This is a genomic window from Syntrophales bacterium (genome assembly GCA_023228425.1).
Lineage (GTDB): Bacteria > Desulfobacterota > Syntrophia > Syntrophales > UBA2210 > MLS-D.
Genome location: JALOBE010000020.1, coordinates 1 through 52,959, shown reverse-complemented (window position 1 = coordinate 52,959; position 52,959 = coordinate 1). Strand labels below are relative to the sequence as shown.

General features: G+C 55.0%; 45 protein-coding genes and 1 other RNA gene. 22 read left to right on the top strand and 24 right to left on the bottom strand.

Annotated elements, in window-relative coordinates:
- The 5 genes from M0Q23_08425 to M0Q23_08405 form a co-directional block, all read right to left on the bottom strand.
- Window positions 1-1,264 (bottom strand): type I restriction endonuclease (locus tag M0Q23_08425; GenBank protein ID MCK9528646.1); only part of this gene is annotated, 1,264 nt, incomplete at its 3' end.
- Window positions 1,264-1,923: a putative DNA binding domain-containing protein gene (locus M0Q23_08420; protein ID MCK9528645.1), complete on the bottom strand. Its 660-nt coding sequence runs from the start codon at window positions 1,921-1,923 to the stop codon at window positions 1,264-1,266. The genes M0Q23_08425 and M0Q23_08420, both read right to left, overlap by 1 nt.
- Entirely contained in the window at window positions 1,892-3,523 is a 1,632-nt protein-coding gene (locus M0Q23_08415; protein MCK9528644.1) for a DUF262 domain-containing protein, read from the bottom strand. Before M0Q23_08415 ends, M0Q23_08420 begins: the two co-directional genes overlap by 32 nt.
- Complete coding sequence (locus tag M0Q23_08410; GenBank protein MCK9528643.1) at window positions 3,520-4,719, bottom strand: restriction endonuclease subunit S; 1,200 nt, start codon at window positions 4,717-4,719, stop codon at window positions 3,520-3,522. The genes M0Q23_08415 and M0Q23_08410 overlap by 4 nt, the downstream gene beginning before the upstream one ends.
- 5 nt (window positions 4,720-4,724) lie before the next feature.
- A complete protein-coding gene (locus M0Q23_08405; GenBank protein ID MCK9528642.1) occupies window positions 4,725-6,278 on the bottom strand; it encodes a type I restriction-modification system subunit M in 1,554 nt (517 codons plus the stop codon).
- Between the two features lie 464 nt (window positions 6,279-6,742).
- Between M0Q23_08405 and M0Q23_08400 the strand changes: the two genes are divergently transcribed.
- The 18 genes from M0Q23_08400 to M0Q23_08315 all read left to right on the top strand — a co-directional run bounded on the left by M0Q23_08400 (window position 6,743) and on the right by M0Q23_08315 (window position 25,675).
- Entirely contained in the window at window positions 6,743-7,849 is a 1,107-nt protein-coding gene (locus M0Q23_08400) for a hypothetical protein (protein ID MCK9528641.1), read from the top strand.
- 204 nt (window positions 7,850-8,053) lie between these two features.
- Window positions 8,054-8,317 (top strand): integration host factor subunit alpha, encoded by a 264-nt coding sequence (locus M0Q23_08395; protein ID MCK9528640.1) that lies wholly within the window; start codon window positions 8,054-8,056, stop codon window positions 8,315-8,317.
- A 79-nt stretch (window positions 8,318-8,396) separates the two neighbouring features.
- A complete protein-coding gene (locus tag M0Q23_08390; protein MCK9528639.1) occupies window positions 8,397-8,684 on the top strand; it encodes a hypothetical protein in 288 nt (95 codons plus the stop codon).
- A 78-nt stretch (window positions 8,685-8,762) separates the two neighbouring features.
- A complete protein-coding gene (locus M0Q23_08385; protein MCK9528638.1) occupies window positions 8,763-9,014 on the top strand; it encodes a YheU family protein in 252 nt (83 codons plus the stop codon).
- A gap of 19 nt (window positions 9,015-9,033) precedes the next feature.
- Window positions 9,034-9,612: a thermonuclease family protein gene (locus M0Q23_08380; GenBank protein MCK9528637.1), complete on the top strand. Its 579-nt coding sequence runs from the start codon at window positions 9,034-9,036 to the stop codon at window positions 9,610-9,612.
- A gap of 203 nt (window positions 9,613-9,815) precedes the next feature.
- A complete protein-coding gene (locus M0Q23_08375; GenBank protein ID MCK9528636.1) occupies window positions 9,816-10,358 on the top strand; it encodes a MucR family transcriptional regulator in 543 nt (180 codons plus the stop codon).
- A gap of 306 nt (window positions 10,359-10,664) precedes the next feature.
- The gene (locus M0Q23_08370; GenBank protein ID MCK9528635.1) at window positions 10,665-11,867 is read left to right on the top strand and encodes a hypothetical protein; all 1,203 of its coding nucleotides are present in this window, start codon (window positions 10,665-10,667) and stop codon (window positions 11,865-11,867) included.
- A gap of 280 nt (window positions 11,868-12,147) precedes the next feature.
- Window positions 12,148-14,241 carry a PilZ domain-containing protein gene (locus tag M0Q23_08365; GenBank protein MCK9528634.1) on the top strand — a complete coding sequence of 698 codons (2,094 nt, stop codon included), beginning with the start codon at window positions 12,148-12,150 and terminating at the stop codon, window positions 14,239-14,241.
- Window positions 14,241-16,574 (top strand): PAS domain S-box protein, encoded by a 2,334-nt coding sequence (locus M0Q23_08360; protein MCK9528633.1) that lies wholly within the window; start codon window positions 14,241-14,243, stop codon window positions 16,572-16,574. The genes M0Q23_08365 and M0Q23_08360 overlap by 1 nt, the downstream gene beginning before the upstream one ends.
- 727 nt (window positions 16,575-17,301) lie before the next feature.
- Window positions 17,302-18,360, top strand: a complete 1,059-nt coding sequence (locus M0Q23_08355; GenBank protein MCK9528632.1) for an OmpA family protein — start codon at window positions 17,302-17,304, stop codon at window positions 18,358-18,360.
- A 127-nt stretch (window positions 18,361-18,487) separates the two neighbouring features.
- A complete protein-coding gene (locus M0Q23_08350; protein MCK9528631.1) occupies window positions 18,488-18,925 on the top strand; it encodes a hypothetical protein in 438 nt (145 codons plus the stop codon).
- Between the two features lie 36 nt (window positions 18,926-18,961).
- Entirely contained in the window at window positions 18,962-19,774 is an 813-nt protein-coding gene (locus tag M0Q23_08345) for a DUF169 domain-containing protein (GenBank protein MCK9528630.1), read from the top strand.
- 31 nt (window positions 19,775-19,805) lie between these two features.
- A complete protein-coding gene (gene rnhA / locus M0Q23_08340) occupies window positions 19,806-20,570 on the top strand; it encodes a ribonuclease HI (protein ID MCK9528629.1) in 765 nt (254 codons plus the stop codon).
- The gene (locus M0Q23_08335) at window positions 20,557-21,000 is read left to right on the top strand and encodes an acyl-CoA thioesterase (GenBank protein MCK9528628.1); all 444 of its coding nucleotides are present in this window, start codon (window positions 20,557-20,559) and stop codon (window positions 20,998-21,000) included. The genes rnhA and M0Q23_08335 overlap by 14 nt, the downstream gene beginning before the upstream one ends.
- 302 nt (window positions 21,001-21,302) lie before the next feature.
- Window positions 21,303-21,887 (top strand): DUF2889 domain-containing protein, encoded by a 585-nt coding sequence (locus M0Q23_08330; GenBank protein ID MCK9528627.1) that lies wholly within the window; start codon window positions 21,303-21,305, stop codon window positions 21,885-21,887.
- 56 nt (window positions 21,888-21,943) lie between these two features.
- The gene (locus M0Q23_08325) at window positions 21,944-23,104 is read left to right on the top strand and encodes a Coenzyme F420 hydrogenase/dehydrogenase, beta subunit C-terminal domain (GenBank protein ID MCK9528626.1); all 1,161 of its coding nucleotides are present in this window, start codon (window positions 21,944-21,946) and stop codon (window positions 23,102-23,104) included.
- Window positions 23,088-25,028, top strand: a complete 1,941-nt coding sequence (locus tag M0Q23_08320; GenBank protein ID MCK9528625.1) for a thiamine pyrophosphate-dependent enzyme — start codon at window positions 23,088-23,090, stop codon at window positions 25,026-25,028. The genes M0Q23_08325 and M0Q23_08320 overlap by 17 nt, the downstream gene beginning before the upstream one ends.
- Window positions 25,025-25,675, top strand: coding sequence for a 2-oxoacid:acceptor oxidoreductase family protein (locus tag M0Q23_08315; protein MCK9528624.1), 651 nt, complete (start codon window positions 25,025-25,027; stop codon window positions 25,673-25,675). The genes M0Q23_08320 and M0Q23_08315 overlap by 4 nt, the downstream gene beginning before the upstream one ends.
- Window positions 25,676-25,774: 99 nt before the next feature.
- Here M0Q23_08315 and ftsZ read toward each other — a convergent pair whose 3' ends face one another.
- The 17 genes from ftsZ to ruvX all read right to left on the bottom strand — a co-directional run bounded on the left by ftsZ (window position 25,775) and on the right by ruvX (window position 44,366).
- Window positions 25,775-26,938 carry a cell division protein FtsZ gene (gene ftsZ, locus M0Q23_08310; GenBank protein MCK9528623.1) on the bottom strand — a complete coding sequence of 388 codons (1,164 nt, stop codon included), beginning with the start codon at window positions 26,936-26,938 and terminating at the stop codon, window positions 25,775-25,777.
- 13 nt (window positions 26,939-26,951) lie between these two features.
- Window positions 26,952-28,178 (bottom strand): cell division protein FtsA, encoded by a 1,227-nt coding sequence (gene ftsA / locus M0Q23_08305; GenBank protein ID MCK9528622.1) that lies wholly within the window; start codon window positions 28,176-28,178, stop codon window positions 26,952-26,954.
- A gap of 87 nt (window positions 28,179-28,265) precedes the next feature.
- Window positions 28,266-29,111: an FtsQ-type POTRA domain-containing protein gene (locus tag M0Q23_08300; protein ID MCK9528621.1), complete on the bottom strand. Its 846-nt coding sequence runs from the start codon at window positions 29,109-29,111 to the stop codon at window positions 28,266-28,268.
- Window positions 29,108-30,100, bottom strand: a complete 993-nt coding sequence (gene murB, locus M0Q23_08295) for a UDP-N-acetylmuramate dehydrogenase (GenBank protein MCK9528620.1) — start codon at window positions 30,098-30,100, stop codon at window positions 29,108-29,110. The genes M0Q23_08300 and murB overlap by 4 nt, the downstream gene beginning before the upstream one ends.
- Window positions 30,075-31,490 (bottom strand): UDP-N-acetylmuramate--L-alanine ligase, encoded by a 1,416-nt coding sequence (murC, locus tag M0Q23_08290; GenBank protein ID MCK9528619.1) that lies wholly within the window; start codon window positions 31,488-31,490, stop codon window positions 30,075-30,077. Before murC ends, murB begins: the two co-directional genes overlap by 26 nt.
- A 1-nt stretch (window position 31,491) precedes the next feature.
- Window positions 31,492-32,595 (bottom strand): undecaprenyldiphospho-muramoylpentapeptide beta-N-acetylglucosaminyltransferase, encoded by a 1,104-nt coding sequence (murG, locus tag M0Q23_08285; protein ID MCK9528618.1) that lies wholly within the window; start codon window positions 32,593-32,595, stop codon window positions 31,492-31,494.
- The gene (gene ftsW, locus M0Q23_08280; GenBank protein MCK9528617.1) at window positions 32,592-33,728 is read right to left on the bottom strand and encodes a putative lipid II flippase FtsW; all 1,137 of its coding nucleotides are present in this window, start codon (window positions 33,726-33,728) and stop codon (window positions 32,592-32,594) included. The genes murG and ftsW overlap by 4 nt, the downstream gene beginning before the upstream one ends.
- A complete protein-coding gene (murD, locus tag M0Q23_08275; GenBank protein MCK9528616.1) occupies window positions 33,725-35,113 on the bottom strand; it encodes a UDP-N-acetylmuramoyl-L-alanine--D-glutamate ligase in 1,389 nt (462 codons plus the stop codon). The genes ftsW and murD overlap by 4 nt, the downstream gene beginning before the upstream one ends.
- Before the next feature lie 4 nt (window positions 35,114-35,117).
- Window positions 35,118-36,197 carry a phospho-N-acetylmuramoyl-pentapeptide-transferase gene (gene mraY, locus M0Q23_08270; protein ID MCK9528615.1) on the bottom strand — a complete coding sequence of 360 codons (1,080 nt, stop codon included), beginning with the start codon at window positions 36,195-36,197 and terminating at the stop codon, window positions 35,118-35,120.
- Complete coding sequence (locus M0Q23_08265) at window positions 36,194-37,618, bottom strand: UDP-N-acetylmuramoyl-tripeptide--D-alanyl-D-alanine ligase (protein MCK9528614.1); 1,425 nt, start codon at window positions 37,616-37,618, stop codon at window positions 36,194-36,196. The genes mraY and M0Q23_08265 overlap by 4 nt, the downstream gene beginning before the upstream one ends.
- The gene (locus M0Q23_08260) at window positions 37,615-39,126 is read right to left on the bottom strand and encodes a UDP-N-acetylmuramoyl-L-alanyl-D-glutamate--2,6-diaminopimelate ligase (protein ID MCK9528613.1); all 1,512 of its coding nucleotides are present in this window, start codon (window positions 39,124-39,126) and stop codon (window positions 37,615-37,617) included. The genes M0Q23_08265 and M0Q23_08260 overlap by 4 nt, the downstream gene beginning before the upstream one ends.
- Window positions 39,127-39,141: 15 nt before the next feature.
- Window positions 39,142-41,142: a penicillin-binding transpeptidase domain-containing protein gene (locus tag M0Q23_08255; GenBank protein MCK9528612.1), complete on the bottom strand. Its 2,001-nt coding sequence runs from the start codon at window positions 41,140-41,142 to the stop codon at window positions 39,142-39,144.
- A complete protein-coding gene (gene ftsL / locus M0Q23_08250; protein ID MCK9528611.1) occupies window positions 41,135-41,431 on the bottom strand; it encodes a cell division protein FtsL in 297 nt (98 codons plus the stop codon). Before ftsL ends, M0Q23_08255 begins: the two co-directional genes overlap by 8 nt.
- 3 nt (window positions 41,432-41,434) lie before the next feature.
- Window positions 41,435-42,373 carry a 16S rRNA (cytosine(1402)-N(4))-methyltransferase RsmH gene (gene rsmH / locus M0Q23_08245; protein MCK9528610.1) on the bottom strand — a complete coding sequence of 313 codons (939 nt, stop codon included), beginning with the start codon at window positions 42,371-42,373 and terminating at the stop codon, window positions 41,435-41,437.
- A 2-nt stretch (window positions 42,374-42,375) separates the two neighbouring features.
- Window positions 42,376-42,846, bottom strand: coding sequence for a division/cell wall cluster transcriptional repressor MraZ (gene mraZ, locus M0Q23_08240; GenBank protein ID MCK9528609.1), 471 nt, complete (start codon window positions 42,844-42,846; stop codon window positions 42,376-42,378).
- 61 nt (window positions 42,847-42,907) lie between these two features.
- Window positions 42,908-43,918: an endolytic transglycosylase MltG gene (gene mltG, locus M0Q23_08235; protein ID MCK9528608.1), complete on the bottom strand. Its 1,011-nt coding sequence runs from the start codon at window positions 43,916-43,918 to the stop codon at window positions 42,908-42,910.
- The gene (ruvX, locus tag M0Q23_08230; GenBank protein ID MCK9528607.1) at window positions 43,905-44,366 is read right to left on the bottom strand and encodes a Holliday junction resolvase RuvX; all 462 of its coding nucleotides are present in this window, start codon (window positions 44,364-44,366) and stop codon (window positions 43,905-43,907) included. The genes mltG and ruvX overlap by 14 nt, the downstream gene beginning before the upstream one ends.
- A gap of 193 nt (window positions 44,367-44,559) precedes the next feature.
- On the opposite strand from ruvX, the gene selB reads away from it, so the two are divergent.
- From selB to M0Q23_08215, 3 genes are read left to right on the top strand one after another with little or no spacing between them, the layout of a single operon-like run.
- On the top strand, window positions 44,560-46,479 hold the full coding sequence (gene selB / locus M0Q23_08225) for a selenocysteine-specific translation elongation factor (GenBank protein ID MCK9528606.1): 1,920 nt from the start codon (window positions 44,560-44,562) through the stop codon (window positions 46,477-46,479).
- Entirely contained in the window at window positions 46,476-47,237 is a 762-nt protein-coding gene (fdhD, locus tag M0Q23_08220) for a formate dehydrogenase accessory sulfurtransferase FdhD (protein ID MCK9528605.1), read from the top strand. The genes selB and fdhD overlap by 4 nt, the downstream gene beginning before the upstream one ends.
- Entirely contained in the window at window positions 47,234-48,205 is a 972-nt protein-coding gene (locus tag M0Q23_08215) for an HD domain-containing protein (GenBank protein MCK9528604.1), read from the top strand. Before fdhD ends, M0Q23_08215 begins: the two co-directional genes overlap by 4 nt.
- Window positions 48,206-48,494: 289 nt before the next feature.
- On the opposite strand, the gene M0Q23_08210 is transcribed toward M0Q23_08215, so the two are convergent.
- Both M0Q23_08210 and M0Q23_08205 read right to left on the bottom strand, forming a co-directional pair.
- Window positions 48,495-49,304, bottom strand: a complete 810-nt coding sequence (locus tag M0Q23_08210) for a mechanosensitive ion channel (protein MCK9528603.1) — start codon at window positions 49,302-49,304, stop codon at window positions 48,495-48,497.
- A gap of 98 nt (window positions 49,305-49,402) precedes the next feature.
- The gene (locus M0Q23_08205; GenBank protein MCK9528602.1) at window positions 49,403-52,105 is read right to left on the bottom strand and encodes a cation-transporting P-type ATPase; all 2,703 of its coding nucleotides are present in this window, start codon (window positions 52,103-52,105) and stop codon (window positions 49,403-49,405) included.
- Between the two features lie 408 nt (window positions 52,106-52,513).
- Here M0Q23_08205 and ssrA point away from each other — a divergent pair.
- Window positions 52,514-52,869, top strand: a transfer-messenger RNA (tmRNA) gene (gene ssrA / locus M0Q23_08200).
- Window positions 52,870-52,959 lie beyond the last annotated feature (90 nt).

Sequence of the window (52,959 nt, the reverse complement as noted above, 5' to 3'; positions counted from 1 at the left end):
TTATTATGACTGTCAAAGAGCGTTTCATGAGCACCAGGCACTGGCTCAACACTATTTTCAACGCGGCGACTGAATCCAGAACTAAAACCTGTAAAAACGCCGCATGACTTTTTACGGGACCATCAAACTTGTGGATCAGGGTAAAAACAAACCGGTGGTCTTCTGTGAGAAGGCGACGCAGATCCCGTGAACTGTCGGCCTGACAGTGTCCCTCGGTAATGACTCCTGCACTGGCAAAGGTCTTGTAGATTTGTCCGTCCAGTTCTTGCCGGTCGGTGACGATGACAAAGGTCCAGTTCCCCGGGATCTTCCTCAACACCTTCTGTGAAAAGAAGATCATGGATATGGATTTCCCGCTTCCTTGGGTATGCCAGAACACGCCCAGGCGACCCTCGCGGTCCTTGATCTCCTGCAGGGCATCCATGGCATTGCCAACACCGAGGTACTGGTGGTTCTTGGCAACCGCCTTTATGATTCCACCTCGAGCTTCCATGAAGATTGTGAAATTCTCAACGATGTCCAGAAGCCGGGATGGTTCGCAGGTGCCCCGGAGTGCCGTTTCAAGGGATATTATCCCTTCCTCGCCCTCGCTGTTGATCTTCTTCCAGTCGTTGAAGTGGCCCCAGTCCGAGGTGATGCTTCCGATCTTTGTCTCACTGCCGTTGGAAAGAAGTATGAAGGCGTTGAACCAGAAAAGATGGGAAATGGTGTCCTTATAGTCGCTCAGGTTCCCCCGGTAAGCCGTCTCCACCTGCTTGTGCGAGGCCTTCAGCTCCATAAAAATCAGGGGAATGCCGTTAACAAAACCCACCAGATCAGCCCGTCTCGTGTACATCTCGCCCACAACCCAGAACTGGGAAACCAGCAGAAAGTCGTTGTTGGCATAATCATCCCAGTCAATCAACCGCACCGTCTCGACCCGTTCCCCGTTATCTTCGGGATCGGGGAGGCGCACCTTCAGGCCATCTCTTAAATGCTTGTAGATCTCACGGTTGGCGGCAGGCATGCTCAAGCGGGAGCGGTCCCGGTTCAGCTCCTCCAGGGCAAGGTCGAAGGCTTCACTGGGCAAGTCAGGATTCAGGCGACTAAAAGCAGGAAGCAGGTGCTTGCGAAGGACGACCTCGGACTGATTGTCCCTGCCGAGGGTTCCTTCAGATCCCATGGTTTCATGGAACCCGTTGATATGCTCCCAGCCGAGCTCCTTCAGCAACTCTATGGCAGGCTGTTCGATGAGGGAGTCTTCGGAGTAGCCGGTGGGGGTCATTACCTAAACCTCTGCTTGATATATTCCTGCGTCTGGCTAGCGGCAAGCTCCGTCGTCGCCGGTCCGGTCCGAATGTAAAAGCGTTCCCTGTCTTCATCCTTCACAAACACTGGCGTGGGAGATTTGCCACACTTCACCACCAGAACCCGGTTGTCCTCGTGGTCATCGAACCGGGCATGCAAGTTTGTCATAGCAGTAACACCCATGCGGGACTTGATGATATTGACCAGATGCTGGCTCATTTTATCTTCGTTTTCAAAGCTGTCCGCTCGAATACCTATCGGACTCCCATCATCAGCAACGCCCACAACGAGGGTTCCCCCATTGGTGTTTAAGAATCCGGCCAATGTCTTCAGAACCGCCAACTCAATGCGTGGATCTTTGTTCCCGGTGTGCAGGTTCGTACGGAGCGTGGACTTAAATTCCACTTCCTCGGATTCGCCATCCATCAGGATCCGGGACAGATCGAGTACGTCTTCTGCCAGGCCTTCTTCTGCATCACCGGTAACGAGAGTTGAATAGCCTTCCGAAATGACCTGTGCAATAAGCTCACGACGCTTTTCCAGGAAATCCTGATATTGCATATGCTCCCAGTTTTCCGGAAGGGCATGCATACGATACATTCGTTCAAGCATCGCCTGCTTGAATCGCTCTTTCATGGGGGGGCACGTAGTCAGCGGGCGACTGGTCCGATATGGTGATATTGTCCCCCCACTCGACCAGTGCGTAATTGGCGATCTGGTTGGTATCCCGGATGGAGGTTATCTTCTGCTTGCCTAAATAGCCCTTGGGGAATAGATGGTGACGCTCCACGGCAGACTTCTTGGCTCGCATTGCCGGGTCCAGAAGGTCCGCCACCTTGCTGTTTGAAAATAACGCCCGTGCATCGAGCAGGACCAAAGCCGCATGATAGGCAAAAAGTGACGGGCTCCGTGGCGACGAGGTTGCCAGATCATTGGGCAGGGACAGGGTCCAGAAATCACTCGTAAGGGTGATGTCACATACCTGGCCCAGTGTTTTGACGAACCCTTCGGCGGTAGTCACATCACGCAACCGGGCAAGATCGAACTCCATAGCTGATTCAGGAGAACTGGTAAAACGGCCCGTCACTGCTGACATGAAAAACCAGCGGGCGATCAGCCGGCGGAGGGTAAACTCGTCAACCTTGTACTCGGTGCGACCTATCAAGTAGAGCATATATGAGAACAGCAGGTTATTCTGTGAGCTGATCATCTTGCTGCTACGAAATCCGGCCTGTCGGATACATTGCATAAAATCATGCCAATACTGAAGGTTGAGAACACGACTCTGCGCTTCCTTGAGAAGGGCGAATTGCTTTTCCCGGAGTTCATCGCTGAACTTTTCTGTCTCCAGGTCCTTGCCCCGCAGGATCGAATAGACATATTTCAACCGGGCCCGCTTGAAGGCTACCCCCACGGATACACGGAGCAACTGGTCCGGAGAAGGTTCGATAAAGTGATTAAAAGGTGATGCCTCCCCTTTTTTGGACGGCTTGCGGGACTCCCTGCAGAAACCTTCCAATTCAGCCCGCCCTTCATCCCAAAACACAGACATGAGAGTCAGAATAAAGTCCGCCTGATTCAGCGGCGTTCCTTTGCTGTTGATTCGGACAAAGACGTCAGACACCGATTCTTCGTCTATATCCGGTGCCAGTTCGAGGGCAACAAAAGGAAAACTCAACAACCCCTTCAGTTTTTCAATACGGTCTTCAATGATTGATTCTTCTTCTTCACTGACTTCCCGGTTGCTTCGAAGATTTCTCAAGTATTCACGTATAATCCTGGTTATCCTCGCATCATCTTCCCACAAAACCGATATGTCCGGAATAAATGCCTTGTCACGAAGTATCGCCGCATCGGTTACCTCGAACACTTCTTCCAGTGGATTAAAAGAAATCTTTATGTGTTCAGTTTCAAAGTTCTCCCTGAGAACAGGAACATTCCTTATAACAGAGTAAAGCGAAGTCAGCCGTTGCTGCCCATCCACAATGACCAAACGGGGTGGCTTCTGCTTCCTGTCTGCTCCGATGGCTCGAGAAGAATCGGTAAGTTCGTTTTCCCAAAACAAGAAATAGCCCACAGGATAGCCCTTATACATCGAATCAAACAGATCTCGGACCTTGGCATTCCTCCAGACGAAGGGACGCTGAATGTCGGGCAGTCCAATTTCCCCTAATCCGATATACTTCATCAGTAAGCTCAAGTCATAATCGACCTTTTTAAAAACGGTTTCACTCATGCCGAGATCTCCTCGGGTATTGTTATATCCAGTTCCGACACATCCATCTCCCCGGAGATGAGCTTGGGGAGAAGAAGGTCGCGGGTACGGCGGAGGATCGAGTTTTTCTGCATTAAAGATCTGATCTGGTCTTGAAGTGGTGAGACAAACTGATCAAAATAGTCCGCGATCTTCTGTGTTGGCAAAGCAAGAGGTTCCTCTTTAAGAAACTTGAAGTGGCGAGCATATGCAAAATCAGAAAGATCAATGGACAATAGGGTATAATAAAATAAACTCATTGGCATTCGTTCGTCATTCGACTTCAAAAGTTGAGTTCCATCGGCCCCGCAAGCGAATGGAAATGCGATAAACTTCAAAACCCTTGTGTGATCGCCAAAGACAACCAGTGGCAATTCATGAGAGATTAGAGATGCCTTGTCGTTGGTGTACCCACCAATAAAATCCTTCCCCTGATCGACAACAGGGATCAAGCCTTCTATGGTGTAGTCTCGTTTCTGTATTTTGGTACCTCGTTTGATCTTCTTCAGGATGTAACCGATCTTTATTACTTCCCATCCGTCAGGAATGCGGCCGAGGGGGGAAACGACGAAGCGGGTTTTTTCGTGGCCGGGGAAGCGGAAATGGACGAACCATTCCCGGTAGAGGTTCTGGGCCATCTCCTCCAGTATCTTGATGCGTCGGAGGTTGTTCTCGATCAGATCGTCATAGGCAGAAAGAATGGCGGCGATTTTGCGCTGCGTGGGAAGAGGGGGGATAGGAACATGAAAGGAAGTTAGAATTTGCGCATTAGCATTCGGCTGGGCTGCACCACCCCAATTTGCCCGAATGAATTCTTTGTATGCATTTGATTCCACAACATAGCCAACGTATCTTGGATTTACTCCATCAATGAGTTGAAGCCGCACAAGGTATGATGCGAAAATCGATTCAGGTGCCGTCTTAATATACTTAGCATACCCCGTGGTGGCTCCGGTTCGTGCAATTACAATGTCGCCTTTTCTAAGAAGGTATTTGTCTTTCTTTTTTGGTTCAATCTTACAATACGGAACACTTGGCCAGTCAATGGCCTCCGAAACAATATCTGTTATTCGGAGAAACTTTGGTCCGATATGATTGTCATTGGCACTTGCTGTATGGCCATATTGTATATTCTGGCAAATATCGCGAAGCATGCTGGTCTTCCAAGTTACGCTCATGCCTATCACACCCCCTCCAGCAACTTCGCCACATTCTCCGCAATCCGCTCTTCCAACCCCCTTGCCTCCAGGTTCAACGCCTCCAGCTCCTCATTTAGCTCCTCCAGCCGTTCCTTGAAGTCAAAGTCATCAGCTTTCCCCGCGGCCACTCCCACATACCGGCCCGGATTCAGGCTCCAGCCCTGGGCCTCGATCTCCTCAATGGTTGCTACCTTGCAGAGGCCGGGAACATCCCCATATTCTCCCTGCGGGAAATGCTCCTCCACCATACCAGAGCTATCATGCCGGTCTTCAGGTTCCTCTCCCCGGTACAGCCTGACGATGTTCGCAAGAAACTCAATCTGCTGAGGGGTAAACTCCCGGTGGGCTCGGTCTATCTGGGTGTAGATGTGACGGGCGTCAAGGAACAGGACCGTATTCTCTCTGTCTGTACCCTTCTTGCCCCTGTCAAGAAACCAGAGAGTGCAGGGCAGGGTAACGGTGTAGAACATGTTCGGCCCCACTGCCACCATGATATCCACCGATTTGTCTTCTATAAGCTGCTTTCGTATGTCCAGCTCCGAGGATCGGGCATCTGACGCCGAGTTTGCCATGACGAACCCGGCCCTGCCTTTCGTATTCAAGGCACTGTAGAATATCTGCATCCAGATGTAATTGGCGTTGTCGGTCCTGGGCAGTCCGAAGGGGAAGCGTGGGTCGTCCTTCAGCCGGTCCTTATCGACCTTGTTCACGTTGAAGGGGGGATTAGCGAGGACAAAGTCGAACTTCCCGGGACTTCTGTGCAGGTCCTCGTAATAGGTGTTCCCCTGCCGGATGTCGCCGGCAAGTCCATGAACGGCAAGGTTCATTTTATTGAGGCGCACCGTCTCGGCCACACGTTCCTGGCCGTAGATACTGATTTCTGATGAGGGACTTTTCTTGTGGTTCTCCACAAACTGTGCGCTCTGGACGAACATACCGCCCGATCCGCAGGCAGGGTCAAATATCCGCCCGTGGTAGGGTTCCAGTATTTCTACAATGAGCTTGACGATGGACGTGGGAGTGAAAAACTCACCACCCTTCGACCCCTCGGCCATGGCGAACTTACCCAGGAAGTACTCATAGATCTTTCCGAAGGCGTCGCCCTCGATGTCCATGGGAATGGAGTTCATAGTCTTGAGTAGCTCCACCAGCGTGGCATTTTCAAGGCGGTTGTAGGTCTTGGGCAGCACGTCCTTCAAATCCGGGTTATCTGTTTCCACGGCCCGCATGGCGTCGTTAATCGCCTGCCCGATATTTACTCCCTCGGGCTTTTTGAGCAGGTTCTCGAAGCGGGCTTCCTCTGGCAGATAGAGAACATTTTGGGCTTGATAGTCGTTCTTCGACACCACCCGGCGCCCGGATCCCTTGCCTTCAAGTTCCTTCCGAGCGACGGTGAACTTCTGGTCGGCATATCTCAGGAATATAAGACCCAGAACTGGGATGGAATACTCCGATGACTTGAGCCGGGAATTCGCCCGCATCTGATCAGCGGCATCCCACAGGCGTTTCTCAATCTGATTGTTGTTACCTACTGCCATTGTGCCTCCAGGTGGTCGAAAATTATGAAATACCTGCGGTCACAAATACAAAACCCCGCTCTCTGTGACGAGATACGAGGCCTGTAAATGCTTCACGCATGCTACCCTCACGGGAATCGGTTGGTGTTTACCTGTCGATGGAATTCCTGCCTGTGTCAAATTCAGAGAGAAAGAAGAACCGCTGGTCAATGTTCTGGTTATTTGTAACGGTTTGTAATCGTTCCGTCAACCTGCAAACTGCATTGGTTGGTTTTCAGGGTTGACCATTGCAACCTAAACCGCTACTACTACAGGAGCCTTCAACTGACATCTATAAACCGACAAAGCAGGGACCATATCGACTCAAAGTACCAACCCGCATCAGAGAGGGAACCATGTGAGAAGCATTTACAGGCCTCGTATCTCGTCACAGAGAGCGGGGTTTTGCATATTGGGAGTAAGGCTGATCTGAAGGATAGGAAGGTATGAAAAGAATATATGTATTGGGTTCGGGGAGTTCAATCGGACACAGTCACGGGTCGTTTCCGTCGATTGCTGATTTTTTCCCCGTTGCTCGTAAACTAGGCCTCGATGATGGAGCAAGGTTTGAGAAAATCAGAAGCTACGCACAAGGAATATATGGCGAAGATATTTTTAAGAGCAAGCGAAAAATCGATATTGAAACTTTTTTGACACACCTGGAAATTGAAATAGAAAGAACAACGTCTCCTGATTATTTACTTGTTCGCCAGCAATTACATACATTAATTCAAGACATTTTGATTCTTCTTGAAGACGGGCTAGAAGATCAAGAAAGTGAGTACGATTATTTTGTACAACAACTTCACCCCTCCGATACGATAATTACATTTAACTGGGATGTTGTACTTGACAATTCACTAGGCAGAGCTCAACTCCTTGGTGGTAATAAAAAGGATTCATATGATCCAGCACACTACAAAAATTTTGTTAATAAATTGTCTGCATTGAGTGAGCGCACTTGGGCTGGAGCGTTTCCCGAACCACCTTATGAAGAGTGGACGACCGCCCACGGCTATTATCTGAAAGCACACGGCTCGGTCGATTGGCTCTATTGTGCTAATGAAACGTGCAGGTCTTTCCGAAAGGTTTATCCTGCTCTAAACCCCCGAAAAATGAAATATTGCTCAAGTTGCCACGAACCCCTTGTGTTTTTAATTGTCCCGCCAGTATTAAACAAGGGTTATCGACAGTATCCAATGATACGTCGTATCTGGAATTTTGCTGCTAAAGAAATGACCGCTGTGAATGAATTAGTTGTATGGGGCTATAGTCTTCCACCGACGGATTTTTACGTGACATGGTTGTTGCGGCAGCCACGCGAGGCACCCCTTGAAAAGTTGGTAATAATAAATCCATCTGTAATTACGAGAAAAAAAGAGGGAATAAGCCTTGGGCTTACATTCATACGACGCTTTTATGATCTATTCCGAGATAAGGTGGCAAAAGAGAACGTAGTGCTTTATGAAAACTATCCCGATTACCATAGCAACACCGACGTGTTTCAGAAGCATCCGCTCAAGGAAAAGGATGAGGCATATAAGTCTCTCTGATGCGGTTCTTCTATTATTATGGTCTTCCAATAGAAAATTGTTGGCATATTCTTTTCTCAGATCAAGCCGTTACATTTGGCCTTCGCTCGTCAAGATTGATCGCCATATCGAAGGAAACAGGTAAGGTCATATTTGATGGGTCAGCCAACGACGAGGGATAAACCACAACCCAGGAGCACACCCATGGCATTGACAAAACGGGACATGATCGACCACCTCTCAGTAGACCTCAATCTTCCAAGGTCCGAATGTGCCAGGATCGTGGAAGGCTTCTTTGACATCATCAAGTCCGGGCTCGAGGAAGGCAACCCGGTGAAGGTCTCAGGTTTCGGGAAATGGGCGGTCAATGAAAAGAAGGCCCGAACAGGCAGGAATCTCCAGACCGGGGAGAAGATCACCACAGAACCGAGAAAAGTCATCACCTTTAAAGCCTCTGAAAAGCTGAAGAACAGTATAAACGACGAATGACCTCCGACCGGACCGGGATATTCTGGGGATGAGGGAACGGTTGCCGTCAAAGAAAGAAGGATCGTTTTTCTGAGGAACCATGAAACGCACAATAATTCCAAGGGGAGAGAGAATTCCCGTATATTTGTCACCTCGTCAGCGTGATCTGCTTCGGGACCACACATTCTGTAATCCCGAGTATGTCGCCCTATCTGTTGTGGAGAAAAAGGGGGTACGGTTCGGTTGGTCTCTTGATGAGATCGAAGACATCCATGGGCATGTTGCCGCAGCGGCGAATCATTGTGAGAACCGAAAGCTTCAGAGAGAACTGGACAGCCTGTTTGAAAAACTGGGGACATATTTGATCTCCTGCGAAGAGGAGAGCTGAGTCAGATATTCCGGCATACGTAAAAGCCAATGTTTCCCAGCAAGACATACACCACTGAATCCGAAATCGAGTCCTCCCATGACCGTTTATATAATACCCGTGAGCAGGCTCAGCCCTGAAGCCCTGGAGGGCGTGATCGGGGAATTCATCTCCCGATACGGGACCGACTACGGCGAAATTGAGGTTTCCTGGGAAGCGAAATTCAACCAGGTGAAATCCCGGCTTGAGAGTGGACTTGCCGTTCTTCTCTATGACGTTGATACTGGAACTACCACCATCGTGCCGGCCAATGATCCGATCTTGAAAAAACTTGACCCCGTGACCGAATAACCGACTCCGACTATCCGACATGAGAAAAACCGATTTCGTCAAGTTGCATCGCTATTTAAGGCGCTTTTTCAAACCATCGACTGCCCGGTATATTCTCATAGTCGTTTTTATCGTTTCAGCACTTTCTATATTTCTTGTCTCGCCGGATAATGAAAATGATCTCTACTGGACCGGTACGGTAACACGGGTTGCCGATGGCGATTCCATCACGGTCGTGCGGCTCCATGGCGGCCCAGAGGATCGGGTCAGAATACGGCTCTATGGGATCGACGCGCCTGAAACAGATCAGCCCTATGGTAAAACTTCCGGCAGATTCGTCCATGACATGGTTTACGGGAAGGACGTGACGATCCGGGACTTCGGGCCGGACCGCTACAAACGGACTGTGGCCATGGTCATTACCTCTGATGGCGTCAACGTGAACGAGCGGGTGGTGCAGGAAGGGCTCGCATGGGTCTATGATTATTTCTGCAGGGAGCTGATCTGTGACGACTGGAAGGAGTTGGAGGAGCACGCCAGGGATAATGAAACAGGATTGTGGGCCGATGAGTTTCCCATCGCTCCCTGGGATTGGCGGCGGGGAAAACAGGCAAAATGAACCACAATCCGAAATCAATGGGCATTCCGGCGCATTCTGATCGATGCCGACTCACTCCATAAACGCAGGAGTCTGAATTTTTCACTTGTCAGCTCATTGCAATTCATAACATTTACCTTGCTTTAGCCTGGGGAAAAGACTACTATCTCGGCCTATCCCACCAATTTTATTATATTCAATCACGTAAAGGAGAAATAACGCCAATGGCCACAAATCTGCTGGAATTGACCACGGACATTGTTGTCGCCCACGCTTCCACGACGGAACTTTCGCCGGAGGAACTGCTGCAGGAAATCATGATGGTCTATGCGACCCTTCAGGCCCTGGAAAGAGACGATGTCGTGGAGGAACCCGAAGCGCCACCGAAAAAGCGGGGAAGAAAACCAAAGAAGGACAGTGAGCAGGCTATGGAGCCTGCCACGGAAGAGGCCGTTCAAACAATGCCTGTCGTTGAACCTGCAGCGCCTGTCATATCTGACGAACCGGTGCTTTCCTTTGAAGAGGCTTTCCAGGAGGACACCATCGGCTGCATGATCTGCGGGAGGACGGGATTGAAGACCCTCAAGAAGCACCTGGCCGTTGAGCATGACATGAAACCGGGCCAGTACAAGCGGAAATTCAAGATTCCCAAGGATGTCAACCTGGTTGCGCCCAGTTATGCCGCCGCTCGTCGCCAGATGGCCATCGACAGGGGGCTGCCGGAGAAACTGGCCGCTGCACGGGCTGCGAAAAAGAAGGCGGAGTAGGCGGCTTTTAAGGCCCTTAAACGGCTTTTGGTGGTCAAAAAAGTCAATAAAATCAGGTGGAGTACGCTTGGTTTCGCCCTCTCACGCCGGAAACCGGGGTTCGATTCCCCGCGGGGACGTCAGTAAACACGAACAGGGGGCTGGAACGTCTTTTCCTGCCCCCTGTTTTCTGTTTCATGTTCCGGGTCAAGTCCTTATTGATGATTTGCCCCCAAACATATGCGATATGTATTGACATTACACGTTTCTATCCCTATAGTTCGCACCATAGCAATCATTGTTCGAATATAGTGAGGATCTGATGGTGTGACGCAAGAATCCCTGCACATCACTGCGAGGCGGCTTCATCTTGCCCTGAAGAATACCGTACGTCACAGTGCCGCGACCAGAAACAAAGGTGAAAGCATCTGGGTTCGGGCGACACGGCTCGAACATACGGGATATGGAGAAGGGTGTCCCAGAATCTACGTGACCGGTGAGAACCTCGATTCCAGCCTCTTGTGGATCAACGATTCTTTTGCGGGAAGCCTGTCAGCATTCGCGACACTGGACGAGCTGAAGCACTGGATACTCAGCAATACAACCGTCATCGACCGTTATCCTTCGGCATGGTGTGCCGTCGAAATGGCTCTTCTCGACCTCCTTGCGCGGGAGTCGGCCTGTTCCGTTGAAAAATTGCTGGGGGTGCATGAACAGTCCCGTTGCGGCAGTTACACGGCAGTCCTCGGAAACGACCCACCCCGGGAATTTACCAAACTGGCTGAACAATACCTGATCCAGGGATTTACAGATTTTAAAATCAAGTTGAGCGGAAATGTAAAAGACGACCTGGAAAAACTGAATATAGTCGAGGCGCTGTCGGAGCAACACCACCTGCAGCCCCTTCGTATTCGCCTCGATGCCAATAATGTGTGGACCGACCGCCTTGACGGTGCCCTGGCCTCTACGCGGGAGCTGGGAATTCATCGTTTGTTCGCCGTGGAAGAACCCGTGGGAGTACGACATATAGAAGACATCAGCAGGTACAGCATGTCAACGGGTCTTCCCGTCATCCTGGATGAGAGTCTGTGTACCCTTCAGGATCTCGACCTCTTCAGAGGCGTGCCCGGTCAATTCATCGCGAACATCAAGGTGTCCCGGCTGGGTGGTCTTATTCGATCCCTGAGGATGATCGAAGAGATAAAAAAGCTGGGATGGCCCATTATTGTCGGTTGTCACGTGGGCGAAACGTCTCTGCTGACACGGGCCGCCCTCGTTGTCTCTGCTGCCGCGGGAGAAAACCTTACGGCACACGAAGGGGCATTCGGGGATTATCTCATGGAAGGAGACCCGGCACAACCTATGCTCAGGTTCGGACATGGCGGCCTGCTGGACTTATTGTCACCCTATCACATAAAGACCGCCCTGGGTGAGGAAGTTATACCAGTAGAAAACTGGAAACGCGGGTTCGGCATGCAATGCCGGATGCCCTTCTTTCGCAGTGAGGATGATTCCGGGACAGACACTTGAAGTGTCCGATGGAACAAAAATTCATTTGGCTTTACTTCATCGAAAGGACAACCTCAAAATTGATGGTCCCGTAAAAAGTGGAAAAACGTCTGATTGGGTACGGCGTTGTAAAAAGCTCCTTGAGGCACAGCGCTCACATCCTGAGGAATGAGGCGTGCTTTGCGGTACGCCACAGTGACGAAGGAGAGAGCGCAATCAAGCATCCGGCTATAGTGCCGGAGGCATGCCTCCGGTAAGTTTTTACGAAGCCGTCAAAGTTGACCTGTAAAGGGCGCATACAGTGGAAAGCGATAGAGAGGTCCCGATCCCCGATCCTGTAGAGAAACCATTCTACTTCCGACGCCAGGATCTTTTCAGCAATCCGGACCCGAAGAATACTATCAAGGGAAACAGGCTGATCAACCTGTGGAACAGTCACCACTTTATGAGGACCACCGTATACGTCCACGTTCGTCACCCCGATCACAAGGACGATCTTCTGCTTGAAGCCAACCCCGCCCCGTGCAGCGATGGCGTGATGGCCTGTCGGTGGACCGGAAAAAACACCGCCTTCAGAGAGAAGGCACGTATTTTGAGTGTTGTCTTCTCCGACGGGCACAGACTGATTCTCGTACCGGTACAACTCGAAGATGTTTTCGATGAGTACTTCACCCTCAAAATTCCCGAGAATGGATACATACTGGGTAAACGTCGTGCCAGGCGATATCTCTGCCTGCGGGCCGTTGCCGCCGAAGTGGTGCAGCAGGGTTTCAGGGCTCGCGGTCATCTGACGGACTTCAGCAATGCGGCGTTCTCAGTCAATGTCACTCCCGAATCACCGGGCTCATTCCGCTGGTTTAATCCCAATAACCCCTCGACGGTCATCCTCTACCGCAACGGACACATAGTCTATTCGTCATCGTGCCGCTGTATCCGTCAGACAGCGGATCACGAGGCACGGTGCATCGTTTTTGCCCCCCGGGAAGACAAGATGAACCGTTTTCCAAAAAAGAAGTGGCGGAGTCCCCGTGTGAAGATCACGCCCATACCGAATATCGCCTTCGACCATCCAACGATTGACAAAAAAGTTCAGATTGACATCCACGACCTTTCAACCTCGGGATTTTCCGTGCGTCTTACCGGCGATGAAGACGTCCTCATGGCGGGACTCATTATCCCCGACATGTCCATTAATTTTGCCGGCGCTTTAAAGATCATGTGTACGGCACAGATTCTGTATCGCCGTGAAGACAAGAAAAACATGATTCGGTACGGTTTTGCTTTCCTGGACATGGACGTTACCAATTACAACCGCCTGTGTCATATCGTCATCGGTTGTATCGACCCCGGCACCCATGTGGCCGATGAAGTCGATTCCGATCAGCTCTGGGAATTTCTCTTTGAAAGCGGGTTCATATATCCCGAAAAATACGAACTGCTCCAGGCCCACCGCGATCCCTTGAAAGAAACCTATCGCAGACTTTACCGGGACAACCCGGACATACTGGCCCAGCTGACCTACCAGAGAAATGGAAATATCTACGGACATACCTCCATGGTGCGCTCTTACAGGAAAACCTGGATGGTTCACCATCTCGCCGCGAGAAAGCTGGGCAATAAAAGGACGGGGCTTAAGGTTTTAAAACAGATTATGCACTATTTTAACGGTCTCTATCGGCTGCCATCGGTCGGCATGGATTATATGATGTTCTACTTCCGCCCGGAAAACCGTTTTCCCGATCATTTTTTCGGCGGTTTCGCGAGGCACTTCAACAATCCCCGCGCCTGCTCCCTTGATCTTTTTTCCTACCTCAATTACCGGAAGTCGAAACCCGGCTGTTCATTTCCCCCCGGATGGTCGCTTGGAGCCTGTTCGGAAACAGACATTGACGAGATACAGCGTTTTTACCGCAACTCTTCTAACGGCCTTCTGCTGGATATTCTCCACTTGAGAGAAGATGAAGAGGAAAGAGACTCTCTGTCACAGATGTACGCCCGCCATGGATTTTTCAGAAGCTGCGAGAGCTTTTCATTAAAAGATAACGGGATTCTAAAAGCGGTAATCGTGGTGAACCGGTCCGATATGGGTCTCAGCCTGTCGGATTTCCTCAACGGGATGAAGATCCTGGTTGCCGACACGGAGGGACTGCCCTGGGAGACACTCTCCACGGCTGTGGCAGAACTTTCCGGCTGTTATAACCTTGACAAAATACCGCTTTTAATTTACCCATTCTCTTACCTTGAGAAGAAAGGCATACCGGAGGAAAAACGCTACAACCTCTGGATACTAGATGGCCATTACTCTCAGGAATACAGTGACTACATGATGGAGAATGCAAAGCTGAGGCTCAGATTCATACTTCGACTCCTCGTCAAACGATACCTGAAACGATAATGGAAGACATTCCGCTCTATAACAGCCGTATCACCAAGAGTTACGTTGAGTACCTGAACGAGCACCTCCCCGATGTCGATGTCGAACCGCTTCTGAAATACGCGGGCATTGAGAAGTACCAACTGGATGACGAAGGGCACTGGTTGACCCAGAAGCAGGTTGATCGTTTTCATGAAATACTTGCGAGAACGGCCCAGGACCCGGACATAGCGAGAAAGGTGGGACGGTTTTCCGTGACTTCCCAGGCCTCGGGAGCTTTGGGGAAATACATCCTTGGATTCATAAACCCGGCAACGGCTTACGCTGTCCTGGAGAAAATCAATTCACGCCTCAGCCGGGGCACCGTCCTGGAAACCAGGGTCATCGGGAAAAATAAAATCGAGGCAAAAGCCTTTGTCCGGCCGGGAGTGATCGAAAAACCCTACCAGTGCTCGAACCGGCTTGGCGGGCTGGAGGCGCTGGCAAAACTTTCCACCCAGAAATTCGCAACCATAGAACATCCCGTCTGCATACACAAGGGGGGGGATTGCTGCCTCTACATCATCTCCTGGGAACCATCCCCGACCCTCGTCTGGAAACGAGCCCGGAACTATTTTCTCGTCCTCGCCCTCGCAGCCTCCGCCGCCCTGTTCGGCTTCATGGAAACAGGCCCCTGGATCGCCCTTTTTTTATCCTTTATGTTCGGTACGATGGGTCTCGCGCTCTATGTCGAGCATCTTGAAAAAAAGAACCTGCTTTTGAACATCAAGAACCAGGGGGAGGCCGCCGAAAATCTCCTCAACCAGATCAACAAGCGATATAATGAGGCCTTGCTGGTCGAGGAAATCGGCAAGACCGCCTCCATGCTCCATGAAGTCGATGTACTCCCGAAGCGTATCCTGGATACACTGATCAAAAGGTTGGATTTCGACCGGGGCATCATTATGCTCGTCAACAAGAAAGAGAACTGCCTCATCTACGCGACGAGCACCGGGTACAACCCGAAAGATGATGACTACCTCAGGAACATTAAGTTCCGTTTGGATAATCCCCACTCAAAGGGTTCGTTCGTGGAAGCTTTCAAAAAACAGCAACCCGTTCTGATCAACGATATCGAGGACATTGAGAACGACCTGTCGCCCAGAAGCCGTGACTTCCTCCATACCATGGGAAGCAGGTCCTTCATTTGCGTTCCCATAATATATCAGGGAGAATCTATGGGAATCCTTGCCGCCGACAATATCCAGTCGAAAAGACCGCTCAGCCAGATAGATATGAGCCTGCTCATGGGAATCGCCCCGCAGATCGGTATCGGCATCAGCAATGCCATGTGGCATCAGAAGATAAAGGAAAGCGAGGAACGCTTCCGCTCCCTCAGCGAAAATGCGCCGGACATCATCTATACTCTCGGCATCAAAGGCGAGTTTACCTATATCAACCCGGCGATTGAACCTGTTCTCGGATACCGCCCCGAGGAGCTGTTGGGGAAATATTTCATAGATATTGCGAGAAAAGAAGATGCTGTCAGGACAATCAGAGCCTTTAAGAGGGTCAGGGATCTTAAGCAGACCATAAAGGAGGAAACGGCCATCATACCTCACAAGGATGGTACAGATCGATATGTCAGCATCAGTTGCGCTCCGAATTTTGATTCCGACGGCCAGTTCGTCGGCGTGGTGGGAACTTTTAAAAACTTGACGGAAATCAAGAAAACGGAAACCCAGTTGGAAAGTAATATACTCAAGCTGCAGTCGGCAATGAGCAGCACCATCGATGCCATTTCAATCATTGTGGAATCCAGGGACCCCTATACGGCGGGACACCAGAGGCGGGTCGCGCAACTTGCCACCGCCATAGCGGAGGAATTGGATCTGCCGGAAGAAAAAATCGACCAGATCCGCATGGCAAGCCTGATCCACGACTTGGGGAAAATATATATACCTTCTGAAATATTGACTAAACCGGGAAAATTGAACCAGGTTGAATTCGCGATGATGAAATCACATCCGGAAGTCGCCTGGAACATATTGAAGCGAGTAGACTTCATTCCCGCTATTGTCGACATGGTCTACCAGCACCATGAACGAATGGACGGCTCGGGATATCCCCAGGGCATCTCCGGCAACGAGATATTGCTGGAAGCAAGAATAATAGCTGTGGCGGATACGGTTGAAGCCATGGCAAGCCATCGGCCCTATCGGGCGGCCCTGGGGACGGACGTCGCATTGGAAGAAATACAAAACAAACAAGGGGTCACCTATGACTCAAGAGTGGTGAATGCCTGTTTGAAACTCTTCAAGGAGAGGGCGTTCAAGTTCATTGATCTGGAAGAATCCTCCGGCATGACCGCATGAGACGCCCCTGTTGAAGACCACCGGCCGCACCCCGATGTCACCACATCCGCCGTCTTTTTCCGATACTTCTCCAGTCGTGCCGAAGACTTCATCCACACTTTTTCACAGGATGTTCATATTTCATGAACTCGTAAAAGATCCGAGAGCAGAGTAACCATTCTGCCGACGGTAACCGGCGGAGAAGGGATAGGTACTCCTCCGGTCGGGCGAGTGGCCATAGTACATCAATCGCCGAAATCACAGGCGAAATTATTCCTGCCCCGCGCAATCATTCCCCTTGACTTGAAGTGTCTTCATCACTATATTATATGAAAATTTAACGGCTTCGAAAAAAGTTGCCGGAGGCATGCCTCCGGCATTATAACCGGATGCTGGATTGCGTTGCATCCCTCGTCACTGCGGCGTACCCCAACGCAGGCCTCATTCCTCAGGATGCGCGCGCTTTGCCGACGAATCTTTTACAAAGCCGCCTTCTTTTGGACGTTTTCGAACTTTTTACAAGGCCGTCACGTTCAGTACGGCAGGCATGCGAAAAAGAGACCTTTGCAAAACTATTGATTTTGTCATTTCGACCGCAGGGAGAAATCTTGCAACATATCGATATTAAAGAAAGAGTTCTCGTCGCGATGCTCCTCGAAATGACAAAATAGGCCTCAAAAAGGCATTTTCATATAAGGCGTTCTACAGACAGTTACTACTCTAACCCGTGCGCGAGGAGGTACCAGAAATGAGAAAGTTTATGAAGGCAGCAATCGTCTCTTTGTGTGTCGTAGCCCTGTTCGGTGTGGCGGCGACGGCCGGAGCCCAAACGGAAATCGTCATCGAACCCAAGGCTGAAAATTTCGTCTTTTTTGTGGACAATTCCGGTTCCATGGCTTTTGACTACGGTAAGGCCGGTATGACAAAGGCAGAGGCAGCCCGGGAAGCCCTGGCGGCTATTAACAATGATATACCCGGAATGGATGTCAACGCGGGGGCATATACCTTCGGACCTTACAAGGAATACAGCCCTGCCAGACCCTTCAACCGTGAGGCCCTTGCCGGTACCCTGTCGGCAATCCCGACGGACATACCTGTTTTCGGCCGTATGACCCCTATGGGTGATGGCCTGCAAAGCCTGAACGCTCCCCTGTCAGGCCTTCGGGACCGCATCGCCGTAATTGCCGTTGCGGACGGCGAGTCAAACTGGGGACCGGAGCCCCGGGGTATCATGCAGGGTATGTACGACAGCTACGGAGACAAAATCTGCTTTCATTTCATCAGCTATGCCCAGACTCCGTCTGAAAAGGCCTTTATTGACGATCTCGCGGGGCTCAATGCCTGCTCCGTTGTCGCCGATGGCGCCAGCCTGATGCAGGATGCTTACCGTGCCGATTTTATTGAACGCGTATTCTACACGACCAGGGAAGTAACCGTTGCTGCCCCCGCCCCTCCTCCCGCTCCGGCCGAAGAAGTAATCGTGTTCAGCAATATCAATTTTGATTTTGACAGTGCGGTGATCAAGGCCGAGTACGCTGAGCTTCTTAAGGAAGCGGCACGAATGCTCAAAGCCCGCCCGGGCGTCAAAGTCGCCGTGGAAGGTCATACCTGTAATATCGGACCCGCTGACTACAACATGAAGCTGTCCCAACGGAGAGCCCAGGCCGTGGCTGATTTTCTGGTCAGAGAAGGTATAAGCCGTGACCGTCTGGATGCCGGTGGATTCGGTCTGACGAAGCCCACCTTCAACAATGATACACGGGAAGGCCGCGCCCTGAACCGCAGGGTTGAATTGCGCCTGCAGTAAGCAACTGACGAAGCAGGAGGTCGCGAAAGACTCTTCGTATCGCCTTTCGCGGCCTCTTGCAGCCTTTGGAACCTGAATGGATCATGGACCACCCGGCATAGGGGCGCAGTGCGTCCGGGAACTACCGATGAAGAGGGGAATCACCGTCCTGATTCTTGTGCTGGTACTCTTCCTCGGCATCCCCTGTTCCTATGCCGGCAGTCAGGAAGGAACAACGGTACTCGGCAAGGACCATACCCTGTATGTCCAGTTTCAGGATTTTGCCGCGTCCCGTATTCTCACTCTCAACAGGAACTTTCTTCACCGACCGGATAATGTGTCTATTACGGTCGGGAATCCCCATTTTACGGGACGCTATTTCAGCATCGACCCTTCGACCACCACCATTGAAGTAAAACTCACCGGTTCACGTCTGACGCCATACATCGGAGTGCTTACCTACATCGAAAGCATCTACGAATGCAGGGGACCGTCCCGCATAAGCGCTTCAAAAGGCCCCTTTTACCCCGTCAGTCACCGAAAGGTAACCGAGATATTCCGCTATAATCACAACCGGTGGCAATGACATTCGTGACGCCGAAGGGATAGAAAGGTACGAGCAATGCGAAGCAGAATTGCCGAAGCCATCGGATTACGCTATTGTCCTGTTGCCCTTTCCCGGAGCGACGAGGTACCTCCGGGATCTCTCCAGTTCAAGGAAGGGCGCTGGGGTTGCGTTATGTGGCTTGCGACCCATGCGGCAAAAGGAAAACCCGCCGCGTGCGGGATCAAGACTTTCGGTTGCCCGGGCGGCGGTGTCGGCTTGGGATTCGGAAACCAGTACGTCAACTTTCCCGGCGGTGTCCCCGGGTTCTGCCATTTCCTCTCCTCGGGAAACGCCTCACGCGAAGGGGGCAGGGAACTGGCCGAGACAATCAAACCTTTTGTCACCTCCGACACATTCGACAATTTTCTTGAGGGTGAACGATACCTGAAGGGACCTGAGCAGGTTTCCGCCTTTATCGACAACTTGCCCATCAGGGACATGCCCGGATCTTTCGCCGTCTTCAGGCCCCTGGATGATGTCGAAGGTGGAAACGACGTGCCGGAAGTCATCATTTTCTTTGTAAACCCCGATCAGTTCTCAGCCCTCGTTGTACTGGCCAATTACGGTCGCACGAACAATGAGACAGTTATCATGCCCTTCGCGGCCGGGTGCCAGGCCATAGGAATCTACCCCTGGCGGGAGGCACAATCGGACGCGCCCCGGGCAGTTGCGGGCCTGACGGACCTCTCCGCGCGGGTCCATGTCCGCCGCCGACTGGGTGAATCTAACCTGATGACCTTTGCCGTTCCCCTGTCCCTCTTCAAAGAAATGGAGGATAACGTGGAAGGATCGTTCCTGCAGCGACCCACCTGGAAAAGTCTGCTCTGAAGCTTGATGGGTGCGACCTGAGCGGCTATTCATGGGACGACAGAAAAAATACTACGCAGTCTTGCGGGGGAGAAAACCCGGAATATACGAAAACTGGTTCGGTCCCGGCGGCGCCGAGGAGCAGGTACGGGGATTTGCCGACGCCCGCTATCGGGGCTTTTTTTCGCGGGGAAAAGCCGAGACGTGGCTCCGCAATCCCGATGAAAGAACAGAAAAGAACCCCCCGTCGAAAAAAGGCGGTCCATCCTCACCAAGGGCACAGGTCCGGCCAGGCGACGTGATCATTTACACCGACGGCGCCTGCCGCGGCAATCCGGGGCCCGGCGGCTACGGTGTCGTCATTATAGATGGAGAAACAAGGCGAGAGTTGTCCCGGGGTTTTCGGCTGACCACGAACAACCGTATGGAATTGCTGGCCTGCATTGCCGCCCTGGAATCACTCGAAAAACCTTCTTCGGTCGTACTCCACAGCGACTCAAGCTATGTGGTCAATGGCATCAACAAGGGGTGGGCTGAGAAGTGGCGGGCAGGCAACTGGATGAGAAACCGCGTCGACGCGGTCCGCAACGTCGATCTCTGGAAGAAGCTGCTCGGGCTCTGCGAAATGCACCGGGTCCGCTTCGTTTGGATCCGCGGCCACGCGGGAGACCGGGAAAACGAACGCTGTGACAAACTGGCCCTACAGGCGGCTGAAGGCAGCCGCCTGTATGTGGATCACGGCTACAGGGGAAAACGGCAGGAGGGTCACGAACAGGTCGCCCTTTTGAAAGAAGGGAAGAGCAATGGCAAAAAATGATTTCGTCTTTCATCACCGGCGCCGCATAGAATACGCGGACCTCGACGGACAGGCAATCGTGTTTTTTGGAAATTACCTGAAGTACTTCGACACGGCGATTACGGAATACCTGCGTTCCCTGGGTTTCGACTACGGAACAATCCTGCTTGAAACCGGACATGACGTACACGTCGTCAAGGCTTCGGTGGAGTTCAAAGAGCCCGTCCGTTTCGATGAGATCATCGATATTCATGTCCGTGCCGCCCGATTGGGGAGATCATCCCTCACCTTTGCCCTTGAAATCTATTGTGGGGCGGAAGAGGTGCCCCGGGTGACAGGGGACGTGGTGTGGGTCACCATGGATCAGAAAACCCGGCGCCCCGCACCCGTCCCCGAAGCGCTGGTCGTCCGCCTGGCTGAAATGGAAGGATCCGGGTTGGACCGCGGGTAGCAGGGGGAACAGCCGGAACCCCGGCCCGTACCTCGTTTCAAACGTCAGGTGGGAGATACAGAAAAAGGAAACCTTGGGAATCCTTCGTCTCGCCCTGGAGGACGACCCTGTCGTACAGACGTCGGAAACGCGGAACGTCGAGCATAGCTTCTCCTGTCGTGGTTGTTGCCGTGGCCTGTTTCAGACCCACCCTTTCCTCGGCGGCACGGTGATGTTCCCGGCAACCGGCCCATACGCTCCGGTGAGTGTCCGGCAGTGCGCCGCCCGCCGGAGAAATTCATGGAGTAATGAAAGGATCCGACATGACCTTCAAAGAAGCCCCTCCTTCACCTGTGCACAGGCGAAGCATCGAAGTCGAAACCTTCGAGCACGGCGCCACTTCCCTTCTCGTGGTGGGGCGTCTCCGGGACAATCGCTTTAATGAAACGCGTTCCTTCGGCGGAACGGTTTTTCCGCCGGGCATCGTTCATGACATGATCATCAGGCTTATAGTGCGACGGTCGGACATGACCATCGAATCGATCGACGTTGAAATGCCCCGCACGCCCAGGGACGAGTGCCTGGAAGCACAGAATTCCCTTGACCTGTTCAGGGGCACGAGAATCGAACGGGGATTCACCGACCGGGTCAGGGCGTCAGCCGGAAAAGGCAGAGGATGCACTCACTTGGCATCCCTCTTTCTGGCCATGGGATCGGCGGCCGTTCAGGGAGCATGGTCCGCCATGGCAGAACGGCCGTTGCGATTAAAAGACACCGGGGAAGCAGCGTGCGCGTTACTGGAGGACACCTGTCTCGTCTGGCGCTCGGGCGGTCCGGCCATGAAACAGCTCCTGGAGCGGATAGATCAGGACAAAGCCCTGGATGACGAACGTCCTGTCCGAAAATGATCGCCTGTACCAAGAACTGTTCTTCACAGATTCAGTCGAGGGAGAGGATGATCCCCATGGAATATCGGATCAAGGGACAGAAGGAACTGGATGAACAGGTCCGTGACAGGGGGCTCTGCACGGGATGTGGCGCCTGCGTGAACCTCTGTCCTTACCGGGTATTTTACCGTGATCGGACCATCACGCTAAACCCCTGCGACATACCCTCGGGACGATGTTACGCCTTCTGCCCCCGGACTCCGGTGGATCTCGATGAGATGCGCCGCCGCTTCTTCGAGCAGGCGGAGTTCACGCCGGAAATCGGTCCGGTGAAGGATTTCTGCATCGCCCGGGCGACGGACGAGGCAACCAGGGAATCGTCTCAGCACGGGGGTGTTGTTTCAGCCCTCATGACCCTTGCTCTCGAGGAAGGATTGATCGACACCGCCATCGTCTCTGAAGGACGGGAAGGTTTCCTGAAGAAAGGGGTGGCTCTCTCCGAGCCGGATGAAATCCTGAAGCGGGGCAAAAGCACCTTTATCGTGTCACCCGTCATAGCCGAATTCAACCGCGTCGCCCAGGGCGATGCCGGAGCAATCGGTGTGGCGGCCACACCCTGTCAGGCCTTTGCCCTGTCCCGGATGCGCCTCAAGCCCGACCTGCCTTCCGGTGACAATCCCATCGACAAGCTCAGGATCGTGATCGGCCTCTTCTGCGGTTTCACCCTGTCACAGGCCAGCCTGGTCGAGCTGCTGAAGGAGTCGTCGGCCGATCCTGAAACCGTTACGGGAATGGAGATTCCCTCCGGCCGGGACGTCCTCGAAGTTTACACGAACAGTGGCCTGCTCCGGTTTCCCCTGGCCGTGGTTCAATCTTTCATCCGCGAAGGGTGCCACTTCTGTATCGACACGACGGCGGAGTACGCCGACCTGTCCGTCGGCTCGGCCCGTTTTTCGGAAAGGTGGGAAGAAAACCGCTCCTGGAACCAGGTAATCGTCAGAACCGCGCGTGGAATGGACCTGCTCACCATGGCGCGGGAAAAGGGTATCCTCGAGTTTCGCCACGCCTCTCCGGAGAACCTGGAAACATTGAAGCGGGCGGCAGCTGAAAAAAAGCGGCAATCCCTGAAGAACCTGGCAGAAAAGAGCGGCAATCCCCGTGACCTGATTTACCTGGATGCCGATGATGCCGTCCTGGCGGCACTGACGCGAGGAGACACCCATGTCGAAGCTGATTGAAATGCGGGAAGGGGAACTCCATCTTCTCATGGGAAACGAGGCCCTTGCCCGGGGCGCTCTGGAAGCGGGTATGCAGGTGGCAGCCGCCTACCCTGGTACGCCGTCATCGGAAATCCTGAAAAATCTCGCCGGCGTAGCTTCTGAACTCAACTTGTATGTGGAGTGGTCCACCAACGAAAAGGTCGCACTCGAGGTGGCCGCGGCGGCTTCTTTCGCCAGCCTGCGATCGTTGTGTATCATGAAGCAGAACGGTGTCAACGTGGCTTCCGACTTTCTGCTCCACTTGGCCGGTTCGGGCATTCGAGGCGGCATGGTACTCGTCTGCTGCGATGATCCGGGAGCCCTGTCAAGCGTGAACGAAGGCGAATCCCGTCATTTTGCCCGGATGATCGAACTCCCCCTGCTGGAACCCGGCGATTTTCAGGAATCCAAGGATCTGATGGCCTGGGCCTTTGAATTGTCGGAACAACTCGGGACGCTGGTCATGTTGCGTAGTGTAACCCGCCTTTCCCATGCCAGCGGTATGGTGCGGGCGGGACGGTTGCCCCCCGGCGGCGGGCGGCACGCCGATTTCCGTCATGACGGCCCTGTCCTGGACCCCCGTGAAGGCCCCATGATCAGTCTCCCCGTTGAGTACAAACACGACCTTCAACAGGAACGGGTCTGCCGTGCCCGTGATCTGTTTGAGCACTCTTCTTTCAATACCTATGAGGGACCGGAAAACCCGGAGCTTCTGGTTATCTCGAGCAGCGTCTGCTCCCTCTACAGCCGGGAGGCAATTCACATGCTCAACCTCGCCGGCAGGGCAGGACTTCTGAAGCTCGCCACCACCTGGCCTCTGCCGCCGGACCTGCTGGGCAGGCACCTCTCCGCCGCCGGAAAAATCCTGGTGGTAGAAGAAGTACTTCCTTTCCTGGAGGAAAACGTCAAGGTACTGGCAGCCGAACGGGCGGCGGATACAGATATCGGGAAGTTTTACGGAAAGAGTGATGGAAGGCTTCCCATGACGGGTGAGCTCTCACCGGACATCGTTGCGGCGGCCTTGCGCGATATTCTCGATATCCACGATGCAGGAACGAACCGGAAGTATGAGGAGAAGGATCCGGACACAATCCTGCCCCTGATCCCCCGACGGGGTCTTTCCTTCTGTCCCGGCTGTCCCCACCGGGCTTCCTACTGGAGCATCCGTACGGCCCTGAAACTCGATGGCCGTCGGGGATTCGTCTGCGGAGACATCGGCTGTTACACGCTGGACGTTTTCCCGGGCGGCGCCAACACCCTCAAAACCCTCCATTCCATGGGATCCGGAACGGGCGTGGCAAGCGGGTTCGGTCAATTGTCGTCCTTCGGCCTCGACAGACCTGTCCTGGCAGTCTGCGGTGATTCAACCTTCTTCCACGCCGCCATGCCGGCCGTGGTAAACGCCATTCATCACCGGGCGAGGATCACCATGGTGATCCTCGATAACAGCGGAACGGCCATGACGGGGTTCCAGCCTCATCCGGGTCTGCCCGTCAATGCCATGGGACAGGAAACACCCGCAGTGGATATCCAGAAGGTCTGCGAAGCCATGGGTGCCCGGGTCGAGGTGCGCGACCCCTTTGACCTGGCCTCCACACAGGAAACCCTGAACGCCCTCATGGAGAACAATGACGGACTTAACATCCTGATCCTCCGGCAGTCCTGCAGTCTGTCTCCGGAGAAAAGGGGATCAAAGACGTATAACGTCCGGGTGGATGAGACTCTCTGCATCGGCGAGGATTGCGGCTGCAACCGCCTCTGTACCCGCCTCTTCCGGTGTCCCGCACTGCTCTGGGACAGGGAACGTGGAAAAGCTCGCATCGACGAGGTTCTCTGTGTGGGATGCGGTGTATGCGCCTCCATCTGCCCTCGATCCGCCATTCTGAAGGAGGTACCTGCATGATGGCCACGATGGCTCCCCGACTCCCCGGCGACCCCTGCAACATCATCATCACCGGCGTAGGCGGCCAGGGAAACGTGATGGCTGCCCGCGTTCTGGCGGGCATGCTCGCCAACAGGGGTTATATGATTACCATCGGCGAAACTTTCGGCGCGTCCCAGCGGGGCGGCTCGGTGATGAGCCACATCCGGGCCTCGGTGCAGGGCACCTGGAGTCCCCGGATGCCGAAAGGATCCGCCCACATCGTTGTGGCCCTTGAACCCGTTGAGGCACTCCGCGTTCTCTCGGACTACGGCCACCCCGGCGTTATCGTTCTTGCCAATACGCGTCCTGTCTACCCCATAGACGTCATTACGGGAGAACTCGGTTATCCCTCGCCTTCGGAAATCGAGGCCGCGCTTCTCAGGCTGTCGGCAGAACTCTGGATGATCGACGCCACAGACCGGGCCGTCAGCCTGGGAAACGCCGTTCTCGCGAACATCATCATGGTGGGAGCTTTGACCGCCCTGAACATTCTTCCCGTCAGCGCCGATGATTTCAGGATCGTCATAGAACGGATTGTCACGGAAGAGCGACTCGGAGCCGATCTCGAGGCCTTTTCCGCCGGAATGGGCTCCGTCGGAGCATCCTGTTGTGCCCCGGGCCTGTGACAACCTGTCATGGCCGGGGGGAAAGCCGGGACGTACAACGTCCCGGCCCGACCATAAGGGAGGTATGAACGACAAATCGATCTGTGCCCGTGCTTATCTTCAGTTTTCTGTTTTTCTCATGAATGCCGGTGTATCATAATCATAATTTTCGTCATCGCTTATCATGCCCATCTTGATGACAACCGGCGACTTTTCCCCGCCCGCCCTGTTCCTCATGAAGGTGGGCGTGGACAGGTCCTCCTTATCTTTCCTGATGCCGCTGAAGGTTGTGACAGTCGGTGTTTCCTTCCGTCGCTGAATCGTACCATTCTCAAAACCGGTGGCGATAACGGTCACCCTCAATTCATCGCCCATGTTTTCGTCTATGACGGTTCCGAAAATGATATTGGCTTCCTCGTGGGCTTCGGACTGGACCAGCGTTGAAGCCTCATTCACTTCGAAGAGCGTCATATCCGCGTTACCCGTTATGTTGAGGAGAACACCCCGGGCACCCTGAATGGAATTATCCTCCAGAAGCGGTGACGAGATGGCACGTTGAGCCGCCTCGACGGCCCGGCCCTCACCGCTGGCCATGCCCGTTCCCATGAGGGCCAGTCCCATATCGGACATGATGGTCTTCACGTCGGCGAAGTCCAGGTTAATCAGGCCGGGAACCATGACGAGATCGGATATTCCCTTGACACCGTGATAGAGAATGTCATCGGCTTTCTTAAAGGCTTCCTGGAGCGACATGTTACGGCCGCTGATGCTGAGTAGACGCTGATTCGGAATAACGATCAGGCTGTCCACGACTTCCCTCAGTTCAGTGAGGCCTTCCTCGGCATTCAGTTCCCGGCGCCTTCCTTCAAAGAGGAATGGTTTCGTCACCACGGCAACGGTAAGCACGTCCAGTTCCCGGGCGACTTCGGCAACGACGGGAGCCCCTCCCGTTCCTGTTCCGCCGCCCAGGCCGGCCGTAATGAACACCATGTCGGCACCGTCGATTAAATCTCTGATGCGGTCCTTTGATTCCATGGCCGCACGCCTTCCCACATCGGGATCGGATCCCGCGCCCAGTCCCCGGGTTACGTCTGAACCAAGCTGCACCTTGACCGGGGCCCGCGACACCTCGAGCGCTTGGGAGTCCGTGTTTGCCGCGATGAAATCAACACCGTTGAGTTTGTAGGAAATCATCATGTTGACGGCGTTTCCCCCGCCGCCGCCGATTCCCACCACCTTGATCTTCGCACCGTTTTTCTTTCCGCCTTGGACTAGTTCAAACATCTTTCATCCTCCCTTAAAAGAAATCATTAAACCATCGTTTCATCCGCGCCGTTATCTTCCGCACTATATTGATATCGCCTTTTTTAAACCGCACGGGCGACTTGTCCCGTGCCCCATGCACCACCAGGCCCACCCCGGTGGCGTAGAGCGGACTTTTCACAATGTCCGAAATGCCGCCGACGCCGACGGGGCAGCCGATCCGTACAGGCATGTCGAACACGCTCTCTCCCAGTTCAAGAACGCCCTCCATCATTGACGTACCCCCGGTCAGAACGATTCCCGCTCCCAGCAGGTCATCCTGTCCGGACCTGACAATCTCCCGGTTGGCAAAGTGAAGAATTTCTTCCACACGGGGCTGTACGATGTCACCCAGGACCTGTCGTGATATTTTTCGTGGGCTCCGGCCTCCCACGCTGGGAACCTCGATTGTCTCATCCTGAGGAATCAGGTTTGTGTAGGCGCACCCGTATTTGATTTTTATCTTTTCGGCTTCCAGAGCGGGTGTTCTCAACCCGACGGCAATATCATTGGTCACGTAGATGCCTCCCAGGGGAATCACTGCCGTGTGCTTGATGCTGCCGCCCGCAAAGACGGCCACATCCGTGGTTCCTCCCCCTATATCGATGAGGGCGGCGCCGAGGTCCCGCTCGTCTTGACCGAGAACCGCCTCACTCGACGCCAGGGGCTCGAGAACGATGTCGTTGACATCCAGCCCCACACGGTTGACGGACTTTATGATATTCTGAATCGACGTTACCGAACCGATGACCACGTGAACCTTCGACTCCAGGCGGACTCCCGCCATACCGATGGGTTCCTTGACTCCGTCCTGGTCATCGACGATGTAGTACTGGGGCAGGGTGTGAATCACCTTCCTGTCAAGGGGAATCGCGATGGCCATGGCAGCGTCGATGGCGCGCTTGACGTCCGTTTCGTCCACTTCTCCACCCCTGACGGCAACGATGCCGTGGCTGTTGAGACCCTTGATGTGGCTCCCGGCAATACCGGTGAAAACTGATTTGATTTCATAGCCCGACATGAGTTCCGCTTCTTCCACGGCACGCCTGATTGCTTCAACGGTGTTATCGATATTGACAACCACACCCTTGCGCAGTCCTGTCGAGGGATGGGTGCCGATCCCAATGATATCGATTCCCGTGTCGGTCACTTCGCCCACGACAGCACAGGTCTTCGTCGTTCCCACGTCGAGACCGACGATGATGTTCCCCCGTCTAGACATCGAGTGTTCTCCCTTTACCCGGAACCGACGAAGCCGCTGCTGGAAGCCCCGTCGATGCTCCTTGAGTTGTGACATACCTGTCGCGTGTCAGATATCCGTTCGTTTTCTGCCGTCACCGCGTTCCCTGCCCGCGGCGCCCCCATGCCGGACAATCACCCGTCCCGGGTCGGTCAGGTCGACGAGCAGCGGTGAGAGGGACAGATGTTTCGCCGTCAGATCAAAAAGAATCGTTCGAAGTCTGCTGAATTTTTTGTCATAGTCTCCAAAGCCCAGCACGAAAAACCGGTGGTCAACGGTGTACAGCGAATACCCGTACAGATGATCACCCCTGATCTCCGAAATATTTTCCATTGATGGATAGCCCGCCTGTCTCGACAGGTAATCAAGCAGATCCATGGCCCCCCGGAGCAATTGTTCGTCGAGAACCCCGCTCTCACTGAAGCCCGTCATGACCGGAAGATCGACCCGGTCCCCGTTATCCAAATTCTTGAAGATGGTCCCCTCTTCATCGAGAAGGTATATGTGCTGTTCGTGGCTGATGAGAGCCACCGGTCTGCGTTCCTCTATCTCGATGACAAGGCGGTTCGGCAGTTCCCTTCCCATACGGACGTCCCTGACCCAGGGGTTTGTCTTGATGCCCGTCACCATCCGGTTCATATCGACGGTGAGTATATTGGTGGTACCCGTGATGCCGGACAGCTGCAGGACTTCGCCCTCGGATAGCCGGTCAGTTCCCCTGACGGTGGTGTCCTTCAAGGTGAAATAGTCGGAGCAGAGTATCACATTGTAGCTGTAGACCATCCCCAGGCCCACCAGACCCGTCGCGATGACAATGCTTACCGTGAGAACCACTTCCCGGAGAATTTTCCCGGAACGTCGCTTGAGCCGGTTCTTCCTGATTACAATCGAGGAGCGTACAGACCTTTTCTTCATGGTTCTTCTCCGATCACGATCACTTCCCGTTCAAGCTCCAGACCCGTCAGTTCCTTCACCCGGTCGCGCAGCCTGTCGATGAGGGTCAGAACATCACCGGCGGTTGCCTTCCCGTCATTGACGATAAAATTTCCGTGTAGTTCAGAAACCACCGCATCACCGACCCGCGCTCCTTTGAGGCCCGCTTCTTCAATGATTCTGCCGGCCGGGGCGCTCGAAGGGTTCTTGAATATGGACCCGGCGCTTCGCAGGGAAAGGGGGTGCCGCTGCCGTCGCCTGGCCATGTTTTCGTTTATCCGGTTCCTGATTTTTCCAGAGTCCCCAAGGACAAGAGAAAGAAGCGCCGCCGTTATTATGGAGTTTTCCGGAATATCCAGATTACGGTATGAAAAAGACAGCCTCTTCGCCTCCCATTCCCCGACTGTTCCCCTGGGCGTCACCAGAAACAGGGAAGTTACGATATCGTTCATCGCTCCTCCCCAGGCACCGGCGTTCATGCGCAGCGCGCCTCCCAGGGTCCCCGGAATTCCGGCACAGAACTCGATACCCGTCAGTGATTCCCTGAGGGCTGCTTCAACTATGCGCGCCAGGGGAACACCCGCTTCAGCATACATCGAAGGATTCTCCGGTGAGTCATGTCGAATCTCCATGTGCTGAAGGTTTTTCAGGGATATCACGATCCCCCGGTAGCCGCCGTCCCGAACGATCAGGTTTGTGCCGTTTCCAAGCGGGAAGAAGGGAACGTTTCTTCCCGACAGGAAGGCGACCAGCCGTTCCAGTTCCCGGGTATGCGCCGGTTCGACGAAGAAGTCCGCGATACCGCCTACGCCGAGCGATGTATGACGGTCCATGGACTCTCGGGAGCGCACGGAACCGGAGACAATCTCCCGAAGCGTTCTCTCCATGTCGATTTTTTCAGCCCCGTCCATGAGTTCTCCCGTCAAATCCCCGTCGGCATCCGCCTCACCGTTCGGGCCCCTTTGCATCATCACCTGCTTCAAGGAAAGCCTCGCCTACCTTCCAGACGTTCCCCGCCCCGAGCGTAATGATCGTATCCGGGGCCGATGTTTCACTCCGCAGAAATGACACGATGTCATCGAACCCGGCAATGTAACGGACATCCCCGTGCCCTCCCTTCTCGATGGCCTCGCTGAGCAGCGAGGCGTGAACGCCGGGAATGGCCGCTTCACGCGCACCGTAGATGTCTGTCAGGATCACCCTGTCGGCATCGTTGAAAGCCCCGATAAACTCCTCGAACAGGGCCCTCGTTCGGGAATAGCGGTGAGGCTGGAACACGACGGTGATGCGGCCGCCCCACACCTGCCGGGCCGCTTTCAGCGTCTCCCGAATTTCCGTGGGGTGGTGGCCGTAATCGTCGACCACGAGGATACCCTCCCGGGACCCCTTGATTTCCAGCCTTCGCTGGACACCGGTATAGCTTTCGATCCCCTTCATGATATCGGGAAGGGTCATGTCGAGTTCCCGGGCCGCCGCGATGGCCGCCAGGGAATTTGAAACATTGAAAAGACCGGGTACCATGAGCTGTATTCTCTTATGGGTTTCACCGTCCGACGAGAGGGTGTAATGCGATGACATCCGGTGAAACGAGATGTCACAGGCCCGGTAATCGGCCTCTTCAGAAACCCCGTAGGTAATGACCCGTCGCTTGATCCGGGGCAGGATATCCCTCACGTGCCCACAATCGACACCCAGGATCGTTGCACCGTAAAAGGGAACGGAATTGGCGAACTGGACAAAGGCATCCTTGATCTCATCGATGTCACGGTAATAATCGAGATGCTCCCGATCAATGTTGGTGATGACCGCAATCAACGGTGCCAGTCCAAGAAAGGATCCGTCGCTCTCGTCGGCTTCAGCCACAATGATGTCGCCGCTCCCGAGGCGGGCGTTGGTGCCGATGCTCAGAAGCTTGCCGCCTATCACCATGGTGGGATCGAGTCCGCCGAAAGAAAGTATCGACGATATCATCGAGGTGGTCGTCGTTTTTCCGTGACAGCCGGAAACGGCAACGGACTCTTTCATCCTGAGTAGTTCCGCAAGCATTTCCGCCCTGGGTATGACGGGGATACCCCGTCGCCGGGCTTCATCGACCTCCGGATTGCCCGAAGGAATCGCCGTGGATGTAACTACCGCCTGGGCGTTCCCCAGGTTGGCCGCCGCGTGGCCGTAGTACAGGCGGACACCAAGGAGCCGCAGCCGTTCCGTGGTATCCGTACACTGAAGGTCAGATCCGCTGACGCGATACCCCAGGTTCAGCAGAACCTCGGCTATTCCGCTCATGCCGATGCCGCCTATGCCGATGAAATGGATGTGGCCGATCTTGCGGCGCATGAAGTTCCGTGTCCCGGTTTCCGCCATGTTATATCACTCCGATCATTTCGAGGCAGTGGTCCACTATGGTCCGGGCCGCCAGAGGTCTTCCCAGGGCCTTCGATGCCTCTTCCATGGCCTGCAGCTTCGCCCTGTTGCCGTAAAGCGTTCTGATACGGGAGGCCAGGATCTCCCCCGTGCAATCCTTTTCCTCTATCATCTCCGCGGCACCACGCCGGACCAGGAAGCCGGCATTCAATGCCTGGTGGTTCCCTGCCGCGTAAGGATAGGGAATCAGGATCGCCGCCTTCCCGGCTGCGGTGATTTCCGCTATGGAAGTAGCCCCGGCCCTGCAGACCAGGAGGTCCGCCGTCCTGAAAAGAGACGGCATATCGTCGATGAATTGATGGACCTCGGCATTCATACCGCTTGTTTCATAAGCCGCGGCCACGCTCTTTACATCCTTCACCCCCGCCTGATGTATGATCCCGACGGCCTGTTTCAGATCCTGCAAGAATGGAAGGGCTTCCGTCATGATACGGTTGATGGCCGAAGCTCCCTGGCTCCCCCCGAAAACCAGGATGGTAAAGATGCCCTTTTCTTTCAGGCGGGATTCCCGGGCTTCGAAAAATCCCGCCCGCACGGGATTCCCCGTATAGACCACCCGCATGATGGGGAACCACTGTCTTGTATCCTCGAAGGACACGAATATGCGGTTGGTAAATTTACCGAGAACAGCATTGGTGAAACCGGGCTCGGCGTTCTGCTCCGCGATGGCCGTTCTGATCCCCATGAAATGGGCCGTCATGACGGCAGGCCCCGACGCGTATCCACCCACGCCGAGAACCAGGTCGGGTTTGAATTCCTTTATGATGGACCGGGACTGGCCCATGCTCCGGGGAATGCGGGAAAGTCCGCCCAGGGAACCCAAAAAACCCTTCCCCTTCAGACCAACCACATCGATAACCTTCAGGTCGAACCCTCTCGACGGCACTATTTTCGCTTCCAGGCCGCGTCTGGTCCCGATGAACAGCACCTGGTGTCCCTCATCCCGGCGGAGAAGTTCCTCCGCAATGGCCAGGGCCGGGAAGACATGGCCCCCCGTGCCTCCCCCGGCAATTATTATTTTTACGGGAAAGCCCCTGTTCTTCATGCCTTCTCTCTCGTGTCGCCGTCATTTCTCAGACGGGATGATATGTTGATGAGAATCCCGATCGACACCATGCTCATGATAAGCGAAGTCCCTCCGTAGCTCATGAAGGGCAGCGCCAGGCCCTTGGTGGGAAGAAGTCCCATGACAACGGCCATATTTAAGAACCCCTGCAACGCCAGAAGCGTGGTCAGACCCGATGCGAGCAGGGTGCCGAACAGCGTATCGGACCTGAAAGCAATCATGAATCCCCGGACCACGAGTACCGCGAAGAGCAGGATGACCAGGGCCACGGCAATGAAGCCGACCTCTTCGGCAAGGACCGCGAGAATAAAGTCCGTATGAGGTTCGGGCAGATAAAAAAGCTTCTGCATGCTGTTTCCCAGCCCCACACCGAAGGCTCCGCCCGAGCCGAACGAAATGAAGGACTGGATAATCTGGTAGCCCTTTTCGCTTGGATCGTCCCAGGGACTCCGGAAAGCCATGATGCGCTGAACCCGGTAGCTCTCACGAACAAGAAGAAATACGGCCACGGGCGCGATGGTCGCGGTCAGTCCGGCCAGATGCATCACTCTCCCCCCGGCCACGAAGAACATGATCAGAACCGTTGCCGTTATGATGACCGCTGTCCCGAAGTCGGGCTGCAACAGGATGAAAGCCACGATAAGCGATATCAGGACCAGAGGAACCATAAATACACGGAAAAACTCCTTCAGGTGATCCGCTTTTTTCGTCAGGTAATGGGCCATGAATATGACTACCGCGACCTTGACGGCTTCGGACACCTGGAATGAGAAGGGGCCCACTTTCAGCCACCGGGTGGCGCCTCCCACAGTGGAGCCCGCTCCGGGGACGGCGAGGATAACCAGAAGCGCACAGGACAGGATAATGCCGGGATAGGCCAGGCGCTTCCAGAAATGATAGGGGAAACGGGACGCGGCGATCATGGCCAGAAGCCCGATGACCACGAACACAATTTGTTTTTTCAGGAAGTGGTACTCGTCACCGAAGCGGTCGGCGGCGATAAGGACGCTGGAACTGTAAATCATGACCGTCCCGACGCATACCAGTATGAGCGCGGCATAGAGCAGAACGTTATCGGACGTCCTGTGGACCTTTCGAACTTTGGTGGTCATTGTTGCCCCTGTTTTGTTTCCCCCATGGACTCCATGGCTGCGATCAGTTTCTTTTTAAAAAAATCTCCACGCTCCCGATAATCGACGAATTCGTCAAAACTCGCGCACCCCGGTGACAAGAGCACCACATCCCCCGGGCGGGCACTGACGAGAGCCCTGTCGACGGCGGCGTCAAGAGTTTTCTCAACGCTCGTGGAAACGATCCCTCCCAGCATGCCGGCTATTCCCGGTCCTGCTTCACCAAAAAGAATCAGCTCCCGGACTTTCTCCCTGAGCGGTTCCTCGAGGCGGCTGAAGTCATCCTTCTTGTCTCTGCCTCCCATGAGAAGCACCAGTGGCTCCTCGAAGGCTTCAAGGGCTCTCATGACGGCATCAACATTGGTGCCTTTCGAATCGTTGAAGAACCGGACTCCCCTCCAAGAGCCGACCTCTTCAATCCGATGAGGAAGTCCCTGGAAGGATTCAAGTGCCTCCTGAATGACCTCACGGGGACATTCACAGGCCCGGGCGGCCACAATGGAGGCCATGATGTTTTCCCGGTTGTGGCGGCCACGAAGCTGGACATGTTCCAGAAAATAGACTTCTTCCGCGAAACCGTGGCGCCTCAGCCGGAGATTCGGGCCATCGACAAAAATACCCTCCTCCAGGATCCCCTTGGAGCTGAAGAGGATGACCGGCCCGGCGATCGATTCGACCAACTCCGTGGAACAGGGATCATCGGCATTGAGAATGGCCGGGTCACCGGGCCCCATGTTTTTGAAGATGCGCTTTTTCGCGTCTTTGTAATTGTCCAGGCTGCCGTGATAATCCAGGTGGTCAGTACCCACGTTCAGCAAAACGGCGATACGGGGCCTGAAATCCCGAACCCACTGGAGCTGGAAGCTGCTGACCTCGACAACAAGAACGTCAAAGCCGCCGTCGTTTCCCGCGCAGGATATGAGGGGCGTTCCGAGGTTACCGCCCAGGAACACCTCTTGCCCCCAAAGCTTCAGCATGTGCCCCGCCAGTTCCGTGGCGGTGGTCTTGCCGTTGGTCCCCGTTACGGCAACGATGGGTCTTTCTATGAAGGCAAAGGCCAGTTCTATTTCGCTGATCACGGGAATGCCCTTCGCCTCGGCTTCCTGAAGCACGAGATTGGCGGGCGGAACTCCCGGCGACGGTATCACCAGTTCAGTCCCGGGAGGAAGAGACGGCGTTCCGGGAGCATATTCGACGGTTAGGGGATAATCCTTCAAGGAGGCCGCGGCATGGGACAGTTCCTCCAGAGGCCGGTCATCGATGGCGTGGACCCGGGCACCCCGGCCGGCAAGAAACCGTGCTACGGCTATTCCGGTCGTTCCGAGACCGTAAACCAGAACCTGTTTTCCCCCAAGACTCAGCTTCATCCCGTCACCTGATCTTCAGGGTGCTGATGGCAAGAAGCGCCAGAATAATGGATATGAGCCAGAACCGGACAATCACCTTCGGTTCGGGCCACCCCTTCAGTTCAAAATGATGGTGGATGGGTGCCATGCGGAAAATTCGCTTTCCATTGGAGACCCTGAACCACCCGACCTGGAATATGACAGAGATCGTTTCCACCACAAAAATACCGCCCACGATGACCAGGACGATTTCCTGCTTCGTCAGCACCGCCACGGTTCCGAGGGCGCCTCCCAGCGAAAGCGAACCCACATCGCCCATGAATATCTGGGCGGGATAGGTGTTGTACCAGAGGAAGCCCAGTCCGGCTCCCACCATGGCACCGCAGAAAACCGTGAGTTCCCCCACACCCGCCACGTAAGGTGTCTGAAGATAGTCGGCTATCTTTATATTGCCCGCGAAATAGGCGAAAAGAAGGTAGGTCCCGAAACAGATCGTGGCGGGACCGATAGCCAGGCCGTCAAGTCCGTCGGTCAGGTTCACGGCATTGGCCGCCCCCACGATGATGAAGGTGGAAAAGATCACGTAAAACCAATGAAGATCAGGCATGATCGTCTTGAAAAAGGGGATCATCACCGTTGAATTGAAGCCCGGCTTGAGGAAGAGCAGGCAGCTGACGGTGAAGGCGATGACAAACTCCAGCAGAAGACGTGTTCTCCCGGGCAATCCCCGACTGTCCCGACGGGACAGCTTGCGATAATCGTCGACGAATCCGATGAGCCCGAAGCCGACGGTAATGATGATGACCATCCAGATGTAGTCCACGTTGAGCCTGGCCCACAGAAGGGTCGAGACCACCACGGAAAAAACGATCAGGATTCCTCCCATGGTGGGTGTTCCCTGTTTTGAAAAATGAGACCCCGGTCCATCGGAACGGATCTGCTGCACGATCTGGAGGGTCTGCATCTTCCTGATAATCCAGGGGCCGAGCATAAAGCATAGAACCAGTGCCGTAATGGTGGCATAGATGGTCCGAAACGTTATATAGCGAAATATATTGAAGGAAGAAATCGTATCGCTGAGGGGATAGAGCACGTGATAAATCATGACGTCTCCCCCGTTCTGTCCGCCTTGATGGCCTCGACGAAGCGCTCCATTTTCATGGCCCGTGAACCCTTGACCAGGATCCACAAGTCATTGCGATACAACCCCCGAAGGATGGAGATGACATCGTCGGGACCGCTGACTTCCTTAATCCTTTCCGCCGCCATCCCGGCTTCCCGGGCACCTTTCGCCACGGCACCCGCATATGCTCCCGTCAGAAAAAGTGTACCCACACCGGTCGCCGCGGCGAGCCCCCCGGCCTCTTCATGCATGAGCGTTGCCTGAGCCCCCAACTCGAGCATATCACCGAAAATGAATACACTCTGACCGCTTTGCCGGGCCGCGGCAAGGGTGTTCAGGGCCGCCGCGACCGAAGCGGGATTCGCGTTGTAACTGTCATCGATCAGGGTAGCCCCCGACGCAAGCCGTGTAACGGTCATCCTTCCCGGAACCTGCTGAAAGGTTGTCAGCCCTTCACATATCTCGTCAAAGGGAACGGCCATGGCAAGGCAGGCGGCGGCGGCGGCAAGGGCGTTGTAGATGTTGTGCGTTCCCAGGATGGACATATCGATTCCCCGGGAAAGGCCGCCGATTTTCAGAGTAAAGCTGACGCCCATGCCTCCCCGGGTAAAAATGTGTACGGCCCGGACAGTCGCCTGCTCGGTAATGCCGAAACTGATACTTTTCCCCCGCCACCGGTCTTCGAGGATCCTGATATTCGGATCGTCCCGGTTGATAACGGCCAGGCCGTCAACTTTCAGCGCCGAAAAGAGCGCCCCCTTTTCTTCCCTGATCTCATCCAGCGTTTCGAATCCCTGGAGGTGGGCGGGGCCCACGTTGGTTATGACAGCAACGTCCGGATCGGTGATCTCGGCCAACCGGGCGATTTCCCCGGGCCGGTTCGAGGCAAGCTCAAAAACCCCGGCCTGGTGATGGGGACGCAATTGGAGCAAGCTCAGGGGAAGGCCGATACAGTTGTTGAAGTTCCCCCTGTTTTTAAGGATATCGAAGGATTGTGACGCCGTGTGTGCTATCATTTCCTTGGTCGTTGTTTTCCCTGAACTCCCTGTGACAGCCGTGACGGAACCTGGAAACCCTTTCCTCCACCAGTGCGCGATGTCTCCCAAGGCCCTGACGGTGTCCTTGACGGAAATGACCGTGGCGTCACCTGCAAGCTCCGAGATCCCTGGAACGCGGCCTTCTTCGAGGAGAACCGCGGCGGCCCCTCCGGCGATGGCCTGGGACAGAAAATCGTGGCCGTCCCAGGTCGTTCCCCTAATGGGGACGAAAAGACTTTTCGGCGGGAGGTCTCTCGAATCGGTGGTCAAGGACCGGCACAACTCGGTCCGTCCAGTCTTCCGCAGAGTCCCTCCGGTGGCTTCGAGAATGTCCGCTGTTGTTATAGTGAAACCTGTTTCCGTCACGATTCGCTCCCCGCTCCCCGTGCCCTGAGACACTGTACGGCAACCCGCCTGTCGTCAAAGGGGATCCTTTTGTTGCCGATGATCTGGTACTCCTCGTGGCCTTTACCCGCGATAAGCACAATGTCTCCGGGTACCGCGGCAGCTATAGCCCAGGCAATGGCCTCGCTTCGATCCTCGATAATCCTGTATTCCTTTCCTTCAGCGACGACCGGGTCGGATGGTGTCGCTTTACGCACCGTCGATCCGTTGATGCCTGCCTCGATTTCACGAATGATAGCAGCAGGGTTCTCATCCCGTGGATTGTCGGATGTAATGACCGTGCAATCACTCAGTTCGACGGCGGTCCGTCCCATGAGGGGGCGCTTCGTCCGGTCCCGGTCTCCTCCGCAACCGAACACGGTGATGAGCCGGCTGTGCTCAAAGGCCCGCAGGGTCGCCAGGACATTGCGCAGACCGTCCTCGGTGTGGGCGTAATCAACAAAAACGGACAGTTCCCTCGAAGGAACCCGTTCGAGCCGACCGGGAATAACCGCGGCATTCTCTATCCCCGCGACTATGGAAGACGACGGTATATCGAGGGTAATCGCCAGGGCGACCGCCGCCAGCACGTTGGAGAGATTGAACATCCCCGTGAGCTTCGAGGAAAGAGAGATGCTCCCCCGGGGACTCTGTACGACGGCCGTCATACCGTCCATGGTCAGAGAATATGCCGTGGTCTTCACATCCCGGTCGCCGTCGATGCCGTAGGTAACCAGCGGATTCTCGATCTCGGCGGCCAGGCGCCGTCCCCAGTGATCATCACTGTTGACCACGGCAGGGTTCTTTTTGAGCAGCTCCGTGAAAAAACGTTTTTTTACGGAAAAATAAGCCTCCATCGAACCATGGTAGTCCAGATGTTCGCTTGAAAGATTCGTAAAAACCCCCCGCTGAAAATCGACGTCGGCAACCCGGTCACGGTCGACGGCATGGGAGGACACCTCCATGACCACATGGCTGACTCCCGCGTCAGCCATGGTTTCGAGCATGTGTTGGAGATCCGGTGATTCAGGCGTCGTATGGGTCGAAACGAGTTCAACGTCGTTGTACCGGCAGCTGATGGTCCCGATGATACCCGCCTTGATGCCCGCGGCCTTCAAAATGGACTCCAGAAGACAGGTGATCGTCGTTTTGCCGTTCGTTCCCGTTATGCCGGTTACGAAGAGACGCTTTGACGGCCGGCCGTGAAAATTTGCAGCCAGGGTACTGAGAGCACGCCTGCTGTCGGCCACCCGCACAGTGGTCACACCCCGGTAATGGGGAATGTCCTTTTCATGAACAACGCAGCGGGCACCCTTTTCCAGGGCTTCGGACACATACTCATGGCCGTCGTAAAGGAGGCCGCGAAGGGCGACGAAAAGCGCGCCTGCCGAACATCGCCTGGAATCATAGCAGATTTGAGTGACGTCTCTTGAAAGGTCACCCGCGACAGCAATGACGGGAAGGCCTGCCAGGACCCGCGCCAGTTCCATGTAATCCCACTCCCCTCACCTGATAGAGTCACTGAAGAAGACATGGCACAGGGGCCTGCCTTTTGAATGCGACGGCATCTGTTCCTTCTGGTTTACCGCCCAGCCGCTTCCGGTGACCCTGATATCGATTCCCAGGTCCTGTCCCGCCTGCAACACTTCCCGCAGCGACAGGCCCGTAAAATCGGGGAAGAACTGTTCATGAGCGGGCTGATTGAAGGAATTGACCCGTTCGTTAAACACCGGAACGGCGGAGGCTGGGACAATGGACATTTCCCGCTCCACCTGAAGCGCCGACAGGCGCTTCAGGTCAATGTCCCGGTTGAACCGGGTGAGGATGCTCTCCGATATCTCCCTGAACACGGGGGCCGCCGCCACACCACCCCAACGGTTTTTCTGCGGTTCATCAAGCACGACAAGAACCATCATCCTCGGCTCCTCGGCGGGAAAGAAACCGATGAACGACGTGATCACCTGTTTCGATGAATACTGCCGGAGCGAAAAGTCAAATTTCTGGGAGGTACCCGTCTTCCCCGCCACGGCGACGCTGCGGACACGGGCGGCTCGACCGGTCCCGTCGTCACTTTCAACGACATCAGTCATCATCGCCGTCATCCTGCGGGCGGTAAGGGGCGAAACCACCTGTCGAACCGGCGTGGGATGAAATTCCCGCACTATTGTGCCGTCACCGTCAACCATGGCTTTCACGATGTAGGGTTTCATGAGAACACCGTTGTTCGCTATGGCGGACATGGCTGCCGCGAGCTGAATCCCCGTTACAGAAATGCCCTGTCCGAAGGAAATGGTAGCGAAGTCAACTGCTCTCCATTCCTGGGAGCCGCGCATGATTCCCCCCACCTCACCGGGTAGATCTACGCCGGTCCGTGTACCGAATCCGAAGGAGGCAAGGTATCGGTGGAGCGTATCCTTCCCCAGTTTTTCGGAAATTTTCACAGTTCCTATATTGCTTGAGAACTTGACTATTTCACCGGCACTCAGATACCCGAACTTTTTCAGTTGAGCTTCATGGATGGTCCTTCCCCCGATAACATAGGTTCCGTTTTCACAATATATGGAATCCTTCTCGGACAGGACCCCTTCTTCCAGGGCGGCGGCTATCACGAATGGCTTGAAGATGGATCCGGGCTCGAAGGTATCCGTGACGGCACGGTTTCTCCGGACATCGGCCGTGTAGTTTCCAAAAGTATTGAGGTTGTAAGAAGGCGCGTTGGCCATGGCCAGGATCTCTCCCGTTCGGACGTCCATAACGATGACCATACCGCTTGCGGAGTCTGTCTGGTGAACCGCTTCCTGCAGTTCCCGCTCCACGAGATTCTGTATTTTGCTGTCAATGGTGAGGACCAGATCGGCACCGCCGTCCTCGTTGACCATCATGGTGTCGGCGCCATTCTCACGGTAAATGCTCGTACCCTTCGCGTCTCGGCTCCAGAGGAAGCGCCGGGGGACGCTTTTGAGAGCGCCGTCATACTGAAGTTCAAGGCCTTCCAGCCCCTGCGAGTCAAGACCCGCGAAACCGATGATATGGCAGGCCAGTTCCCGGTGCGGATAAAATCGTTGCGGTTCGGGAATGGTGTAAATACCCTCGATGGCCAGGTCCTGTACCCGTTGCTTCTGGTCCGGCGACACCCGCCGGGCTATCCAGACAAAACTGCTACGCCGTGAAAGCAATGTTCGGATCTTGTTCCTGTCTGCTTCGAGGATTCCTGCCAACCGGGCGGCGGTATTTTCAGTATCGGAGATTTTTGAAGGGTCGGCATAGATGGAATCGACACGGATCGTGGCGGCAAGCTTCTGCCCGTTCCGGTCAAGAATCATTTTTCTCTCCTGCCGGACTACCAGGTTACGGGTGTGCTGCCGGTCGGCCAACCCCTTGAGATCGTCTCCGGAAATAATCTGCAGGTGAAGAGCCCTGGACAGGAGCCCCACAAAGAGGACCAGGAACAGGACCATCAGGACGGCAACCCTGAATCGAAGCCATTTTCGTGCTTTTTTAGTCATGGAGGATCACCACCTGGCTTGTTTCAGGATACCGCATTTTCAGCGTCTCCCTCGCGATGCCCTCGATACGCCTCGGCGACTCGAGCGTTTCAACCTCTATTTTCAGCTGCCTCGTTTCTTCGAGCAGCTTTTCCTGCCTGTTCATTTCCCGGGCTATGGCGTAGTTGACTTTCGTGATGTTCACCTGAACCCACACGTAGATCAGGGCCGCTAGCATGATCATCACAACGCCGACGACAATATGGGAAAACCGGTGTTCCCCCCGCTGTTTATCGGCGAACCCTGCCATGGTTCATACCTTTTCAACCGTTCGCAACCGGGCGCTCCTGGCCCTGGGGTTCTGCTCCGTTTCACCCGGGTCAGGCCTGACAGGACGCCCGGTAATGACGGTGACAGTTTTCTTCTTCCGGCACACACACAGGGGGAAATGGGGTGGGCAACTGCATTCCGTCGCGGCTTCCCGGAAAAGGTTCTTGACGATCCTGTCTTCTAAAGAATGAAATGAAATGACCGTAAACCGCCCACCCGGTTTCAACATCTCTATGCCGCCCCTGACAGCGGCCTCGAGATTTTCCAACTCCTTATTCACGGCGATTCGAAGAGCCTGGAAGGTTTTCGTGGCGGGATGGATCTTCGCTGTCCGCGCCCGTGATCCCAGCGCCTTCGAAACCAACGCGGCACATTGGCCTGTGGTGGTAATGGGGGAGCGACGCCTGGCCTCGACAATAGCGCGGGCGATCCGGCCTGCCTGTTTCTCCTCGCCGTATTCCCTGATTATCTCCTTCAGCCGTTCTTCCGGACAGGTATTGACAAGATCACCGGCGGTAAACGAATCCTGTCCATTCATGCGCATGTCCAGAGGACCGTCGAGGCTGAAGCTGAATCCCCGTGAAGCCGTAACAAGCTGGTGAGAAGAAACCCCGAGATCCAGCAGGATTCCATCCACCCCGGCAGGGACCGATCGGGCAATTATTTCCTTTATTCTGGAAAAATTACCTTTCATCAGAACCGCCCGTTCGCCGAAGGACGCAAGAACCCTCCGGGATTCATCGAGAGCCTCGTCATCGCGGTCAATGCCGATCAGAATTCCGTCAGGGGCCGACCTCCTCAAAATTTCCCCGGCGTGTCCGCCTCCCCCGAGGGTTCCGTCCACGTAGATTCCACCAGGCTTCACCATGAGTGATTCCACCGCCTTGTCCACCATGGCGGCTCTGTGGAAGGTTCCACCCATCACTATATTCCCAGGTCGGCAATATACTCGCTGTAGACCTCAACGTTTCTGCTCGTCTTGTCCAGGGCGGCCTCAAAGCGTCCCTTGTCCCATATTTCGATGCTCCGCCCCATTCCGGCCGTGACGATTTCCTTATCGAGGCCGGCATCCCGCCTCAGTGAAGGAGGAATCAGGATTCGTCGCTGGGAATCGAAGGTGCAGTCAACCGCCCCGGACATGAAGAGTCGCTGAAATTCACGCACTTCTTTCCTGATAAGCGACTGGCGGAACATTTTTTCTTCTATGGCGGCCCACTCGGGATAGGGAAACACGAGCAGGTAACCGTCCCAGCTCGTAATGACCAGGCGGTTGTCATAGTGCTCCGCGAAGACGTCATAGAGCTTCGCCGGGAAGATGATCCTCCCCTTCTCGTCAATGTTGTGATAGTGTCGTCCTCTGAAAACAGACAGGGACTTCATTCCCTCCACATCCATCCACATTCCTCCACTTAAGGCGAAATATAGAGGGGCCCCTGACCTTTGTCAAGCAAAAAAGTTATTTTTGTCTTTTAATCTGGTATTTTATAACAGCGGCATTGTGATCGGACAGATTTGATGAAAATTGATGGCTTCCATCATTTCTCGAGACAAAGTAAAGATAATCAACAGGCGCGGGGTTCAGGGCCGCCAGAATCGACGATGCACCGGGGTTGCAGATAGGACCCGGCGGCAGCCCCCGTATCCGGTAGGTGTTGTAGGGCGTTTCCCGCTCCAGATCAGTCTTTCTGATTCTCCCCTCGAAGCCTTCGACGCCGTATATGACGGTGGGATCGCTCTGCAGGCGCATGCCTTTTTTCAGGCGGTTATGGAACACGGCTGAAACCAGTGATTTTTCATCCTCACAGCCCGCTTCCTTTTCAATTATGGACGCCAGGGTTACCAACTCGTTCAGGGTCAATCCCAGCGTCTCCGCTTCCCGGACCAGGTCGGGCGAGACTTCTTCCCGGAACCGCCGCACCATGAAACGTATAATGGCCTCCTCGTCCTTTGCCCTCGTCACATGATACGTGTCGGGAAAGAGGTACCCCTCGGCGCTCGCTCCTTCGATGCCCAGTGACGACAGGAGTTCGCCGTCATGCAGGTGCCTCAGAAAGACATCCACATCAGCCAGGCCTTCAGCGGAGAACCGTTCTGCCACCTGATACATGGAAAACCCCTCGGGAACAGAGACACGGTACACCTTGACCTCGCCCCTGGTCATCCTCCCGATCACATCCAGCGGCGTTGCCCGCCCGGCCAGCTCATACTCGCCGGCCTTCATGCGGTCCCGGGCACCCTTCAAACGGGCGAGGAAGCAGAAGGCTCTCGGGTGAGGCATGAGTCCCTCCTGTTCCAGCAGGGCGGTAATATGGAGGAGCGTCGCTCCTCGGGGGACAAGAATGGTTACCGTGGCAATCTCGGGATTGAGGGGGTTATGGGCGTATCGGTACATCCGGAATGACGCCGCCGAAAGCGCTGCAACCAGGACGATGACAGTCACTACCAGGATTATCCTAAGGATCTTCATGACTGTTGTGCGGCGTGTCCCGCCGGGAGGAATCCAGATATCCCTGGAGAATGAGGGACGCCGCCACCCGATCGATAATTTTTTTTCTTTTTTTTCGGCTCATATCCGCCTGGAGGAGCAGTTCCTCCGCTTCCCTCGTCGTGAAGCGTTCGTCCCAGGTCTTAACGGGAAGACCGCACCGTTCTGCCAGGCGCCCGGCAAACCGCCTGACCCGCTCGCACTCGACGCCTTCCCGGCCATCAGACCTGACGGGATATCCGATGATGATGGAAGTGACACCCCGTTCCTCGGTAATACGGGCAATCCTGTCCAGGTCCGAGGCGATGGTTTTTCGCTCAATCGTACACAACGCCTGGGCGGTTATTCCCAAGTCATCGCTGACGGCCACGCCGATACGGCGGGTTCCGTAATCAATACCAAGCAGTGTCATGACGGTACTTTCTATCACAGAGAACCGCTTTTTACAAAAAATTCCGCCTTCTGAAACCCGCCCCATTCAGCCTCCCCGGAGAGGATCTCTGTTTTCATATTGTGTAACAGGCCATCTTCTGATAGCGTTCAATGTTCTGTGCGGTGACAGGGCACCGTGCCGGCTCGGAATCCGGCCGCAACATCACCAGACCGGAGGACTCCAGGACGCCATGAGACATATCGTACTGGGAACAGCGGGACATGTGGATCATGGAAAAACGTCACTTGTCAAGGCGCTGACCGACATCGACACAGACCGCCTGAAAGAGGAAAAGGAGCGGGGCATAACCATTGACCTGGGATTTGCCTCCCTCAGCCTTGACGATACCACCTACATGGGCATTGTCGATGTTCCGGGACATGAACGGTTTGTCAAAAACATGGTCGCCGGGGCGGCCGGCATCGACGCGGTCATGCTGGTCATCGCCGCCGACGAAGGGGTCATGCCCCAAACCCGGGAACATCTTCACATCTGCGATCTTCTCAATGTGAAGCGGGGGCTTGTGGCGGTGACGAAAACCGACCTCGTGGACGATGAATGGCTGTCGCTGGTCATTGACGATATCCGGTCCTTCCTGGCGGAATCGTTTTTGAAGGATGCTCCCGTTATTCCCGTCTCATCCCAATCCGGGGCGGGCCTCACGGATCTCCTTGAAGCCCTGACAGAACTTGCCCGGCATGAAGAGGTCCGGAACCGTCCCGACTATTTCAGGCTTCCCGTGGATAGAATATTCACCATGAAGGGCTTTGGAACCGTTGTTACAGGCACCCTCATGGCGGGAACAGTACGTGTCGGCGACACGGTAACGGTTCTTCCCGCGGGCATAGCCGCAAAAGTTCGGGGACTCCAGGTACACAATGAATCACGAAGCGTCGCGGAACCGGGATTCAGAACGGCCATCAACTTCCAGGGACTCGACGTGGATAAAATCCGGCGGGGTGACACCATCGCCCATCCGTCGTTCTTTGAACCTTCCCGAAGGATGGACGTCCTTCTGCGCCATCTCCCCACGGCTAAACGAAAGCTCAGACACCGGGCCCCGGTCAGGTTCCATATAGGAACCGCCGAAATCATGGCCCGCCTCCATTTTGTGGATCGGAACGACCTGGAACCGGGAGCCCACACCCGCTGCCAGATCATTCTGGAAGAACCGGCCGTCGCGATGGCGGGAGATCACTTCGTGATACGAAGCTATTCGCCGATCACGACCATCGGCGGCGGCCACGTACTCGATCCGATTGCCGGGAAGATCAAGCGTTTTTCCGCGGCGGGAATCGACGATCTGCGTCTCCTCGACCAAGGAAGCACCACTGAGAAAACGCAGACAATCCTGCGGCGGGCGGGAATGAATGGGATATCGCTTAAGCGGCTTGTCACGCGGACGGGAATCCCCACGGGGGATCAGCAGGGTATTGTCGAAGACATGTTCGCCCGCAGACAGGCGCTTCTCGCGGACAGGGAGGAGCGACGGGCCGTCGCCTGGCCTGTCTATGAAGACCTGATGAAGAACATCATGGCCATCGTTTCGGCCTATCACAAAAAGTACCCCCTGAAGAAGGGAATGGCAAAGGAAGAGCTGAGAATTTCTCTGGGTGCCCACGCATCCCAGAAACTCTTCAACAAGGCCCTCCTTGACCTGGAATCCCGAAATCTTGTGACCGTCGACAGAGAAACCGTTGCCGGGGCCGGCCACGGGGTACACCTGACTGAGGACCTTGAAACGCTGAAAGAGGACATCCTTCGGCGTTATCGTGAATCGGGGCTTTCCCCTCCGGCGACGAAGGAGATCCTCGAACAGGCCGGCGGGGACAAAAAAAAATCAGCCAACCTCCTGAAAGTACTTATCGACCAGGGAATGCTGGTAAAGGTGAGCGATGACATGCTCTTTGAAAGCGGCATCCTGGAAAAACTCCGGGAGGACTACAAGGCGCGTCTCCTGGAAAAAGAGGTTTTTGAGCCGGCGGACTTCAAAGAACTGACGGGCCTGTCGAGAAAATACATCATTCCCCTTATGGAATATTTCGATAAGACAAACCTGACCATACGTGTCAGCAACGGCCGCGTTCTGCGGGAGAGTCAAAAACGATGAAGCCTCCATTCGTCGAACTCCCCCTTGTCCACTGCCGCAACGGGAGGGGTCACCGGGTAACGCGGCCTGTCGTGAGGGAAACCTTCCTGGAGCTCCGGCTCAACGATGAGCCCTTGGTGGAAATAGCCTGCGCGGGTATACACGTGGAAGAACTTGCCCTGGGTTACCTGAAATCCGAAGGCCTCATCGACGGCATCGATGATGTTGCCGGCATAACCGTGGAAGAATCGCCCCCCCGGGTCAGTCTCACAACAACGGACACTCGTGAAGCGCCTTCTCCGACCGTGTCGATCATGTCAAGCGGTGCAGGAAAGCGGACAGAACACGTCGCGGCCTTCCACACTGATTCGGGCCCCGCTCTGTCCCCCGTGCAGATTTGTTCTCTCATGGACCGGCTGCTCGAGGCAACGACGATCCACACAATAACGCGGGGAACACATTGCTCAGGTCTCGCCATGAAAGGTGAACTACTGTGTACCCGGGAAGATATCGGAAGACACAACACCGTCGATATGATCGTGGGGTACACGCTCAAAGAGCGTATTCATTGCGGACAGGCCGCGCTCCTCACCACGGGACGGATATCGGCGGAAATAGTCGGGAAAGCGTTGTCCCAGGGTTTTCCCGTTATAATCTCCCACTCGGTGCCGACCTCAGGCGCCGTGGACTCGGCCCGGCGATCGGGAATGACTCTGGTGGGCTACGTCAGAAACAGCGAGTTCCGGGTCTATACGCATGAAAGCAGGGTGATCGTTTGAACATTGAAAAAACGCTCTTCGTACAAGGCATCCAGGCCGGAGACAAGATTCGGGGAGTATTCCTGGTTACGGAAAAAAACCTTGCCGTCTCACAGAAAGGCAATCCCTATCTCAGTTTGAAACTCAGGGACAGAAGCGGTGATATCGAGGCCCGCGTCTGGGAGGACGCTCTTGCCGTCAGCGAAGGTTTCAAGAAGGGAGACCTTGTGTCCGTGCAGGGACGGGCGGTGAACTTCAGGGACGTGCTTCAACTGTCGCTCTACGAGTGCGATCCCGTCACGGACGCAAACCTGAACCCGGCTGATTTTTCGCCGGCATCACGACACGATGTGGAAGGCATGTTCGCCGAACTGGCGGCCATCATGGATACCGTGGAGAATCCCCACCTCGGGGCCCTTCTCCGACGGATTTTCGACAACCCTGAAACCACACACGCCTTCAAGCACGCTCCGGCGGCCAAAGGATTCCACCACGCCTATATCGGCGGCCTCCTGGAACACACTCTTTCGGTGACCCGACTCATGATCGCCGTTTCAGGCCACTACGAAGACCTGAACCGGGACCTCTTGATTACGGGATGCATCCTCCACGACATCGGAAAGATCACGGAACTTTCCTACAGCACCATGATCGACTATACCGATGAAGGGCGGCTCGTGGGACACATCGTTCTGGGAGTTGAAATGGCGGACCGCGTAATCCGGGAACTGGAAGGATTTCCAGAACACCTTGCCCTGGAACTCAGGCACATCCTGCTCAGCCATCACGGCCTTCTCGAATATGGTTCGCCGAAACGGCCCAAGACACGGGAGGCCCTCCTGATCAATTTTATAGATGATCTGGACGCGAAAATGAATGCCTTCGAAACACACATGGCCGGCGGCGACGATGACTCCCCCTGGACCAACTACCACCGGCTCCTGGACCGGTTCCTGTACCGGGGGCCGAAACCCGATGGTACCCCCTGATGCTGCAAGGGCGAGGGAATCGCCCGGGATGCAAAGAATCGCGACACAAAATCGCACCTATCCCCGGGAACCGTCACTATTACCCCTCGATACTCCAAGCGATTGAGGGCATCGCAGTCGGGTTCCGCCCCCCCGTCACTTCGAACGCATGTGAGAAGTCTGAAAGACCCCTCGCTTTGCTCGGGACAGGGATTTCTTGTCGCGATGCTCCTCGAAATGACACCATTGAAAAGGTCTCGAGCGCACCGTGCGGCAGGTTCTGATCCAAACGACCGACTGTTACACGGCGCTAGCGAGCCTCGTGAAGATGCACATCCTGCTGCGGGAAGGGAATGGTAATGCCCTCCGCGTCGAAGCGCTTCTTGATCTCCTCCTGCAGGGCAAAGAAAAGACCCCAGTAGTCGACTGTCTTCGCCCAGGGCCTCACGGCAAAATCAACGCTGCCATCGGCAGTGGACAGTACCCCGATGATCGGGGCCGGCTCCGGAAGAACCCGGGCGTCGGAGGCAAGAACTTCTTCAAGGACCCTCCGCACCTTCTCGAGATCATCACGGTAGCTCACGGACGCGACAATATCTATCCGACGTTTGTCATGGGCCGAATAATTGGTTATGTTGTCCGATGTTAACTTCGCGTTGGGAACAATGATCTTCCTGTTGTCGGGAGATTTGAGAACCGTCGTGAATATACCGATCTCCGACACAGATCCGGCCACCCCCGCCGCCTCGATGTAGTCACCGATCGCGAAGGGCTTGAAAACCACCATAAGAAACCCTGCGGCGAAATTGGACAGCGAACCCTGCAGGGCCAGGCCGACGGCAAGGCCGGCGGCACCGATAACGGTGATGAAAGACGCCGTCTGCACACCCAGCTTTCCCAAGGCGGCAATGATGACAAAGGCAAGTATGGCAACGTAGGTAACACTCGCCGAGAAAGAAACCAGCATTTCATCGAGATTGCTCTTCCTCAAAATCCGGGCGACCATGATTCGCAAGACTTGCGCAGCATAGCGGCCGATCACAAGGATTGCCAGTGCGGCGACAACTTTCAGCCCGTAGAAGGCCACCCATGTCTGAATACTCCCGACCATCTGTTCCATTGCTCACCTCCTCTTTATCAGACCGTCCCGTGTCTTGTGAACACCAGTATAATAAAATCAGTTATTTTAACCACTGCCATTTTCATGTTCCAGGCGGATCAGGTTCTCCGCAACCTGTTGTAGAGGTACTTTTCAATCTCAACCACTAAAGCCACGACGATGCCGATGGCGACAGGATAGAGCCAATCCGTGACGGCCGGCGACGCCGAACCGAAGAGCGTGTTCATCACGGGAAGATAGGTAAAAGCAATCTGGAGTACAACGAGAGCGCCGGCGGCAATGAAGGCGATCCTGTTATTGAAGAAATCCGCCGTGAAACTCGATTCGTACATTTTCCGGCAGTTGAACAGATAAAACAACTGGCCCGCCACGAGGCCGTTCACTGCAATGGTTCGGGCCGCAGCGATGTCGGCCCCCCCATTCCGCATCATCGTGTACGCCAGGAGGACCAGACCGCAGATGAGGCAGGAGACAAAGGCGATACGCCACATGAAATACCCGCCCAGCAGAGGCTCGTCGGGTTCCCGGGGAGGACGTTCCATGACCTTTCGTTCCATGGGCTCAAAGGAAAGTGCCAGAGCGAGAGTGACGGTGGTGACCATGTTGACCCAGAGAATCTGCACGGGCGTTATGGGCAATACGATTCCCAGAAAGATGGCCGCCATTATAACCAGGGACGCCGCCCCGCTCGTGGGCAGAATAAAGAGCAGGGCCTTGCGGAGATTGTCGTAGACGGTCCGTCCTTCCTCCACGGCATGGACGATGGACGCGAAGTTGTCATCTGCCAGAACCATCTCTGAAGCCTCCCTGGTCACCTCCGTTCCCTTTATTCCCATGGCGATACCGATATCGGCCTGCTTCAGAGCCGGCGCGTCGTTGATGCCGTCACCGGTCATGGCACAGAGCAGGGAGTTTGCCTGCAGCGCTTGTACCAGCCGCAGCTTGTGTTCCGGGCTTGTCCGGGCAAACACGTCATAGTCCATGACGATGCTCCGGAGACGGTTGTTATCCATTGCCTCGAGCTCGGCACCGGTGATGACCTTCTCCCCGTCTCCGATACCGAGAGTGGCACCGACGGCTTTTGCCGTCAGGGCATGGTCACCGGTGATCATTTTCACGGTGATCCCCGCCTTCCGGCATTTCCGGACGGCTTCCGCGGCCTCCGGTCGCGGGGGATCGATAATACCGACAAGGCCCAGAAAGATCAGCCCCTCGTCGAGATCACCATGGCCGATTGAGTTCGTACCGTCCACCATGGGACGGAAGGCGGCGGCAATGATCCTCTGGCCCTGTCCCGCCAGTGATTCCATGGCCTCCCCCCAGAAATCCCGATCGATGGGTTCCTCGCCGCTGTCGGACATCTGGACTTCACAGCGTTCAAGGAGCCTCTCGGGAGCCCCTTTCGCGAAGAGCATGGTGGCGCCCTCCACCTCGTTGAGCGTAGCCATATACTTGTATCCCGATTCGAAGGGCATCGTGTCCAGACGCCTAAAAGACAGGTCATCCATGCGCGCCTTGCCGGCCAGCGCCACAAGGGCCCCTTCCGTGTGCGTACCAATGACCGTCCAGTTGCCCCCATCATCCCTTCCGATCGTGGAATCATTGCAGGCACGGACGCATTGAAGCAGACGAAGCAGAACGGGCTCATCCCCGGGGGTAACTTCGTCCCCGTCTTTCCTGATGGCGCCTTCGGGATTGTAACCCACCCCGTCCACGTCATAGCGGGCATCGGCAGTAACGATATACTGTGCCGTCATTTCGTTGCGGGTAAGCGTCCCTGTCTTGTCGGAACAGATGACGCTTACCGTTCCGAGGGTTTCAACGGAGGGGAGCCGCCGTATAATGGCATTGCGGCCTGCCATTCGCTGAACGCCGATGGCCAGGGCGATGGTCATGATGGCCGGCAGCCCTTCCGGAATCGCCGCCACGGCAATACCGATGGCAGCCATGAACAATTCGTCGATTCCGTAGGTCCGGAAAAAATAGCCGAAGAGGAAAAAACTCGCTGTCACGACGAGAATGGCCAGAGACAGGTAGATGCCGAAACGGCCGATCTGCTGCAGAAGAGGCGTCGTTACCTGCCGTACTTCCGAGATCATGCGGTTGATCCGGCCGATCTCCGTGGCTCCCCCCGTGGCCGTCACGACTCCCGTGGCGCTTCCCCGGGTGACGGCAGTACCGGAATAAGCCATGTTTGTCCGATCACCCAGAAAGGCGTCGGAGGAGACCTTTCCGGGCGACTTCACGACATCTTCCGATTCACCCGTCAGGGATGATTCATCGATTGTGAGATTCCGCGCGACGATAACGCGCATGTCGGCGGGAACCTTGTCTCCGGACCGTATGACGACGATATCTCCGGGAACCAGCCCCGAGGCATCTACTTCCCTCCGCTCCCCGTCCCGAAGAACCGTCGCTTTCAGAGAAAGCATGTTTTTTATGCCTTCCAGGGCCCGCTCCGCTTTCCCTTCCTGGATAAAGCCGACAACGGCATTGATTATAACCACTCCCAGGATGATCCAGGTGTCAATCCAGTGATCTATGAGAGCCGTGATGACCGCGGCGATGATAAGAACATAAATGAGTACATTGTGAAACTGGACAAGGAATCGCATAAGGACGCTCCGCTCCGACGGCTCGGGAAGCCGGTTTTCACCGAAGCGTTCCAGCCTCAACCGTGCCTCATCCCCGGAAAGACCGCTGTCAGGCGATGTGTCCAACTCCTCGAGAACAGATTCAAGCTCTTCCGCGTACCACTTTCTTTCCTCTCCTTCCTCCTTCACAACCTCCGGTAATGGCATTGCTTTTTTCCCTTTGCAAACACATATTTCACTGACCGGACCCGGTATGTCCGGAACCATCCGTCCGTCGTACCCTTTCGCTCAGCGGATCGGAGTATACTGGCGGGTCCGGAGGCTGTCAATAGATACGTCTCTCCATTCTCGCTACGCTCGGTAACATCTATTTATGAGGCAACGGATGAATGAGCGCGCGTCATTTCGAAAAGCGAAGCGACGAGAAATCTTTCCTTGCTCCCGGCATTGTACAAGATTTCTCCCTGCGGTCGAAATGACAGAACAGACGGTTTCCGTGCTCATGTACGTGCTACAAAAACCGGACAAATCTATTTGTTGCTAACACGCCCGCAGGAATATCTTGACGAAATCGTCCGGAATGACTATAGTAATACTACCTCTAAATAAACTCATGGGGGCGAAACGGTTTCGACGGGGATAGTTGAAGCTGTAGAAGCGTGCCGAGGTTCCTGCAGGCCTCGTAAAACAGGCAGGAAACCATAATCGCAGACAACTACGATTACGCCGTAGCCGCTTAAGACGGCTACCGTTCTCCTGATCTTTCCTGCCGGATCAGATGAGGGCGTCATTCAGACAGGATAGCCGACCTTCCCTTCCTGGCGGAAGCGAGGCGAAAACCTTACAGGATAGCGCCGGATCGATCCTGCCCTTGGGAGCTTTCCGGGGCGAAGACCAAAACAAAGGCTCCGCACGAAGAAACTGCAGTGGAATATTTCCGGACGCGGGTTCGACTCCCGCCGCCTCCACCATTTAGAAAAGACAAACCCGTCTCTCTGGGGTCATTCTCCGGGGTGACGGGTTTTCTTTTTCCCCTTGTTTCTAAAGGGTTTGCGCCCGTT

Excerpts from the sequence above, each read along its gene's own strand:
- ftsA (MCK9528622.1), bottom strand. The coding sequence starts at position 28,178 with ATGTCTAGACGGGGGAACATCATCGTCGGTCTCGACGTGGGAACGACG.
- murC (MCK9528619.1), bottom strand. The coding sequence starts at position 31,490 with ATGGCGGAAACCGGGACACGGAACTTCATGCGCCGCAAGATCGGCCAC.
- M0Q23_08210 (MCK9528603.1), bottom strand. The coding sequence starts at position 49,304 with ATGGAACAGATGGTCGGGAGTATTCAGACATGGGTGGCCTTCTACGGG.
- M0Q23_08405 (MCK9528642.1), bottom strand. The coding sequence starts at position 6,278 with ATGGCAGTAGGTAACAACAATCAGATTGAGAAACGCCTGTGGGATGCC.
- murD (MCK9528616.1), bottom strand. The coding sequence starts at position 35,113 with ATGAAGCTGAGTCTTGGGGGAAAACAGGTTCTGGTTTACGGTCTCGGA.
- M0Q23_08380 (MCK9528637.1), top strand. The coding sequence starts at position 9,034 with ATGAGAAAAACCGATTTCGTCAAGTTGCATCGCTATTTAAGGCGCTTT.
- rnhA (MCK9528629.1), top strand. The coding sequence starts at position 19,806 with ATGGGACGACAGAAAAAATACTACGCAGTCTTGCGGGGGAGAAAACCC.
- ftsW (MCK9528617.1), bottom strand. The coding sequence starts at position 33,728 with ATGACCACCAAAGTTCGAAAGGTCCACAGGACGTCCGATAACGTTCTG.
- M0Q23_08390 (MCK9528639.1), top strand. The coding sequence starts at position 8,397 with ATGAAACGCACAATAATTCCAAGGGGAGAGAGAATTCCCGTATATTTG.
- M0Q23_08360 (MCK9528633.1), top strand. The coding sequence starts at position 14,241 with ATGGAAGACATTCCGCTCTATAACAGCCGTATCACCAAGAGTTACGTT.
- M0Q23_08410 (MCK9528643.1), bottom strand. The coding sequence starts at position 4,719 with ATGAGCGTAACTTGGAAGACCAGCATGCTTCGCGATATTTGCCAGAAT.
- mraZ (MCK9528609.1), bottom strand. The coding sequence starts at position 42,846 with ATGGATGTGGAGGGAATGAAGTCCCTGTCTGTTTTCAGAGGACGACAC.
- M0Q23_08260 (MCK9528613.1), bottom strand. The coding sequence starts at position 39,126 with ATGGAACTGGCGCGGGTCCTGGCAGGCCTTCCCGTCATTGCTGTCGCG.
- M0Q23_08395 (MCK9528640.1), top strand. The coding sequence starts at position 8,054 with ATGATCGACCACCTCTCAGTAGACCTCAATCTTCCAAGGTCCGAATGT.
- M0Q23_08355 (MCK9528632.1), top strand. The coding sequence starts at position 17,302 with ATGAGAAAGTTTATGAAGGCAGCAATCGTCTCTTTGTGTGTCGTAGCC.
- M0Q23_08375 (MCK9528636.1), top strand. The coding sequence starts at position 9,816 with ATGGCCACAAATCTGCTGGAATTGACCACGGACATTGTTGTCGCCCAC.
- fdhD (MCK9528605.1), top strand. The coding sequence starts at position 46,476 with ATGAAGCCTCCATTCGTCGAACTCCCCCTTGTCCACTGCCGCAACGGG.
- M0Q23_08315 (MCK9528624.1), top strand. The coding sequence starts at position 25,025 with ATGATGGCCACGATGGCTCCCCGACTCCCCGGCGACCCCTGCAACATC.
- M0Q23_08255 (MCK9528612.1), bottom strand. The coding sequence starts at position 41,142 with ATGACTAAAAAAGCACGAAAATGGCTTCGATTCAGGGTTGCCGTCCTG.
- M0Q23_08415 (MCK9528644.1), bottom strand. The coding sequence starts at position 3,523 with ATGAGTGAAACCGTTTTTAAAAAGGTCGATTATGACTTGAGCTTACTG.
- M0Q23_08345 (MCK9528630.1), top strand. The coding sequence starts at position 18,962 with ATGCGAAGCAGAATTGCCGAAGCCATCGGATTACGCTATTGTCCTGTT.
- M0Q23_08320 (MCK9528625.1), top strand. The coding sequence starts at position 23,088 with ATGTCGAAGCTGATTGAAATGCGGGAAGGGGAACTCCATCTTCTCATG.
- M0Q23_08350 (MCK9528631.1), top strand. The coding sequence starts at position 18,488 with ATGAAGAGGGGAATCACCGTCCTGATTCTTGTGCTGGTACTCTTCCTC.
- M0Q23_08335 (MCK9528628.1), top strand. The coding sequence starts at position 20,557 with ATGGCAAAAAATGATTTCGTCTTTCATCACCGGCGCCGCATAGAATAC.
- mraY (MCK9528615.1), bottom strand. The coding sequence starts at position 36,197 with ATGATTTATCACGTGCTCTATCCCCTCAGCGATACGATTTCTTCCTTC.
- M0Q23_08400 (MCK9528641.1), top strand. The coding sequence starts at position 6,743 with ATGAAAAGAATATATGTATTGGGTTCGGGGAGTTCAATCGGACACAGT.
- mltG (MCK9528608.1), bottom strand. The coding sequence starts at position 43,918 with ATGAAGATCCTTAGGATAATCCTGGTAGTGACTGTCATCGTCCTGGTT.
- M0Q23_08300 (MCK9528621.1), bottom strand. The coding sequence starts at position 29,111 with ATGAAGAAAAGGTCTGTACGCTCCTCGATTGTAATCAGGAAGAACCGG.
- murB (MCK9528620.1), bottom strand. The coding sequence starts at position 30,100 with ATGATGCAAAGGGGCCCGAACGGTGAGGCGGATGCCGACGGGGATTTG.
- murG (MCK9528618.1), bottom strand. The coding sequence starts at position 32,595 with ATGAAGAACAGGGGCTTTCCCGTAAAAATAATAATTGCCGGGGGAGGC.
- M0Q23_08420 (MCK9528645.1), bottom strand. The coding sequence starts at position 1,923 with ATGAAAGAGCGATTCAAGCAGGCGATGCTTGAACGAATGTATCGTATG.
- selB (MCK9528606.1), top strand. The coding sequence starts at position 44,560 with ATGAGACATATCGTACTGGGAACAGCGGGACATGTGGATCATGGAAAA.
- ftsL (MCK9528611.1), bottom strand. The coding sequence starts at position 41,431 with ATGGCAGGGTTCGCCGATAAACAGCGGGGGGAACACCGGTTTTCCCAT.
- M0Q23_08325 (MCK9528626.1), top strand. The coding sequence starts at position 21,944 with ATGGAATATCGGATCAAGGGACAGAAGGAACTGGATGAACAGGTCCGT.
- ftsZ (MCK9528623.1), bottom strand. The coding sequence starts at position 26,938 with ATGTTTGAACTAGTCCAAGGCGGAAAGAAAAACGGTGCGAAGATCAAG.
- M0Q23_08385 (MCK9528638.1), top strand. The coding sequence starts at position 8,763 with ATGACCGTTTATATAATACCCGTGAGCAGGCTCAGCCCTGAAGCCCTG.
- M0Q23_08205 (MCK9528602.1), bottom strand. The coding sequence starts at position 52,105 with ATGCCATTACCGGAGGTTGTGAAGGAGGAAGGAGAGGAAAGAAAGTGG.
- rsmH (MCK9528610.1), bottom strand. The coding sequence starts at position 42,373 with ATGGGTGGAACCTTCCACAGAGCCGCCATGGTGGACAAGGCGGTGGAA.
- M0Q23_08330 (MCK9528627.1), top strand. The coding sequence starts at position 21,303 with ATGACCTTCAAAGAAGCCCCTCCTTCACCTGTGCACAGGCGAAGCATC.